Annotated in this window: 41 protein-coding genes (2 of these 41 only partly in view); 30 read left to right on the plus strand and 11 right to left on the minus strand. The window is 63.2% G+C overall.

Features of this window, described 5'->3' with window-relative positions:
* Both BLR13_RS20855 and BLR13_RS20860 read left to right on the plus strand, forming a co-directional pair.
* A protein-coding gene (locus BLR13_RS20855) for an LLM class flavin-dependent oxidoreductase (RefSeq protein ID WP_074820025.1) crosses the window boundary here: on the plus strand, window positions 1-753 show its 3' portion. Its footprint begins 348 nt before the window's first position; 753 of the gene's 1,101 nt are visible here — the last part of the coding sequence; the start codon falls outside the window, past its left edge; its stop codon occupies window positions 751-753.
* Window positions 750-1,691, plus strand: a complete 942-nt coding sequence (locus tag BLR13_RS20860; protein WP_074820023.1) for an ABC transporter substrate-binding protein — start codon at window positions 750-752, stop codon at window positions 1,689-1,691. The genes BLR13_RS20855 and BLR13_RS20860 overlap by 4 nt, the downstream gene beginning before the upstream one ends.
* 26 nt (window positions 1,692-1,717) lie before the next feature.
* Here BLR13_RS20860 and BLR13_RS20865 read toward each other — a convergent pair whose 3' ends face one another.
* Entirely contained in the window at window positions 1,718-2,437 is a 720-nt protein-coding gene (locus BLR13_RS20865; RefSeq protein ID WP_074820021.1) for a DNA-3-methyladenine glycosylase I, read from the minus strand.
* Window positions 2,438-2,734: 297 nt separating this feature from the next.
* Between BLR13_RS20865 and BLR13_RS20870 the strand changes: the two genes are divergently transcribed.
* A complete protein-coding gene (locus BLR13_RS20870) occupies window positions 2,735-4,744 on the plus strand; it encodes a DEAD/DEAH box helicase (RefSeq protein WP_074820019.1) in 2,010 nt (669 codons plus the stop codon).
* A 12-nt stretch (window positions 4,745-4,756) separates the two neighbouring features.
* Here the strand turns inward: BLR13_RS20870 and BLR13_RS20875 are convergent, their stop codons facing one another.
* On the minus strand, window positions 4,757-5,029 hold the full coding sequence (locus tag BLR13_RS20875) for a hypothetical protein (protein WP_074820018.1): 273 nt from the start codon (window positions 5,027-5,029) through the stop codon (window positions 4,757-4,759).
* A gap of 266 nt (window positions 5,030-5,295) precedes the next feature.
* Between BLR13_RS20875 and BLR13_RS20880 the strand changes: the two genes are divergently transcribed.
* The 8 genes from BLR13_RS20880 (at window position 5,296) to BLR13_RS20915 (ending at window position 11,487) form a co-directional block, all read left to right on the plus strand.
* Window positions 5,296-5,931 (plus strand): exopolysaccharide biosynthesis protein, encoded by a 636-nt coding sequence (locus BLR13_RS20880; protein WP_079586100.1) that lies wholly within the window; start codon window positions 5,296-5,298, stop codon window positions 5,929-5,931.
* A gap of 87 nt (window positions 5,932-6,018) precedes the next feature.
* Window positions 6,019-6,201: a hypothetical protein gene (locus BLR13_RS20885; RefSeq protein ID WP_074820016.1), complete on the plus strand. Its 183-nt coding sequence runs from the start codon at window positions 6,019-6,021 to the stop codon at window positions 6,199-6,201.
* Window positions 6,202-6,386: 185 nt separating this feature from the next.
* Complete coding sequence (locus tag BLR13_RS20890; protein WP_083387596.1) at window positions 6,387-7,370, plus strand: Bug family tripartite tricarboxylate transporter substrate binding protein; 984 nt, start codon at window positions 6,387-6,389, stop codon at window positions 7,368-7,370.
* 57 nt (window positions 7,371-7,427) lie between these two features.
* Entirely contained in the window at window positions 7,428-7,718 is a 291-nt protein-coding gene (locus tag BLR13_RS20895; protein ID WP_074820015.1) for a DUF1330 domain-containing protein, read from the plus strand.
* Window positions 7,719-7,854: 136 nt separating this feature from the next.
* On the plus strand, window positions 7,855-8,565 hold the full coding sequence (locus BLR13_RS20900; protein WP_074820013.1) for an SDR family NAD(P)-dependent oxidoreductase: 711 nt from the start codon (window positions 7,855-7,857) through the stop codon (window positions 8,563-8,565).
* Between the two features lie 110 nt (window positions 8,566-8,675).
* On the plus strand, window positions 8,676-10,037 hold the full coding sequence (locus BLR13_RS20905) for a class-II fumarase/aspartase family protein (protein WP_074820012.1): 1,362 nt from the start codon (window positions 8,676-8,678) through the stop codon (window positions 10,035-10,037).
* Between the two features lie 220 nt (window positions 10,038-10,257).
* Window positions 10,258-10,548, plus strand: a complete 291-nt coding sequence (locus BLR13_RS40265) for a hypothetical protein (protein ID WP_143039704.1) — start codon at window positions 10,258-10,260, stop codon at window positions 10,546-10,548.
* Window positions 10,549-10,752: 204 nt separating this feature from the next.
* Window positions 10,753-11,487, plus strand: a complete 735-nt coding sequence (locus tag BLR13_RS20915; RefSeq protein ID WP_074831274.1) for a sulfite exporter TauE/SafE family protein — start codon at window positions 10,753-10,755, stop codon at window positions 11,485-11,487.
* Window positions 11,488-11,649: 162 nt separating this feature from the next.
* On the opposite strand, the gene BLR13_RS20920 is transcribed toward BLR13_RS20915, so the two are convergent.
* Window positions 11,650-12,165, minus strand: a complete 516-nt coding sequence (locus BLR13_RS20920) for a hypothetical protein (RefSeq protein ID WP_074820008.1) — start codon at window positions 12,163-12,165, stop codon at window positions 11,650-11,652.
* Between the two features lie 564 nt (window positions 12,166-12,729).
* Between BLR13_RS20920 and BLR13_RS20925 the strand changes: the two genes are divergently transcribed.
* The 4 genes from BLR13_RS20925 (at window position 12,730) to BLR13_RS20940 (ending at window position 17,814) form a co-directional block, all read left to right on the plus strand.
* A complete protein-coding gene (locus BLR13_RS20925; RefSeq protein ID WP_074820006.1) occupies window positions 12,730-14,529 on the plus strand; it encodes a hypothetical protein in 1,800 nt (599 codons plus the stop codon).
* A 65-nt stretch (window positions 14,530-14,594) separates the two neighbouring features.
* Complete coding sequence (locus BLR13_RS20930; RefSeq protein ID WP_079587860.1) at window positions 14,595-15,620, plus strand: TAXI family TRAP transporter solute-binding subunit; 1,026 nt, start codon at window positions 14,595-14,597, stop codon at window positions 15,618-15,620.
* Window positions 15,617-16,231, plus strand: coding sequence for a type VI secretion system-associated protein TagO (locus BLR13_RS20935; protein WP_074820004.1), 615 nt, complete (start codon window positions 15,617-15,619; stop codon window positions 16,229-16,231). Before BLR13_RS20930 ends, BLR13_RS20935 begins: the two co-directional genes overlap by 4 nt.
* 326 nt (window positions 16,232-16,557) lie before the next feature.
* Window positions 16,558-17,814 carry an aminopeptidase gene (locus tag BLR13_RS20940; RefSeq protein WP_074820001.1) on the plus strand — a complete coding sequence of 419 codons (1,257 nt, stop codon included), beginning with the start codon at window positions 16,558-16,560 and terminating at the stop codon, window positions 17,812-17,814.
* A 132-nt stretch (window positions 17,815-17,946) separates the two neighbouring features.
* Here BLR13_RS20940 and BLR13_RS20945 read toward each other — a convergent pair whose 3' ends face one another.
* On the minus strand, window positions 17,947-18,996 hold the full coding sequence (locus BLR13_RS20945; RefSeq protein WP_074820000.1) for an amidohydrolase family protein: 1,050 nt from the start codon (window positions 18,994-18,996) through the stop codon (window positions 17,947-17,949).
* Between the two features lie 144 nt (window positions 18,997-19,140).
* Window positions 19,141-19,956, minus strand: a complete 816-nt coding sequence (locus BLR13_RS20950) for an MBL fold metallo-hydrolase (protein WP_074819998.1) — start codon at window positions 19,954-19,956, stop codon at window positions 19,141-19,143.
* A 176-nt stretch (window positions 19,957-20,132) separates the two neighbouring features.
* Here BLR13_RS20950 and BLR13_RS20955 point away from each other — a divergent pair, with 176 nt between their 5' ends.
* The 3 genes from BLR13_RS20955 to BLR13_RS20965 all read left to right on the plus strand — a co-directional run bounded on the left by BLR13_RS20955 (window position 20,133) and on the right by BLR13_RS20965 (window position 23,158).
* The gene (locus BLR13_RS20955; protein ID WP_074831271.1) at window positions 20,133-21,071 is read left to right on the plus strand and encodes an alpha/beta fold hydrolase; all 939 of its coding nucleotides are present in this window, start codon (window positions 20,133-20,135) and stop codon (window positions 21,069-21,071) included.
* A gap of 3 nt (window positions 21,072-21,074) precedes the next feature.
* On the plus strand, window positions 21,075-22,091 hold the full coding sequence (locus tag BLR13_RS20960) for an alpha/beta fold hydrolase (RefSeq protein ID WP_079586096.1): 1,017 nt from the start codon (window positions 21,075-21,077) through the stop codon (window positions 22,089-22,091).
* A 95-nt stretch (window positions 22,092-22,186) separates the two neighbouring features.
* On the plus strand, window positions 22,187-23,158 hold the full coding sequence (locus BLR13_RS20965; RefSeq protein WP_074819996.1) for a Bug family tripartite tricarboxylate transporter substrate binding protein: 972 nt from the start codon (window positions 22,187-22,189) through the stop codon (window positions 23,156-23,158).
* Between the two features lie 3 nt (window positions 23,159-23,161).
* On the opposite strand, the gene BLR13_RS20970 is transcribed toward BLR13_RS20965, so the two are convergent.
* Window positions 23,162-24,685, minus strand: coding sequence for a permease (locus tag BLR13_RS20970; protein WP_074819994.1), 1,524 nt, complete (start codon window positions 24,683-24,685; stop codon window positions 23,162-23,164).
* Window positions 24,682-25,434 carry an ABC transporter ATP-binding protein gene (locus tag BLR13_RS20975; protein WP_074819992.1) on the minus strand — a complete coding sequence of 251 codons (753 nt, stop codon included), beginning with the start codon at window positions 25,432-25,434 and terminating at the stop codon, window positions 24,682-24,684. The genes BLR13_RS20970 and BLR13_RS20975 overlap by 4 nt, the downstream gene beginning before the upstream one ends.
* Window positions 25,435-25,729: 295 nt before the next feature.
* On the opposite strand from BLR13_RS20975, the gene BLR13_RS20980 reads away from it, so the two are divergent.
* The 6 genes from BLR13_RS20980 (at window position 25,730) to BLR13_RS21005 (ending at window position 32,611) form a co-directional block, all read left to right on the plus strand.
* On the plus strand, window positions 25,730-26,605 hold the full coding sequence (locus BLR13_RS20980) for a branched-chain amino acid ABC transporter permease (RefSeq protein WP_074819991.1): 876 nt from the start codon (window positions 25,730-25,732) through the stop codon (window positions 26,603-26,605).
* Window positions 26,605-27,756, plus strand: coding sequence for a branched-chain amino acid ABC transporter permease (locus tag BLR13_RS20985; RefSeq protein ID WP_074819989.1), 1,152 nt, complete (start codon window positions 26,605-26,607; stop codon window positions 27,754-27,756). The genes BLR13_RS20980 and BLR13_RS20985 overlap by 1 nt, the downstream gene beginning before the upstream one ends.
* Window positions 27,753-28,511: an ABC transporter ATP-binding protein gene (locus tag BLR13_RS20990; RefSeq protein WP_074819987.1), complete on the plus strand. Its 759-nt coding sequence runs from the start codon at window positions 27,753-27,755 to the stop codon at window positions 28,509-28,511. The genes BLR13_RS20985 and BLR13_RS20990 overlap by 4 nt, the downstream gene beginning before the upstream one ends.
* A gap of 10 nt (window positions 28,512-28,521) precedes the next feature.
* Window positions 28,522-29,301, plus strand: coding sequence for an ABC transporter ATP-binding protein (locus tag BLR13_RS20995; protein WP_074819985.1), 780 nt, complete (start codon window positions 28,522-28,524; stop codon window positions 29,299-29,301).
* A gap of 188 nt (window positions 29,302-29,489) precedes the next feature.
* On the plus strand, window positions 29,490-31,328 hold the full coding sequence (locus BLR13_RS21000) for an AMP-dependent synthetase/ligase (RefSeq protein WP_074819983.1): 1,839 nt from the start codon (window positions 29,490-29,492) through the stop codon (window positions 31,326-31,328).
* 83 nt (window positions 31,329-31,411) lie between these two features.
* Complete coding sequence (locus BLR13_RS21005) at window positions 31,412-32,611, plus strand: ABC transporter substrate-binding protein (RefSeq protein ID WP_074819981.1); 1,200 nt, start codon at window positions 31,412-31,414, stop codon at window positions 32,609-32,611.
* Window positions 32,612-32,760: 149 nt separating this feature from the next.
* Here BLR13_RS21005 and BLR13_RS21010 read toward each other — a convergent pair whose 3' ends face one another.
* From BLR13_RS21010 to BLR13_RS21020, 3 genes are all read right to left on the minus strand, one after another.
* Complete coding sequence (locus BLR13_RS21010; protein WP_079587858.1) at window positions 32,761-34,848, minus strand: PQQ-dependent dehydrogenase, methanol/ethanol family; 2,088 nt, start codon at window positions 34,846-34,848, stop codon at window positions 32,761-32,763.
* Between the two features lie 338 nt (window positions 34,849-35,186).
* Window positions 35,187-36,305, minus strand: a complete 1,119-nt coding sequence (locus tag BLR13_RS21015) for a lysozyme inhibitor LprI family protein (RefSeq protein WP_074819980.1) — start codon at window positions 36,303-36,305, stop codon at window positions 35,187-35,189.
* Between the two features lie 149 nt (window positions 36,306-36,454).
* Window positions 36,455-37,273, minus strand: coding sequence for a transglutaminase-like cysteine peptidase (locus BLR13_RS21020; RefSeq protein ID WP_079586094.1), 819 nt, complete (start codon window positions 37,271-37,273; stop codon window positions 36,455-36,457).
* Window positions 37,274-37,882: 609 nt separating this feature from the next.
* On the opposite strand from BLR13_RS21020, the gene BLR13_RS21025 reads away from it, so the two are divergent.
* Together BLR13_RS21025 and BLR13_RS21030 are read left to right on the plus strand one after the other, a co-directional pair.
* Window positions 37,883-48,904, plus strand: a complete 11,022-nt coding sequence (locus BLR13_RS21025) for a VCBS domain-containing protein (RefSeq protein WP_433994226.1) — start codon at window positions 37,883-37,885, stop codon at window positions 48,902-48,904.
* A gap of 92 nt (window positions 48,905-48,996) precedes the next feature.
* Entirely contained in the window at window positions 48,997-51,225 is a 2,229-nt protein-coding gene (locus tag BLR13_RS21030; RefSeq protein WP_074819974.1) for a CHASE2 domain-containing protein, read from the plus strand.
* 55 nt (window positions 51,226-51,280) lie between these two features.
* On the opposite strand, the gene BLR13_RS21035 is transcribed toward BLR13_RS21030, so the two are convergent.
* Window positions 51,281-52,870: an ABC transporter substrate-binding protein gene (locus tag BLR13_RS21035; RefSeq protein ID WP_091976621.1), complete on the minus strand. Its 1,590-nt coding sequence runs from the start codon at window positions 52,868-52,870 to the stop codon at window positions 51,281-51,283.
* Between the two features lie 267 nt (window positions 52,871-53,137).
* Between BLR13_RS21035 and BLR13_RS21040 the strand changes: the two genes are divergently transcribed.
* From BLR13_RS21040 to BLR13_RS21055, 4 genes are all read left to right on the plus strand, one after another.
* Window positions 53,138-54,757 (plus strand): ABC transporter substrate-binding protein, encoded by a 1,620-nt coding sequence (locus BLR13_RS21040; RefSeq protein WP_074831268.1) that lies wholly within the window; start codon window positions 53,138-53,140, stop codon window positions 54,755-54,757.
* A gap of 174 nt (window positions 54,758-54,931) precedes the next feature.
* On the plus strand, window positions 54,932-55,885 hold the full coding sequence (locus BLR13_RS21045; RefSeq protein WP_074819964.1) for an ABC transporter permease: 954 nt from the start codon (window positions 54,932-54,934) through the stop codon (window positions 55,883-55,885).
* Window positions 55,886-55,912: 27 nt separating this feature from the next.
* Entirely contained in the window at window positions 55,913-56,791 is an 879-nt protein-coding gene (locus tag BLR13_RS21050; RefSeq protein WP_027541662.1) for an ABC transporter permease, read from the plus strand.
* A gap of 4 nt (window positions 56,792-56,795) precedes the next feature.
* Window positions 56,796-57,671: the 5' portion of an ABC transporter ATP-binding protein gene (locus BLR13_RS21055; RefSeq protein WP_074819961.1), read on the plus strand. The gene runs 204 nt beyond the window's last position; only the first 876 of its 1,080 coding nucleotides appear in the window; the start codon lies at window positions 56,796-56,798; its stop codon lies off the right edge, out of view.

Below are 57,671 nucleotides of genomic sequence, written 5' to 3' on the forward strand. Positions count from 1 at the left end.
GACGGCAATGTCCTTGACGACAAGGACGAGCGCTATGCCCGCACCTCCGAATTCCTCGATGTTATCAGGGCCGAGTGGAGCTCGGACAAGCCGTTCAGCTATCGCGGCAAGTATTATCAGGTCGAAAACGGATTTTCGCAGTTGAAGCCGTACCACAGCGCCGGCATTCCGATCTTCGTCGGCGGCGGATCCGATGCGGCGATCGAGGTTGCCGGCAAGCACGCCGATACCTTCGCGCTATGGGGCGAGTCCTATGCGCAGGTGCGCGATGTGACCTCACGGGTGCGAAACGTCGCCGCCAGGCACGGGCGGCCGACGCCGCGGTTCAGCCTTTCGGTGCGGCCGATCCTCGCTGAGACCGAGGAGAAAGCCTGGGCAAAGGCAGAAGCCATTCTCGAGCGCGCCACCGCGCTGCAGGACAAGACCGGCTACCGCAAGCCGGCGGACGGACACGCGACCGCGGGCGCCCGGCGACTGCTCGCGCTGGCCGATCAGGGCACGCGGATCGACAAGCGGCTGTGGACCGAAATCGCCAAGCTCACCGGCGCCAACAGCAACACCACGGCCCTGGTCGGTACGCCCGAGCAGGTCGCCGAAGTATTCGGTGATTACTATGATCTAGGCATCAGCCATTTCCTGATCCGCGGCTTCGATCCGCTGATCGACGCCATTGACTATGGACGGGAGCTGATTCCGCTGACGCGCAAGCTGATTGCCGCGCGCGGTGCGGCGAGGGGAGTCGCTGCGGAATGATACGCTTCATATTGGCGGCAGGTCTCCTGCTGGGTACGATCGTTTCGGCCGGCGCGCAGGGCTCACTGCGTGTCGGCGATCAAAAAGGCAATTCGCAGGCCGTGATGGAAGCGGCCGGCGTGCTCAAGGACGTGCCCTACAAGATCGAGTGGAAGGAGTTTCCAGCCGCAGCCCCCTTGCTGGAGGCGCTCGGCGCGGGTGCGATCGACACCGGCCTCGTCGGCGATGCTCCCTTTACCTTCGCGGCGGCGGCCAATGTGCCGGTGAAGGCGATCGGCGCGGTCAGGCAGACCCGGGAAGGCCTCGCGATCCTGGTGCCGAAGCAGTCTGTTATTCGCGGCTTCGAGGATCTGAAAGGAAAGAAGATCGCGACCGGCCGCGGTTCGATCGGGCATCAGCTCATTCTGGCTGCGCTCGAATCGAAGGGTTGGTCCACGGCCGACGTGCAGATCGTGTTTCTCGCGCCATCGGATGCCAAGGTCGCCTATACTCAGGGCTCGGTCGACGCTTGGTCGACGTGGGAGCCCTATGTCAGCCAGGAAGAGGTGCTGTTCCAGTCGCGGCGCATCATCACGGCGGACGGGATTACGCCGGGCATCGGCTTTCAGGTCGCGACACCCAATGCGATCCGCGACAAGCGGCCGGAACTCGAGGACTTCCTTCGGCGGCTGACGGCGGCGCGGGCGTGGTCGCTGACCAATGTCGGCAGCTACGCGGAGACCTGGGGCAAGCTCATGGGCATTCCGACGGCGGTGCCGCTCAATTGGCTGAGCCGCGCCAAAATCCGGATCGCACCGATCGACGACAGCGCTGTTGCGGACGAGCAGCAGACCATCGACCTGTATTTCAGGAATGGCCTGATCAAGCAGAAGCTCGATGCCGCCGCTATCCTGGATCGCTCGTTTTCCGGCGCGATCGGCAAGGGCGTGGGCCTCTGAAAGGACGGGGCCGTCGGGATGATGCTTCAGTCGTCGGCGCCTAGCATACTGGCAAGCTTGTCTGCCGTGTAATTCTCGCCGATCGACATCGCACAAATCCGCGAGATCTGCACGAACGGAAGACCGGTCTCCTCGGCCCAGGCGTTGAATTGCGCCTGCACTTTGGCGAGATCGCGCTTCGAGGTGACGGTCTCGGCGATATCGAGGCCGGCATCGCGCAGACACAGCACGACGTCTCTCGATGTGACGAAGCCGTCCCAGCCGAGGAAGCGCAGCATCATCTGGCCGGTATTGCCGCCGAGCCGGCTGCCGCGCTTGGAGAGAAGTTCGAGCAATCCGGTCTCGTCGGAAGACGGCCATTTCGCCAGAAACTTGCCGAAGCTGCCATGCTCCCTGGCGATATCCCTGACGAAGCCGGCGTTGGCCCGCACCGACATGATCTTGGCGCCGTTACGCACGATGCGTGTGTCCTTCATCAGGGCGTCCCAGAAATCATCCGGCTGCAGCGTCAGCGGGCCGGGCTTGAAACCGAGAAACGCGGTCTCGAAGCCGGGCCATTTGGCCTCGATCACGCTCCAGGCAAAGCCCGCCGAGAACGCCCTTCTGGTCATTTCCGCCAGAATGCGGTCGTCGCCGAGTTTTGCGAGCGCCTTCGGATCCGGCTTCGGCGGCAGCAGCCGAGCCAGCGCCTTGGGGCCGCCCTTGCGCTTCTCGGCGCGGGCGCGAATGGTCTTGAACGACGTCACGGGGGCGCGGACCCTCTGGCGGAGTGGTTAAGGTGAATAACGGCCGAAATGCCTCGAAATCGCAGTTTAGCGGATCATTCGACGATTCCCAGCCGTGTGCCGGCTTCCACGGCGGGTGCTCTGCAAAGGAATAGATGGTGTTTGGGTTGGATTTGGCCTAAAGGCTCCCATCTCATCCAATTCATCGCGCCGTGCGCCTGCGCGTGTTCCAGGCGGCAGCTTTCGAGCCATCGGGCTCAAAGCCCTGTTTCCCGTTTCGGCGGCAAACGCCAACCAAGGTTTGATCTCGTGACATTAATGCCCACACATCCGCCGCTCGCCCGAGCTCTGGCGGAGCGCAATTTTGATCGGCTGACGCAGGTGCAGACCGCCGTTCTGGCCGACGCCGCCGATGGCCGCGATCTCCTGGTTTCCGCCCAGACCGGCTCCGGCAAGACCGTCGCCTACGGTCTGGCGATCGCGAAAAATCTTCTCGGCGATGCCGAGCGGTTCGAACGGGCGGGTGCGCCGCTTGCCTTGATCGTCGCGCCGACGCGCGAACTTGCGCTTCAGGTCCATCGCGAACTGGACTGGCTTTACGGCCATGCCAATGCGCGCGTCGTCTCCTGCGTCGGTGGCATGGATCCGCGCCGCGAGCAGCGCGAACTGGCCGCGGGCGCCCACATCGTGGTCGGTACGCCCGGCCGTCTCTGCGATCATCTGCGGCGCGGCCGCCTCGACGTCTCGGAGTTGAAGGCGATCGTGCTCGACGAAGCCGACGAGATGCTCGATCTCGGTTTTCGCGAGGACATGGAATTCATCCTCAAAACCACGCCCGAAACCCGCCGCACGCTGTTGTTCTCGGCGACCTTGCCACGCGGCATCGTCGCGCTGGCGAAGGAATATCAGCAACAGGCGTTCCGCGTCGAAGTCGAAGGCGACGAGGGCGGTCACGCCGATATCGAATATCGTGCGATCCGGATCGCGGCAGGCGATGTCGAACACGCTGTCGTCAACCTGCTGCGCTTCTACGAATCGCCGAGCGCGCTGGTGTTCTGCAACACCCGCGATGCCGTCCGGCATCTGCAGGCGGTGCTGCTGGAGCGCGGCTTCTCAGTCGTCGCGTTGTCGGGCGAATTGACCCAGAACGAGCGCACCATGGCGTTGCAGGCGCTGCGCGACGGCCGCGCCCGCGTCTGCGTCGCGACCGATGTCGCCGCGCGCGGCATCGACCTGCCGAGTCTTGATCTCGTCATTCACGCCGATCTGCCCAACGATCCGGAAGTGCTGCAGCATCGTTCCGGCCGCACCGGGCGTGCCGGCCGCAAGGGCGTCAGCATTCTCTTGGTGCCGCCCGCCCGGAAGCGGCGCGCGGAGACGCTGCTCAACCTGGCCGGTATCGATGCGGTCTGGGGTATCGCGCCGCAGCCGGATGAAATCCGCAAGCTCGATCAGGAGCGTATGCTGAAAGACGATCTGTTCGCGGCAGAGACGACGGCTGAGGATCTGGCGATCGCGCAGGCGCTGCTCGCCGAGCGGTCGGCCGAGGATATCGCCGCGGCACTGGCGCGGCTCTACCGCGCGCGGCTGCCGTCGCCCGAGGATATCGGCGATCCCGGCGAGGGTCGCGTCCGGTCTCGCGCCGAGCGCGCGCAGGAGCGGGTCGGCCGCGAGGCCGCGCCGCGCAGTTTCGATCGCGACGCCGGACCGCGAAAGCCGAAGAAATCGCTGCGCGACGGCATGCCCGAGGGCAGCGTGTGGTTCCGCGCCGCCATTGGCCGCCGCAAGAACGCGGAAGCGCGCTGGCTGTTGCCGATGATCTGCCGTCGCGGTGGCGTCACGAAGGGCGACATCGGCGCGATCCGGATATTGGACACCACGACCGAGTTCGAAATTTCGCAGCGGGCTGCGGAATCCTTCGCCACCATGATCAAGCGCCCCGACAAGGAAGACACGATCCGGATCGAGGCGATGACGGATGCGCCGAAGGCAGAAGCCGCTCCGGAAAAGCGGTCGTTTGCGCCCCGTCGGGAAGCACCACGTCATGAAGCGCCGCGTCACGAGGCGAGAGCGCCCGAACGCAGCCCGGCTGCGAACGATTTCGCCCGCGACGAACGGCCGGCCAAACAACACGGCAAAACCTATGGCAAGCCGCGCGACGAAAAGCCCCGTAGTGAAAATGCGCCGGCATTCGACCGGAAGCCGGACTTCAAGGCGAAGAAGCGGCATCAGGACAAGCCCGCCTTCGCCGGAAATTCAAGGCGCGACCGCGGCGACACGTCAAAACCTTCGTTTGCGAAGAAGCCAAAGAAGAAGTTTCGTGCGTAAGGTCCGAACGGCCTAACCCGATTTGGCGCGTGGATCCATGCGGGGCAATTTGTAGTTCACGGTGAGCAGGGTGTCCTTCTCATCGTCGAAAATCAAATGATCGGTCTCCGCCATCTCGGCGCGCATCGCGTTGCAGCAGAAGACCATCCAGGGGTCGAAGACCCGCAATTTGCTGACGGTGCGATAGAGTTCGCTGGAGTCGACGATGAGCGACCTGCCGCCGCGCGCAGTCGCCGATTGCAGTTGGGATTTGATCTCCTGCCTGAACTGATCGGTTGAAACCATGACGCAGCCTTTCAAGCGAGAGCCCTGCTTGCAGGGAAGCGACCGAGGAGCCGCGGTTCGACGGTAGTGGGTTCGAAGCCGATTGATACAGCCAAATCCGGATCGGGCGATAAAAGCAGCGCGCGGCTGGCTTTCCGGCAAACACCTCCTATATGCCCGATATCAGGGGACCAGATCTGCGTGAGACGCGCGTGCCGACGATATTGATGTCCATTTTTGCTGCTACCGATTGCCGCTGCGGTGATTATTCAGCGGTAATCTGCTAGATGGCTTCGATGTTGCTCGACGATAATCCTTCAAAGCCGTCCCACGCCTACCCCCTGCCGATCCCGGTTTCCGCGACGCTGCTGGATCTGGTGACCAATCTTCCGGGCGATCATTTTACCATTGAATGGCTGTTGGGCCGGCTCGATCGCCGCTCCTTCGGGATCATTCTGCTTGTGATGTCGCTGGTCGCCATGGTGCCCGGCATTTCGATGCTGATCGGTCCGTTGCTTGCGATTCCGGCATTCGAAATGATGCTGGGACGAAGCGGGCCGAGCTTCCCGCGGCGCATCGCCATCTATCCGCTGCGCGCGGCTGCGCTCACCGGCGTCGTGAGGCGCGCGCTTCCCGTTGTTGTGGCGCTGGAGAAGATCGTCCATCCGCGATGGTCGATTCCGCCGAGGATGTCGAAACTGGCCGCGGGCGTTGCCATCCTGGCGTTGAGCGGCTTGTTTCTCGCACCCTTGCCCCTGATCCAGATCGTGCCGGCGCTGTTGGTCGCGTTGATCGCGCTGGCCTATCTCGAAGAGGACGGGTTGCTGCTCTGCCTCGCGCTGCTGGGCGCCTTTATCCTGCTGGCGGTGGCGACGGCGGCCGTTTGGGGCGCCGTCCTCGGGGCGATCCATATCGGCGGATGACGCGCTTTCGCGTGCTTTCGTTAACGAATGGTCACTAGGGTTACGGACGCGGCCGTGAATTGCACGTCGCGTACCTGATTGGCGGACATGATGCAGCAAATTGAAACCTTTGACCCGGTCGAGGCGCGGCGCAGTCGCTATGCTCAATACAGGGGCCAGGTCGCGAAGCTGACATTCGGCCTGTCCACCATAAAGGGTGTGGTGCGGTCGGTGCGTGAGGACAATTCCTCCAAGCCGGTGCGATGGTTGATCACCGTCGTTTCCCAGTAACACGGCAGCAAGCCCGGCTTCGACCGCTCCCGACGCCGTCGGTTGCGTGATGTGATCCGCAAGCCGCCATTTCAACCCGACATTCCATCTGACGGAAGCGGGCCGGTGCCGACCGGCTCGCTTTTTTGCGTGCCGCGATTTAAGAATAGGGCTCCCCGGCGAACCAAGAACAACAAGGAAATTCCGTGGCGGGCTCTGCGCGAAATACCATCATCGATCGTCGTTGCGTGCTCGCGCTGATCGGCGCGGCGCTGGCGCCAATTCCTGCGCAGGCCGCGCAATATCCGTCGCGGCCGATCAAGATCATCGTGCCGTTCGGGCCGGGCGGCTCAGGCGATATTTCCGCGCGCCTGATCGGCAAGCAGATCGAGGAGAAGACCAAACAGGCTGTCGTCGTCGATAACCGTCCGGGCGCCAACGGCATCATCGGCACCATGGCGGTGAAGACCGCCGAGCCCGACGGCTACACGGTGCTGCTGATCACCACCTCTACCCATGCGGCGAACGTCAGTCTCGTTCGCAACCTCAGCTACGATCCGGCGAAGGATTTTACCGTGGTCGGCGTGTTCCGTTCCAGCGGCAGCTATCTGATGGTGCGGCCGGAGGCGCCGTGGCGCGATCTCCCGAGCTTCGTCGCGGCCGCCAAGGCGGCACCGGGCAAACTGGTGTTCGGCTATTTCAACGCCTCGTCGCGCACCCCGCCGGAATATCTCGGCCGTCTCGCCGGGATCGAACTGCAGGGCGTGCCGTATCGCGCCATCGCCAATGCGATCGCCGACCTGATCTCCGGCGAAATCCACTGCCTGTTCATGGATACGACGGCGTCGAACCAGTACCTGCAAAGCGGCCAGCTACGGCCGCTGGCCATCACCAGCCTGACCCGCGCGCGGGCGACCCCCGACGTGCCCGCGGTGGCCGAAACCTTCCCGGGATTCCAGTTGACCGGCTTTCTCGGCATGGCCGTTCCCTCGGCGACGCCGCGGCAGACCGTCGAGCAATTGAACGGGTTGATCAACGAAGCCCTGACCGCGCCCGAAGTGCGGCGGCGGATGGACGAGTTCGGCCTGTCCTATGACATCACCGACCTCGCGGCCTGCGAGGCCGAGGTGCGGGCCGAACGCGAGCGCTGGACCGAATATACACGGGTCGCCGGCATCCGGCCGGAGTGACGCATTAAATAGAGGGTAGAACTGCAATCGAAGATAGACGCGTAATCGAGGATAGCGATGGCAGTATACATCATCGCGCAACTGAAGTTCACCCGCCGCGAGCTCTACGATCGTTACCAGTCGCACTTCATGGGCGTGTTCCGGAAATTCAGGGGCAAGCTATTGGTGGCTGACGCGCACCCGGTCGTCCTCGAAGGCGAGTGGCCGCGCGACAAGGTCGTGATCATGGAATTTCCCGACGCCGCCGCGGCGCAGGAATTTCAGACATCGCCGGAGTATCAGGAGATCTCGGTCGATCGCAAAGCGGGAGCGGAGGCCATCGTGCTGACGGTGCGGGGGCTGTCCTGAGCGAAGCTGCCTGACATCGCGCCCCTCATATCCTCGTGAACATCGGTTGCCGCGCCGGCCGGCGCGATTGTAATCATGACGACCGTCATATAAATCTGCTGCCCTTACTCTTCGATGCAACGCGGGAGCGGCAGCCATGGCAACGGCAATCATCATCGGCGTGGGTCCCGATCAGGGCCTCGGCGCGCAGCTCTGCAAGCGGTTCGCGGCCGAAGGCCTGAACATTCTGGTGGCCGGCCGCACCAAACCGGCGCTGGACGCGGTCGTGGCCGACATCGTCGCAGCTGGCGGACGTGCCACGGCCGTTGTGGCGGACGCCACCGTTGAGGCCGATATCGTCGCGCTGTTCGACAAGGCCGGCGCCGACCTCGAGCTTGCCATCTACAATGCCGGCAACAACACGCCGGGCAAGATCATCGACATGGAAACCGGCTATTTCGAACAGAGCTGGCGCGTGGTCTGCTTCGGCGGTTTTCTGTTCGGGCGCGAGGCCGTTCGCCGCCTGGTGCCGAAAGGTTTTGGTTCGCTGCTGTTCACGGGGGCGAGCGCATCGTTGCGCGGACGTTCCGGCTACGGCGCGTTCAATTCGTCGAAGGCCGGACTTCGGACGCTGGCACAGGCGATGGCGAAGGAATATGCCGCCGACGGCATTCACGTCGGCCATGTCGTCGTGGACGGCCCGATCGGCGGCGAGAAAATCATGAAACGCTTCCCCGACGCCGCCGGCCGCGAGGAGCGCCTGATCAGCATCGCTGGGATCGTCGATGGCTTCGTCTTCCTGCACAAGCAGCCGCGCCGGGCCTGGTCGTTCGAACTCGACGTGCGGACATCGCAAGAGAGCTGGTGACCTGAACCGGTGATCCAAAGGCCGGCGAAACACGCGGCTTTCCCAACACGAAGCGATTGTGGCATGACACTATTCCGGCGCTCGCCAAAATTTGCCGTCAGGAATTCGCCATGCCCGCTTTTCCGACCTCGACCACCGTTCTCGACTCGATCCTGTTCCGCGACGCCTTCGGGACGCCGGCGATGCGCGAGGTGTTTTCGGATTTCAGCCTGATCTCGCGCTATGCCGAGGTCGAGGTTGCGCTGGCAAAGGCCGAGGCACGCTGCGGGGTGATCCCGGCGGAGGCCGCCGTTGAGATCGCGAAGCGGACCGACGTCTCGGCGCTCGATTTCGACCTGCTGCGCCGCGAGACCGATATCGTCGGCTATCCGATCCTGCCGCTGGTGCACCAGATGGCGAAGCAATGCGGCGACGCCGGGCGCTATGTGCATTGGGGCGCGACCACGCAGGACATCATGGATACCGCCGTGATCCTGCAGGTGCGCGCCGGCCTTGATATCATCGAGGCTGATATTGCCGAACTGCGCAGCATCCTCGCCGGGCTTTCGAAGCGCTATCGCGATACGCCGATGGCGGGCCGCACCCATCTGCAGCAGGCGCTGCCGGTAACGTTCGGCTACAAGACCGCGATCTATCTGGCGATGTTCGACCGCCACGCCGAACGCCTGGCGCAACTGAAGCCGCGTGTACTGGTCGGCCAGTTCGCCGGCGCCGCCGGCACGCTGGCGTCGCTCGGGACCAGGGGCTTCGAGGTGCAGCAGGCGCTGTGCGAGGAGCTTGGCCTCGGCGTGCCGGTCTCCACCTGGCACGTCGCGCGCGACGGGCTGGCGGAAGTGATGAATTTCTTCGGCCTCGTCACCGGTTCGCTCGGCAAGATCGCGCTCGACATCATGATGATGGCCTCGACCGAATTCGGCGAGGTCTACGAGCCCTTCGTCAAGGGCCGCGGCGCGTCCTCGACCATGCCGCAGAAACGCAATCCGATTTCCTCGGAGCTGATGCTGGCGGCAGCCAAGGGCGTGCGCCAGCACGCAGGCCTGATGCTGGACGCGATGGTGCAGGATTTCGAGCGCGCCACGGGTCCCTGGCATGCCGAATGGATGGCGATCCCGGAAAGTTTCGTGCTGACCGCCGGCAGCCTGCATCAGGCAAAATTCGCGCTCGGCGGCCTCATCGTCGACGAAAAGAAAATGGCCGAAAACCTCGACATCAGCCGCGGGCTGATCGTCGCCGAGGCCGTGATGATGGGGCTGGCGCCTGACATGGGGCGGCAGGAAGCGCATGATGTCGTCTATGACGCCTGTCGTGTCGCCAATGACAAGGGCATGACGCTCGCGGATGCACTGTCGGCGGACCCGCGGGTTTCCGAACGCATCGATCGCGCGACGATCGATCGCCTGACCTCGCCGAAGAACTATCTCGGCCTTGCGCCTCAAATGGTGGACCGGGTCCTCGCCGCATCGAAGCGCTGACTTGACCTGCATCAAACGACGGCGAAGTGGCGCCTTCTGAACCGGCAATGTGATGCGTTTCGATGCATCTCAAGGATTTATCAAGCGCCCCTCAAGGTCCCTCACATCTATTTGTGCGAGCGACGCGCGAAGTCTGTGAAAGATATCACAGGATTCATGCGCGATCGCTGACATGTTGCCCTCGCGAAATCAAAACCAACCAACACCATGGTCATCAGCGATGCGCGATATTGAAGCTGCATCTCGTCAGCGAGTGAAGCGCAAGAATATCTTCGTCCGTATCCTCGAAGCGCTTCACGCTTCGCGACGCCTCGAAGCCCGGCGCGTGCTTCGCCGCTACGATCATTTGATCGAGCGGCATCAGACGATTGACGCTGTCAGCATCGTGCCCGACGCATCACACCCGGAAGAAGGTCATCGAAATGCCCACGGAAATAAATCGTCCATCCGCGCCGACGATCGGGCCCGCCGGAACGCCGCCGGTCACTCTGCCCGGGATCAATACGCCTGATTCTCCCTCGCTCGGCCTCACGCCGCTCGCCATCGCCGCCATTCTTGCATTGGTCCTCCACGTCGCCGGCGGCGTCATGCTCGACCGTTCGCATGCGAGCCCGATGGCCGCGGCATTTGACGATTGCGTGACGTGCCCGGCGGAGGCCAGCCCGCCACAGCCACCCCTGCCGTACGACTAGTCTGCATTACCGGAGTGAAGGCCATGCCGGATCTGGCAACGAATGTTCTGCTGAGCGTTGCCGTGTTCGCCGGGGCCTTCGTCTCGGGCCTGGCCGGTTTCGCCTTTTCCGCGGTCGCCGGCGCCATCCTGCTTCGCATTTTCCAGCCGCTGGAGGCGGTGCCGCTGATGATGGCCTGCAGCATCGGCGTGCAGGCGGCCAATCTGTGGGCACTGCGGCGGAACATCCAGTGGGAGGGCAGTCTGCTTTTGATCGTCGGCGGCGCGCTTGGGATTCCGATTGCCGTCCACCTGCTGCAGAGCGCCGACACCTCCATTCTCCGGGCGAGCTTCGGCATCGTTGTCGCTCTCTATGCCGGTTACATGCTGTTCCGCCCGGCGCTGACACGCGCCGATGGTGGGGCCAGCCGGCGCCTTACTGCGCTGGTCGGGTTCGGGGGCGGATTGATCGGCGGACTGACGGCGATGCCGGGCGCCATTCCCACGATCTGGTGCGACATGCGCGGCATGCCGAGGGGCGACCAGCGCGGACTGGTACAGCCTTTCATCGCCATCATGCAGATATTTGCCTTGGTGCTGCTGCTGGAGCGCCACGGTCTGTCTTCCAAGGTAGTGATCGACCTCGCGATCAGCCTACCGGCGCTGTTTGCCGGTTCCGCGCTCGGCATTCTTGCATTCCGGAACATCAACGAGATCGGCTTCCGCCGGACCATTCTTGTACTATTGTTGGTGTCAGGCGCTTCGCTCGTTTTGGCCTGATGTCGTGACTTGACGTCGTGATTTGGGCCGGAGGCTGGCGGAGCCACCATATCCAACAGCATTTGGCCGGAACAAAATGACCGCACATCAGCGCAATCTCGCCGACCATACCTGCCGATCCCGGGGTCGATCAGGAACGGGGGAATAAGGCTGCAGTTGCCATCAGGGTCGCAGGTAACTCCAGCCTCGCTCTTGCAGTTCCATGAGCCGAACAACTCCAGATTTGACGACCTTCGCCTGCGAGATCAGGGGAATTTCTTTCCCTTCAGCTCTTGTCATATTCTCTTGAGTATTCCCGCATGCAGAGAACACCAGTTCCGGCATGCTTTCGCTCATGGACTTGATGCGCGCTTTCACTGGAGAGGTGTCATCTCGCAGCATGTGAAGTCCTGGTCCAAAGGCGACCAGTTCGATCTCGACCTTTTGGCCGGTCGCGCTGTAATGCTGAGCGACATTGCTCATGTTATTGAGAGCGAGATTCATGACAACGGGGTCATTGACGTCGACCTGTACAGCCAGCCGATGTGATCCCTCTCGGCTCGGGGCGGTGATGATTTTGGCGGGAGCACCGACTTTGGCTGAAGCGCCCATTTGCGCGGAACTGCCAACCTGTGCGTTCACCACCAGTGCCAGCGCAAAGAAGGCCGCCCCGGTGAAGACGATGAATGATCTGTTCATGGCGGGTTTCCCTTGAGTGAGCAGGCCCAAGTTCACGCCGCAGCGTAGTCAGGCGCGAATAAGCGGGTCAAGAACGTTCCACCTCAAGAACGGGCGATCTACTTAATAGCAGCAATGGGCGCGGCTACCCCGTGTTGACTACCTCCATTGAGATATCGACAAGCGACCTGCGAAAGCTCTGTCATGACAAAGACCATGCTCTGAGAGCCATGAGTTATCGCGATGGCCTTGCAGGTTATTGTGGCAGCATCCAGGGACAGAAACCTGGTCCTCCCGGCGGATCAAGATGCCGGTGACATAACCACTGCGCGTCGGGCAATGCACCCAGGCGCCTCGGTTGCTTATTGCCCAACCGACCGGCGAGGGGGCTTCAAAATGGTGGACGGCTCAGGCGAAAAAAGCAGAACCGTAGCGCGCGGATGCATTGCTGCAGGAGCATGTGTTCTGTGGCTCCTCATTGGAGCTGTGGGAGACCAAGGATTATGTGGTGAAAGCGATCCCCTTGCCAGGGCTTTCGGTGCACCTGAGAAGGGACGTGAGCCGGCCTCCCTGCAGGACGTATCCTTGGTTGCCGAGACGAGCGGAGAGCGAAAGCAGTCCCTTCAACAGCAAGAGCCGTGGGACAGAGGCGAAGCCCTTGCACGTGCGCTTACCTCGTCGCTCCGCGAGGAACTCGATGCGGTGCGGTCAGCGGCTGAAATGGCGAGGATCAAGCAAACACAGGCGCTCGATCGAGAGCGAGATCGGGCAGACACCCTCGCGCGCGAGCTCGACAAGATGCGGATCGTAGGCGTGGAAGCCGTGCAGGCCATCGAGGCGGAGATCAGGCAAAGGCAGGCGTTCGAACAGGAGCGAGGCAGGGCGGACGCCCTCGAGCGGGAGCTTACCTCGCTCCGGGCCGAACTCGATGCAGCGCGAATCGTGCCTCCGGAAGCGGCGCAAGCCGCCGAGGCGGAGATCAACCAAAGACAGGCGCGCGAACAGGCGCTTAAACAGGAGCGCGACAGGGCAGACACTCTTGCGCGTGAATTAACCTCGCTGCGGGCGGAGTTCGATGCGGCGCGGACCGCGGGCGTCGATGCCGCGCAGGCCACCGACGCGAAGATCAAGCAAAGGCAGGCGCTCGAACAGACGCTTAAAGAGGAGCGCGACAGGGCAGGCGCCCTTGCGCGCGAATTAACCTCGCTACGGGCGGAACTCGATACGGCGCGTGCCGCGAGCGTCGATGCCGCGCAAGCCGCTGACGCGAAGATCAAGCAAAGGCAGGCGCTCGAACAGACGCTTAAAGAGGAGCGCAACAGGGCAGACACCCTTGCGCGCGAATTAACCTCGCTGCGGGCGGAGTTCGATGCGGCGCGGACCGCGGCACCGGAAGCATCGCAAGCCGCCGAGGCGGAGATCATGCAAAGGCAGGCGCTCGAACAGACGCTTAAACAGGAGCGCGACAGGGCAGACACCCTTGCGCGCGAACGCACCTCGCTGCGGGCGGAACTCGATACGGCGCGTGCCGCGGGCGTCGATGCCGCGCAAGCCGCTGCGGCAGCAAAGGTCGAACAAAAGCAGGCCCTTGATAGGGAGCGTGACAAGGCCGAGACGCTCGCCCGCGAACTTGCCTCGGCGCGCAAAGGGGTCGAGGAGCGCTCCGCGCTTCTCGCTGCCGCGTACGCTGAAGTCTTGCGGGCGACAGAGACAAACAGCGCCGTCGCGGGGCAGCAGCAACAGGCTCTGGCCAGTGAGCGCAGTCGTGCCGACGGCCTGGCGCGCGAACTTGCTTCTGTCAGGAACGAACTCGAAGCCGGCAACCGACAGATCGCCGCCTTCAATGCTCCTCGTGCTCCGCAGTCAAGCGACTTGGCCGCAAATGGCTCGCAGGAGTCGAAGATCGGTTCCCCTCAGAGGGCGACCGTGGGAAGCGGGCGCTCACCAGAACGGATTTCCGGCGAAGCCGTCGCTTCGAGTTCTGAACGGTCGCCTGCTCCGGAATTGCCGCGCCCGGAGGCGCAGGTGACTGCTCGCGACGGCGCGCCGGGCTTGAAGCCGAAAGTCGCCACCGGGACAGAGCAATCTACGTCGGCGAGTGCCGCATCCCACTTCCTCCCGGACGAGCAGAGACTGCTCGCTCGGGCAAGCGCATTGCTTCGGCAAGCTGATATCAGCGGTGCCCGCTCATTGCTGGAGCACGCGGTTGAGCGTGGCAGCGCGCGTGCTGCCTTTATGTTGGCCGAGACTTACGACGCGCGCGTGCTGCAATCGTGGGGCGCGCGCGGAATCTCCGGTGATCTGCCGAAGGCGCGCGAGCTGTATGCACGGGCGCAGGCGGGCGGCATCGAAGATGCGAAGGGGCGGATAGAACGTTCCAAATAGCGATCAGATCGTGGCCCGGCGACCGGACGCTAGTCCGCGGAAGGATGGAGGTATCCATGTCGTTCATGAAGCTTTCTACGGTAGCAATGGCCACGATGACCTTGGCCGTACTCGGCCTGCAGTTGTCGGCCAATGCTCGATCCCGCCCGGCCCGTGAGACGCCGGCGGCAGCAGCGGCGAGTCAGGCTGACATAATGGCGAGAGAACGCATCAATGCATGGACCGTCGGTCTCGCCGGTGGGTTCATCGAAGGTGCTCCGCTTCGTCTCGCGGCAGAGATTGCCCGTGTCGTGAATGAGCAGGACAAGCTTCACGTCATCCCGATCGTGACGCAAGGTGCAACCGAAAATGTCAACTCGCTGCTATATCTCAAGGGTGTTGATGCGGCCATCATCAACACCGATGTACTTGACGAGTACAAGGCTCAGGTGCCGTTCATCGAACGGCGGCTTGTCTACATTCTGAACCTCTTTCCATCCGAATTGCACATTTTCGTTCGACCCGAGGTCCGGTCGCTCGAGGACCTCAGGGGCAAAAAGGTCAACTTCAACACGCAAGGCACGGCAGCCGCCTATTCCGGTCCACTGATCTTCAGCCGCTTGGGGCTAAATGTGGACAAGATGTTCATTCCGCACCAGGTGGCATTGGAGCAAATGAAGCGTGGAGAAGTCTCGGCCGTCGTATTTGTGACGTCGAAGCCGGTTGACGCTTTTCTGAAGGGGCGCTGGGAGCCGGGTTTCAAGTTTCTTGCCGTCGAATACGACGCCAAATTCGAGGACTACTATCTTCCGTCATCGATCGAGGCGACGGATTATCCGAGTCTGGTACCGAAAGGTGAGCGGATCGCAACGCTCGCCGTCCCCACCATCCTTGCCGCCTACAACTGGCCTGAACAGTCCGACCGATACCAGCGCGTGGCGCGCTTCGTAGATTACCTGTTCGGTCGCCTCGACAGATTGCAGTCCGCCGGCTTCGATCCGAAGTGGAAGGAAGTCAACCTGCGCGCCAACGTGCCGAGTCTCGGGCGGTTCCGGCCGGCGCAGGAATGGCTTGATCGTCCGCAATCCGTAACTGCTGGGCGGTCACCGTGAAGGGCGTGGCTGCCCTCGCGGTGACGCTGCTCTCAAGCCTGACCCAGGTGGTGTGCGTTCAAGCCGGTGATGCCGTCGACCGCCTGAAGGCGTGCTCACAGTTTGAGGGCATGGCGCGGTTGAAGTGCGTCGACGAGCTCTTTCAGGAGATGGCACCTGAACCCGCCCCGGCTCAAGGGCCGAACTGGATCATCAGCGAGACGACCTCTCCTGTGGACTATAGGCCGCAGATCGCAGCGCTGACGACGACAGGTGCAACGTCGCAAGACGCTCCGTCTTCACTCGGCATTCATTGTCGCGCCGGTCGCACGGAGTTGATCATCTCCACGACGGGTTCCTGGAAACAGGCCTCGGATGCGGAAATGAAAGTCGCTTACGCAATCAACGAAGAGCCGCCTGTCGAACGGCGCTGGAGACTCACGGAGGCGGGGAGAAGTCTGGTCTTTCAGGGCGACGTCGTTGGCTTGCTCCGCTCAATGCCGGATGGCGGCCGGATTCTCGTTAGAGTGTTAGCTGGAAAATCTCCGCCATCCGAAGGCACGTTCAAATTGGCTGGCCTGGATGCCGTCCGGCGCAAGATCGGGACGGCATGCAATTGGCCTCAGCCCTGATCAACCCATCGCGATCTGCAGCGCGCCGAAAACCCGGCGCCAGCGTTCACTTCCACCCGATCGCGCCACCGTCTGGGCGTCCAAGTCGCGGCTCGCAAGAAGACTACCAAGCATGCGCCCGACATGGTCGACCGGCGACCAGCCGGAAGGAGTCGTTGAGGGGCCTGCGCTTGCTATCGCGGCACGCTTTTCGGTATTTCGCTCGCCTTTGCGTGATCGGTTAACCCGACCGGGAACCTTGCGGACGCGGATCGATTCGGACTACGAGTCGTTTTCGTCCTGCAGTTCGAATCCGCCACCCTCTCAAACAATATCGCCGGTAAACCATGACCGCACACCAACGCAACCTTTCCGCCTCGATCGATCCCGTCAAACTCGACCGCCTCGCCGAGGTCGCCGTCAAGGTCGGCCTGCAATTGCAGCCGGGCCAGGACCTGCTGTTGACTGCGCCTTCGGTCGCGCTGCCACTGGTGCGCCGGATCGCCGAACATGCCTACAAGGCCGGTGCCGGTATCGTGACCCCGTTCCTCTCGGACGAGGAGATCACGCTGTCGCGCTACCGCTACGCCCACGACAACAGCTTCGATCGCGCCGCCGGCTGGCTCTACGAGGGCATGGCGAAGGCGTTCGGCGCCAATACCGCGCGGCTCGCCATCGTCGGCGACAATCCGATGCTGCTGTCGGGCGAGGATCCGGCGAAAGTCGCGCGCGCCAGCAAGGCCAATTCGATGGCCTATCAGCCGGCGCTGGAAAAAATCGTCAATTTCGAAACCAACTGGAACATCATCGCCTATCCGAGCCCAGCCTGGGCAAAACAGGTCTTCCCGGACGTGCCGGAAGATGTCGCGGTGGCGAAGCTGGCCGATGCGATCTTCGCGGCCTCGCGCGTCGACAAGGATGGCGCGGTGGCGAACTGGGAGAAGCACAACGCGGTGCTGCGCGAGCGCACCAACTGGCTCAACGGCCAGCGCTTCCATGCGCTGAAATATTCGGGTCCGGGCACCGATCTCACCATTGGATTGGCCGACGGCCATGAATGGGAAGGCGGCGCCTCGACCGCCAAGAACGGCATCACCTGCAACGCCAATATTCCGACCGAGGAAGTCTTCACCACGCCGCATTGCCGGCGCGTCAGCGGGCACGTCGTCTCATCCAAGCCGCTGTCCTATCAGGGCACTCTGATCGACAACATCTCGGTGCGGTTCGAGGAAGGCCGCATCGTCGAGGCCAGGGCCTCGCGCGGCGAGGAAGTGCTGAAGAAGGTTCTGGACACCGACGAGGGTGCGTCGCGCCTCGGCGAAGTGGCGCTGGTGCCGCATTCGTCGCCGATCTCGAAAAGCGGGCTGCTGTTCTTCAACACGCTGTTCGACGAGAATGCGGCCTCGCATATCGCGCTCGGCCAGTGTTACTCGAAATGCTTCATCGACGGCGGCAACCTGACGCCCGAGCAGATCGCAGCCCAGGGTGGCAACAAGAGCCTGATTCACATCGACTGGATGATCGGCTCGGCCGAAACCGACATCGACGGCATCCATGCCGATGGCCGCGTCGTCCCGGTGTTCCGCAAGGGCGAGTGGGCGTAGCGATAGCGTTTTCGAGCGAAGCATGCCCTCGGACTTGATCCGTGGGTGGACGCCGGTTCGCGTCAAGAAAACGCGTCAAAAATAAGTAGAGCCCGGTTCTGAACCGGGCTCTTGCGCCCACCGCCGTCGCGATCAATCGAACTTCAGTTTATAGAAGTCGGTCGCGGTCTTCGAGAACAGCGCGGTCTTTTCAGCCTCGCTGTATTGCGCGCTGAGCCGCTTGAAGGCGTTGAAGATCACCGGATAGCTGCACTGGCCCTTGTCGGGCGGAAAGTTGCTCTCGAACATGCAACGGTTGGGCCCGAAGGCCTCGATGCAAGTCTCGATATAGGGACGCCACGCGGCGGCGGCTTCTTCCGAAGACGGCGGCTTTGGCCGCAGATGAAAGTCGTAGCCGAGCAGGCACATTGCGAGCCCGCCGAGCTTGACGACGACATTCTGGCATTTGGCGATTTCCTGGATCGAGGCTTTCCAGACCGGGAACGTCTCCTCGCGCTTGCCGGCGAAGCGGCCGAGGCCAACCGGACCGCCGCAATGGTCGAGCACGATTTTGGTGTCAGGAAAGGCGCGGGCGAGATCGGTGAGTTCGCCGATCTGCGGATGAAACAGCCAGGCATCGAAGCTGAGGCCGAGCGGCGCGAGGCAAGCAAAGCCCTTGCGGAAGACAGGATCCAGCAGCAGGCCTTGCGGCCGCGTCGCGTACATGCCGGCGACGTTGGGATCCGCGTCCCAGGCCGAGGAATGCCGGATGCCGCGAAAGCGGCCGTTGCCGGCGACGATTTCCGCCTCCAGCACCGGCCGGGCTGCTTCGCCGAGCAAAAGATTGACGTGGCTGACGATCCCGGCGCAGAGCGCGGCCTTGCCATAGCCGCCGCTGGCCGCCATCGCCGCGACGCCGTTGGCGAACTCGACCTCGCCGACGGGGCGAAACGCTTCCGGTCCGTTGGCGCGGTACATCGAACGGCAATCGACATAGACGGTCGCGACGACGTTATGGCCGGAGGCGACATCATCAGCCATCTCCTCGATCATGTAGTGCAGCCCGCCGCGGTGCCAGAGATGGTGATGCGGATCGACGATCGGGCGCGCCGGGTCGATGATTTCCTCGGTGTGCAGCGCAAGCCAGTCTTCGCGCGGATCGGCATAGAGCCCGCTCTTGGCGGCGGCTGCAGTACTGGTCATCGTTTCACTCCCTGAGTTTTCGGTTTTGTTGTTTTCGTCATTGCGAGCGCAAGCAAAGCAATCCATGGAGCAGCAAAGCAAGAATGGATTGCTTCGTCGCTTCGCTCCTCGCAATGACGATGTTAGTTTCCTGTATGTTTTATCTCAAACCCCATCCAGAATGATTACCGTCGGCGTCGCCGGCAGCGTCTCCCTTGAAATCTTCAGCGTCCGCTCGCTGCGCTGGTCGATCTGAAACTGCTGGCCGATCAGGCGCATGAATTCGTCGAGCGGGGTGGCGAAGCGGTGCATCGGCAGCACCACGGAAGCGCGCAGGCGTTTGGTGATCTCGGAAACGCCGTCGAGCGACATCGTGTAGGTGCCGTCGATCGGTACCATCACGATGTCGAGCCGGCCGATCGCCGCGAAATGGGTCTCGTCGAGCTTGTGGTGCAGATGCCCGAGATGGCCGATGCAGAGGCCGGCGACCTCGAAGATGAAGATCGAGTTGCCGTCCTTGATCATCTCGCCGCCGGCGCCTTCGCCCCAGTAACGGCGAATATCCGTCGTGACGTTGCGGATATAGACGTCGCCGACGCGCAAACCGACATGCGCCGGCTGGCCGTCCTCGCCCCAGCCGTGCAGCACATGCTCGATCTTCGGATCCGGAAACAAAGTGTAGTGCGTCGAGTGCGCCCGGTTCATGGTGACGACATCGGGCAGCCGGCCGGTCCGGTAGGCACCGTTGAAATCGGTCGCGATCCGCACACCGCCGGGCGTGTCGATGTAATAGGTGGAATGGCCCACATAGGTGATCGCGACCTCTTCCGGTTTGGCGGCGACACGGCGAAGGCCGACCGGGATCGCGCGGGGCGGCGCGTTGGCCATCGCCAGGCATTCGCTGCGCAGCGGCTCCGCGGCGGCGGCAGGCGTAATCAGCCAGCCCAGAAAGACGGTGGCGGCAACAAGGGATCGCAGCATGGCAAGACCTGTCGGCGGCAGCAGCCGCTGACGGCACTGTATCGCCCAATTCGAGAGACGTCATGATGACAAACGCGCGCGGCTGCGCAGCGGATTTGCTTCATCAAAGGAGCGCAATGCCGTAGTGTGGAATACGCCCCCGGAATTCGCCCTGAAGTTTGCCTTGGGAGTTCATCGTGACTGAAAATGCCCCCGCACCGCGCGCGCCTTCCTCGAAACGGCTGGAACCGCTGCGCACCGTCGATGCCGGCGTGCTCAACATTGCCTATTACGAGGCGGGGCCCGCGGATGGCCCGGCCGTGATGCTGATGCACGGCTTTCCCTACGATATTCACTCTTATGTCGACGTCGCGCCGCAACTAGCGGCTCAGGGCTGCCGCGTCATCGTTCCCTATTTGCGCGGCTATGGGCCAACAAAATTTCTCAATCCGGCGACGCCACGCTCGGGCGAGCAGGCGGCCATGGGCGCCGACATGATGGCGCTGATGGATGTGCTTCGCATCAAGCGCGCGGTGTTTGCCGGTTACGACTGGGGCGGCCGCGCGGCCTGCGTCGGCGCGGCGTTGTGGCCGGAACGCTGCATCGGTCTCGTCTGCGTCAACAGCTACCTGATCCAGGATATTGCGCGGGCCATGGTGCCGGCGCGGCCGGAGCGCGAGGTTCCGCTGTGGTACCAGTATTACTTTCAACTGGAGCGCGGCCGGGCAGGGCTTGCGGCCAACCGGCGTGGAATTGCAAAAATATTGTGGGAGCAGTGGTCGCCGAACTGGCCGTTCGACGACGTCTGCCTGGAACGGACCGCGGTCGCGCACGACAATCCTGACTATGTCGACGTGGTGATCCACAGCTATCGGCACCGCTTTGGCCTCGCCGACGGCGATCCGCGCTATGCCGATATCCAGCAGCGGCTGGCCGCGTTGCCGCCGATCACGGTGCCGGCGATCACGCTGGATGGCGACGGCGATGGCGTGAGCCCGGCCACCGACGGCCGATCCAGCGCGACGAGATTCACCGGCCGCCGCGTCCATCGCGTTGTGCCGCGCGCCGGACATAACCTGCCGCAGGAAGAACCGGAAGCGTTTGCCGCGGCGGTCATGGAGCTGATCAAGGGCTGAGCGATGTCCGATTCGATCGATCGCCGCCGGTTGATCATCGGCGCGGCCCTGTCGGGAGTTGCAGGCCGGGCGTTTGCCCAGGCCGATGCACCGGCGGGCCCGGCGCGCGCGCCGTCATCGCAGCGGATGGAACCGCTGCGCTATGTGGATGCAGGTCCGCTTACCGTCGCTTACTACGAAGCCGCTCCCACCGACGGACCGGTCGCGATCCTCCTGCACGGCTTTCCCTACGACATTCACAGCTATGTCGACGTCGCGCCGTTGCTCGCGGCGCAAGGCTGCCGCGTCATCGTGCCTTGCTTGCGCGGATTCGGCGCGACGCGTTTCCGCGATCCGGCGACGCTTCGCTCGGGCGAGCAGGCGGCGATCGGCGCCGATGTGATCGCGCTGATGGATGCGCTTGGCATCAAGCGCGCGATATTTGCCGGGCACAATTGGGGCGGGCGCGCGGCCTGCGTCGCCGCCGCGCTGTGGCCGGAGCGCTGCAGCGGCATGGTGACGGTCAACAGTTACCTCGTTCAGGACCTCACTCGCGCCATGGTGCCGATCGACCCGCGATACGAAGTTGCACTCTGGTACGAATATTATTTCCAGATCGAGCGCGGCCGTGCCGGGCTCGCCGCCAACCGGCGCGAGATCGCGCGGATGCTGTGGGAGGATTGGTCGCCGGATTGGGATTTCGACGACGCCACCTTCGACCGCACCGCGGTTGCGCACGACAACCCTGACTATGTCGACGTCGTGATCCACAGCTACCGCCATCGCTTCGGCCTTGCGGCGGGCGATCCGCAATATGCGGAGCTGCAGCGCCGCCTGGCGCCGCTGCCGCCGATCACGGTGCCGGCAGTCACGCTGGATGGCGATGCCGACGGCGTGCTCCCCGCCGGCGACGGCCGCGCCAGCGCCGCCAAGTTCACCGGCCGCCGCATTCATCGCGTGGTGAAGGGCGCCGGTCATAATGTGCCGCAGGAAGCGCCGGAAGCGTTCGCGGCGGCGGTGATGGAGCTGGTGCGAGCGTAGGTGACCTTGCCGCATGGTCACATCAGGCAAAAACCTTCATCGTCCGCCCGCAAGTCCTCCGAGAAGGACAAGAAAGTTTCACAGGGCGGAATTCCATGACGAAGTGCTACGTCTTGCCGGCGATTCTGCTGGCATCTATCGCTTTTATCGCACCGGCCTCCGCCGAGGAATTTCCCTCTCGCCCCATTACCTGGGTGGTGCCGTTCGCGCCGGGCGGCATCACCGACACTACGTCCCGTGTTGTCGCGGAAGAGATGTCGAAGGCGTTGGGCCAGTCGGTGCTGATCGACAACCGTGCCGGCGCCGGCGGGACGGTGGGCACCGAGCAGGTGGCGCGTTCGAAGCCCGATGGTTACACCATGATCTACGGCACCCAGGGCACGATGGCGGCCAACGTCTCGTTGCGGAAAAGCCTGCCCTACGATCCCCTGACGAGTTTTCTGCCGGTTCATCTGGTCGGCGAGTCCCCGAACCTGTTCGTTGCCTATGCGGGCGCGCCTTACAATTCGGTGGCCGACTTCATCGCCTATGCCAAGGCCAACCCCGGCAAGGTGACGTTCGCGTCGTCGGGTGTCGGCACCGCGACGCATCTGGTCGCCGAATTGTTCAAGACCGTCGCCGGGATCGACATGCTGCATGTGCCCTACAAGGGCAGCGCGCCGGCGCTGAACGACCTGATTGCCGGGCGCGTCGATGTCATGTTCGACTATCCGGTCTCGGTCGGCCCGCATGTCGAAGCCGGCAAGCTGAAGGTGCTGGCAACGACCGCGCCGGAGCGGTTGCGCAATACGCCCGGCGTGCCGACCATGGCCGAACTCGGCCTGAAGGACATGACCACGCAGAGCTGGTCCAGCATCCTGGTGCCCGCGGGAACGCCCGCGCCCGTGGTCGACCGGCTGGCGGCGGCCGCGCATGCGGCGCTGACCTCGGAACGCGTGCGCGACCACTTTGAAAAATTCGGCACCCGCCCGATGATGCAGCAAAAGGCGGAGATGATCCCGTTCATCGAAGCGGAAATCGCGCGCTGGGGCGACGTCATTACGCGCGCGAAGCTGGAGAAGCAGTAGCTCTCATCCCCGCCGCGGGCTGATCTTCCACGTCGCCGCAAGGATGCCGGCGGTGATGGCGCCGCTGACGATAGCGGCGATCGGGATCGAGACCGCCAATGCCGCGGTGGCGGCCCAGCCGATCGAGCAGAAGGCTTCGGCGAATGTCGCCAGCCGCGACGAGGTCTGGCGGCGACGGAACTGGCTGCGTTTGGCCTGCACGCGGAACCAGAGCTGGATCGCGGCGGCGGACGCGGTGGCGACGATGACGCCGAGCGCGGTGATCGCCGCCTGCATGACGGAGGCAAAGGCGAGGGCTACGATCAGCGGCGCGAAGATGATGCCGATCACCATCAAGACTACCTCGATCTTGGCGCGGGTCACGCGCTGCGGCGGCAGCGGCGCGGTCGCGACCAGGTCGGCGGCGTCCTCGCCCGAGATCGTCAGCCAGGCGAGACCGCCGGCGAGCTGGCCCGCCGCCATCACGATCACGGGCGTGATCAGCACGATCGCGGCCGAGCTCTCGGAAAAACTTCGCCACAGCATCAGCGCCGGCGGCACCAGATAGAGCAGTTGCATCAGGCTCTGCGACACCAGCCAGGGGTCGCGGCGCAGCAACAGGAATTCCTTGGCGCGCAGCGCCTGCTGCCGCGAACCGCCACGGAACGCGCTGGCACGCGGCGCCCGGCGGGTGGTCATGGATGTTGCCGAGACGTGCGCGACGGTGTCGGCGAATTTCGGCGAGAAGATCGCCATCACGCCGCCGAGCAGCACGAGGCTGAAAGCCACCAGCAGCGCCAGCACCTCGCCGTCGCCGATCGCGGCGCGCGCCGGCCACCACAGCGGACTGTCGGGACCGGGCGCATAGGCTGCTGCGGCGTCCGACGTCAGCACCGTAAACCGCGACAGCGTGCCGTAAGACAGGATTGCGGCAACCTGCAGCGCGATCACAAAGCCGGCGCCGATGATCGCGGCCAGGATCTGCGCCACCAGCCGGGTGCGGCTCGGCCCGATCAGCCGGAACAGCATCACCGTAACCGCGATCGCAACGGCCGCGGCCGATAGACCTATCGCAACGACGACGCCGAAGGCGGCAAGCCATCGGGCACCGCCGCCGATCACCAGCACGTCGACAAAGGGCGTCGACAACAGCAGCGCCATTCCGGCGACGGACAATGCGATCGCCGCGATCCGGACCGAGAACACGTTGATGAGCGGCGCCGGTGACGACATGATCAGATCGAGGTCGGCGCGGGCGTAGAACACGCGCGTTACCGATTCGATCGCCTGCGACAGCATCAACGCCCAGGCCAGGAAGATGGTCGCCGTGATGACGATGAGGGTGGACTTGTCGAGCGGCGGCTGCAGGTCGGCGAAGCGGCCGATCACGGCCCAGGCCGGCAGGTGCATGATGGCGGCAAATAAAATCAAACCAATGACGGCGCGCTTACGTTTGCCGCGGCTGCCGGTCATCATGGCGATCCATTCGCGCCATGCCAGCCGGATCTCGTGCCGGGCAAACCAGCTCAGCGCCGCCGTCGCGTTCATGCGGCCACAGCCTCGGTCTCGACGAGAGCGATGAACATGTCTTCGAGGCTGGTATCGGTGCGGCCGTTCTGCTGGCGCAGTTCGGTCAAAGTGCCCTCGGCGACCAGACGGCCCGCGGCGATGACGCCGATTCGGTCGGCCATCCGTTCGGCGACTTCCAGAATATGCGTCGTCATGATCACGGTGCAGCCGGCGCGGACGCGATCCCCGAGCAGTCCCTTGACGTGACGCGCCGACAGCGCGTCGAGGCCGGTCAGCGGTTCGTCGAGAATAATCAACCGGGGGTCGTGGACCAGCGCGCCTGCCAGCGCGACCTTCTGGCGCATGCCCTTGGAAAACCCCTCGCAGCGTTCGTGCAGATGCGGTTCCAGGCCGAGCGACACCAGAAGCTGGTGCGCTGATGGTTCCGACACCGCGGGATCGATACCCCAGAGGCCGGCGACGAATTCGAGATATTCGAGCGGCGTCAGCTTGTCATAAATCATCGGCTCGTCGGACACCCAGGCCATCACCTGCTTGGCGGCAACGGGATCGGCGAGCGCGTCGATGCCGGATATCGAGACAGAGCCGGCGTCGGGCCGCAGCAGGCCTGCCACCATGCGCAGGGTCGTGGTTTTGCCGGCGCCGTTGGGGCCGAGCAGGGCGTAGAACTCGCCGGTGCGAACGGTCAGGTCGAGCGCATCGACCGCGGGGCGGTCAAAACGCTTGGTTAACCCTCGCACCTCGAGCGCGGATACATCTGATGTCATGATTTCAGGGCGATCCAGGGTTTCGCGTTCTCGTTGCGCACCATGGACCGAAGAACTTTCGGTGCGGTGAATCGCGCACCCCAAATCGCGCCGAACCGCGCACCTTCGCACGGCTGCGGCATTTCTCCGCAATTTCCGCCCGGGACGGCCACCAGCGGTTTGTTGACAGGGCTCGGGGCTTTAGGCTCAACTGTATCGGGACATATGCAGCCTTCAGCGCTTCCGACACGTCGGCGCGAAGGCAGGATGCGACAGGCAATCGACAGAATTGCCGGGCATCCGGGGGAGGGAAATCATGCTGGACTTCGTTCAGCAGCTGGTGAGCGGAATCGCGCTTGGCTGCGTTTACGGCCTGATCGCGCTTGGTTTCGTGCTGGTCTACAAGGCCACCGAAGTCGTCAATTTCGCCCAGGGCGATTTGATGATGCTGGGCGGATTCTTCGCCTACACGTTCATCGCCATGCTCGGCCTCAACTACTGGATCGGATTCGCTGGCGCGGTTGCGGCGATGGCGCTGTTCGGCATGCTGGCCGAACGCGTGGTGGTGCGCCCGATCCTCGGCTATCCGCAGTTTTCCATCATCATGGCCACCATCGGGCTCGGCTATTTCCTGCGCTCGGTGGTCGGGATGATCTGGGGCACCGACGATTTCAAGATCGAGACACCGTTCAGCCAGGGCGTGCTGCGGATCGGCAGCCTCGTGCTCGCCTATGACAAGCTCTCGGTGATCGCGGCGACCGTGATCCTCTGCGCGCTGCTCTATCTGTTCTTCAACCGCACCACGCTCGGCACCGCGATGCGCGCCAGTTCGGAGAACATGCTGGCCGCCTACTACATGGGCATTCCGGTCAAGCGGGTGGTCTCGATCGTCTGGGCGATCTCGGCGGCGGTCGCAACCTGCGCCGGCGTGCTGCTGGCGCCGATCACCTTCATTCATTCCAATGTCGGCCTGGTACTTGGGTTGAAGGCATTTCCGGCCGCCGTGCTCGGCGGCTTCGGTTCGATCCCCGGCGCCGTGGTCGGCGGCGTGTTGATCGGCGTGATCGAAAGCATGGCCGGCTTCTATCTGCCGCAGGGCTGGAAGGACGTCGCGCCCTACATCGTCCTGCTCGTGGTGTTGCTGCTCAAGCCCGAAGGCCTGTTCGGGCTTCGTACGCGGAAGAAGGTCTGATGCGGTTCCTGTTCAAGACCGACTATGAGGACGACATCAGGCTGTTTCCGCACAGCGGCTACATCGTTTCCTACGGTGTCCTGCTGGCGCTGCTGGTGATCGCGCCGTTCGTGCTGTCGAGCTACATCGTCAGCCAGCTGGTGTTCGTCTGCATCTACGCCACCGTCGGCGTCGGGCTGATGATCCTGACCGGCTTCACCGGGCAGGCGTCGCTCGGTCACGCCGCATTTCTCGCCATCGGCGCCTATACGGCAGCCTATCTGCAGCAGTTCAACGTGCCTTTTCCGGTGTATTTCCTGGCCGCGGGATTGCTGACCGGCGTGGTCGGCGCGCTGGTCGGATTCCCGGCGCTGCGGCTGCAGGGCATCTATCTGGTGATCGCGACGATCTCCTTTGCCTTCATCGTCGAGGAAATCCTGGCGCGCTGGGAAAGCGTGACCCACGGCAATGAGGGCATGCGCGTCAAGACCATGACCCTGTTCGGCAGCGCGGTGCCGCGCGATGGGCCGGTGTTTTATTTCCTCTGCCTTTCGGTGCTGACCCTGACCATCGTCGGCACGCTCAATCTCTTGCGCTCGCCCACGGGCCGCGCCTTCGTCGCCATCCGCGACAGCGAGACCGCGGCGCGCAGCATGGGCATCAACGTCTCGCTCTACAAGGTGAAGTCGTTCGCGATCAGTGCGGCGATCACCGGATTTGCCGGTGTGCTGTTCGCCCACAAGCTGTCCTTTATCAGCCCGGAAATGTTCACGCTGCAGCTCTCGATCGAGTTCATCATCGTGATCCTGATCGGCGGCACCTTCAGCCTGCACGGCGCTGTGCTGGGCGCGATCTTCCTGGTCATGATCGATCCGTTCCTGACTTACCTGAAGGACGACGTGCCCGGCATCATCGCGGGCGTTGCCGCGACGTTCGGCGCCGGCAAGGCTACGGCGGACAGCATTCAGAGTAACGCCGCGGCGTTTGCGTCCGCCAACGGCCTCAAGGGCGCGATCTACGGGATCATCATCGTGCTGTTCGTGCTGTTCGAGCCGCTCGGCCTTTACGGACGCTGGCTGAAGATCAAGCTCTTCTTCCAGCTGTTCCCGCTCTACAAGCGCGCCACCTTCAAGCGGCAGAAGATTTACGTGAAATCGGAGCGGAACCGGTGAGCTATTTCCGTGCGGAAGACCTCTCCTTGCACTTCGGCGGCCTCAAGGCGGTCGATTCCGTCAGCTTCGCGGTCGAGAAGGGCGAGATCCTCTCGATCATCGGTCCCAACGGCGCCGGCAAGAGCTCGATCTTCAACCTGATCTCGCGGATCTACCCGCCCACCTCCGGCAAGATCTATTTCGAAGACCAGGACATCACGCTTGCGCCGGCCTACCAGATCGCCGGCCTCGGCATTGCCCGCACCTTCCAGAATATCGAACTGTTCGAGAATGCGACCATGCTGAGCAATTTGCTGGTTGGCCGCCATCGCCACTCGACCACGCAGCTCTGGCAGGAATTGCTGTTCCTGCCGAGCGTGCGCGCCAACGAAAAGGCGCATCGCCGCCGCGTCGAGCAGGTGATCGAATTTCTCGATCTCGAAGCCTATCGCGACAAGCTGATCTCGGGGCTGCCCTACGGCGTCCGCAAGGTGATCGAGCTGGCGCGCGCGCTGTGCTCCGAGCCGAAGCTGATTCTGCTGGACGAGCCGTCCTCCGGTCTGAACGTCGAGGAGACCAGCGACATGTCGTTCTGGATCCGCGACATGAAGACCGAACTCGGCATCACCGTCCTGATGGTCGAGCACGACATGACGCTGGTCAACCGGGTGTCCGACCGGGTGATTGCGCTCAATTACGGTCGCGTGCTGGCGATGGGCTCGCCCGCCGAGGTGCAGCGCCATCCCGACGTCGTCGCCGCCTATCTCGGCGCATGAGGATGAGGTCATGAGCGCACCCGACATCATCCTCAAGCTCAGCAACATCGAGAGCTATTACGGGCCGATCATGGCCATCCGAGGCATCAGCCTCGAAGTGCCGCGCGGCCGGATCGTCACCTTGCTCGGCGCCAACGGCGCCGGCAAGACCACGGTGCTCAAGACCATTTCCGGCATTCTCGATCCGCAAAAAGGCTCGATCGAATTTCTCGGCAAGTCGATCCAGCGCATGGAAGCCGACAAGATCGTGCGGCTCGGCCTCAGTCATGTGCCGGAGGGGCGGGAAGTGTTTCCGTTCCTCTCGGTGCGCGAAAACCTGATGATGGGCGCCTATCCGCGCAGCGATCGCGACGGCGTCGCCGAGGACCTCGAGCGCGTGTTCGAATATTTCCCGCGGCTGCGCGAGCGGATCAACCAGCCGGCCGGGCAGCTTTCCGGCGGCGAACAGCAGATGCTGGCGATCGGGCGGGCGTTGATGAACCGCCCGACATTGCTGCTGCTGGACGAGCCGTCGCTCGGACTGTCGCCGATTCTGGTGAGGGAGATTTTCACCATCATCAAGCGCGTCAACGAGGAGCAGGGCATGTCGATCCTGCTGGTCGAGCAGAACGCCAAGATCGCGCTGGAGACGGCGCATTACGGCTATGTGCTGGAAATCGGCCGGGTGGTCATGAACGACACCTGCGAGCGGCTGATGAATTCAAAGGACATCCAGGAATTCTACCTCGGCGCCAAGGAAGAGGGCGCCCGCGGCGAGCGGCGCTGGAAGAAGAAAAAGACCTGGCGGTAGTGCTCCGACGGTTGAGCTCTGGCGGTAGATCCCCGGCGGCAGCGATATCGGCGTCGAAGGCATTGGCCGTAAGGATGACAGTTAGGCGCATGGCGTTCTGACTGAGTTGGGGCTAAATTCAGGGCCTGTTTCGAAAACAAGACCGGTAAACCGGCGTTCGGGGCAGGCGAGAGAGGGAGGAAGCGAGCATGGCCGGACCGGCAGTGCTGACGGTCGCCGACACGATCGCGAAGAGTTTTCTGCTCGGCGTGGAGACGCGCGGCGACCGGCCGGCGATCCGCGAAAAGAAGTTCGGCATCTGGCAGCCGACCAGTTGGCGGCAATGGCTGCAGATCTCCAGGGATATCGCCTACGGCCTGCACGCCATCGGCTTCAAGCCCGGCGACGTCGCCTCGATCATTTCCAACGCGGTTCCGGAATGGGTGTATGCCGACATGGGCATCCTCTGTGCCGGCGGCGTGTCGTCCGGGATCTATCCGACCGACTCGTCGGTCCAGGTCGAATACCTCGTCAACGATTCCGCGACCAAAGTGATCTTTGCCGAGGATGAGGAGCAGCTCGACAAGATCCTGTCGTGCCGCGCGGGTTGCCCGACCTTGCAGAAGGTCGTCGTGTTCGACATGGAAGGCCTCGCCGGCTTCATCGATCCGATGGTGCTGTCGCTGGCTGAATTCATGGCGCTCGGGCGCAACCATGCGCAGACTAACGAAGCGCTGTGGGATGCGATGGTCGGAAGCCGCGGCGCCGACGATCTCGCCATTCTCGTCTACACCTCTGGCACGACCGGCCCGCCCAAGGGCGCGATGCACTCCAACCGCAGCGTGACGCATCAGATGCGCCACGCCAACGATCTGTTTCCATCCACCGACGCCGAGGAACGCCTGGTGTTCCTGCCACTGTGCCATGTCGCCGAGCGGGTCGGCGGCTATTACCTTTCGCTGGCGCTGGGCTCGGTGATGAATTTCGCCGAAAGCCCCGAGACGGTGCCGGACAATCTGCGCGAGGTGCAGCCGACCGCGTTCCTCGCGGTGCCCAGGATCTGGGAAAAGTTCTACTCGGGCATCACGATCGCCCTGAAGGACGCGACCGCTTTCCAGAACTGGATGTACCGCCATGCGCTCGCCATCGGCCACCGCATGGCCACCTACCGGCTGGAGGGCGACACGCCGCCGTTGTCGTTACGGCTGGCCAATCGCGCCGCCTATTGGCTGGTGTTCCGCAATATCCGCCGCATGCTCGGGCTCGATCGCTGCCGGCTGGCTTTCACCGGTGCCGCACCGATCGCGCCTGATCTGATCCGTTGGTATCTCGCGCTCGGCCTCGACATGCGCGAGGTCTACGGCCAGACCGAGAATTGCGGCGTCGCTACCGTGATGCCCTACGATCGCATCAAGCTCGGCTCGGTCGGCAAGGCCGCGCCGTGGGGCGAGGTCGCGATCTCCCCGCAGGGCGAAATCCTGATCAAGGGCGACTACCTGTTCATGGGCTATCTGAACCAGCCGGAAAAGACCGCCGAGACCATCGACGCCAAAGGCTGGCTGCATACCGGCGACGTCGGCTCGATCGACAATGAAGGCTTCATCAAGATCACCGACCGGATGAAGGACATCATCATCACCTCGGGCGGCAAGAACATCACGCCGTCGGAAATCGAGAACCAGCTAAAATTCTCGCCTTACGTTTCCGATGCCGTGGTGATCGGCGACAAGCGGCCGTATCTGACCTGTCTGGTCATGATCGACCAGGAGAATGTCGAGAAATTCGCGCAGGACCACGACATTCCCTTCACCAATTACGCCAGCCTGTGCCGCGCGGCCGAAATCCAGGATCTGATCCAGCGCGAGATCGAGACGGTCAACGTCAATTTCGCGCGGGTCGAAACCATCAAGCGGTTCTTTCTGATCGAGCGCCAGTTGACGCCGGAGGACGAGGAATTGACGCCGACCATGAAGCTGAAGCGCAGCTTCGTGAACAAGCGTTATGCCGCCGAGATCGATGCCATGTATCGCGAGCGGGCGGTGGCGTGAGCCGCAGCGGGACTTGTAGAAGCGGCGAAGGATCGTAAGGCCCCAGCCTTCGCTCAACACGGGCCAACAAGGAGGAGTTTGCAATGTCGAAATCGTTGAGGGCGTTAGGCCTTGCGGTGAGCGCCCTTGCGCTGACCCATCTGCCGGCCGCGGCCCAGACCAAGGTTACCAGTGAAGGCATCTCGGCCAACGAGATCGTGATCGGCACCCATCAGGATTTGTCCGGCCCGATCAAGGTCTGGGGCGTTCCGGTTTCCAACGGCATGAAGATGGCGGTGGAGGAGATCAACGCCGCCGGTGGCATCAACGGGCGCAAGCTCAAGATGATCCTCGAGGACAACGGCTACGATCCGAAGAAGGCGGTGCTGGCGTCGCAGAAGATGGTCGAGCGCGACAAGATCTTCGCCATGATCGGCCCGATGGGCTCGCCGACCGTGCTCGCCGCGCAGGATATCCTGTTCGACGCCGGAGTACTGCAGCTGTTCCCGCTGACGGCGGCCGAATTCACCTTCAAGTTCGATCCGGCCAAGCCGCAGGAACGGCTGAAGTTCAACAATCTGCTGCCCTATGTCGAGAGCACGCGGGCGGCGGTGAAATGGATGATGGAGGCGAAGAACTTCAAGAAGCCCTGCATCATGCATCAGGACGACGAGTACGGAAAGAATGTGCTTGACGGCTTCACGCAGCAGCTTGCTGCGATGAAGGTGTCGGCGGCCTCGGTGACCAGCTACAAGCGCGGCGCCTCCGACTTCTCGGCGCAGGTCGCCAAGATGAAGTCCGACGGCTGCGACATGGTCTTGCTCGGTACCGTGATCCGCGAAACCATCGGCGCGATGAGCGAAGCCAAGAAGCTCGGTTGGGATGTCACCTTCCTCGGCGCTACCCCGACCAACGTGCTCGAAGTGCCGACGCTCGGCAAGGAAGCGGTCGAAGGCCTCTACGCCGCGTCAGGTTTCGAAATTCCCTACGAAGACACCGCCAAGGGCAAGGTCAAGGACTGGCTCGCCAACTACAAGAAGATGTTCAACACCGACGCCAATACCCAGGCGATCATCGGTTACAATGCGATCGAGACCTTTGCCTTCTACGCCAACAAGGCCGGCAAGGACCTGACGGGGCAGAAGATGCTTGATGCGCTGGAATCAGGCGACAAGTTCCTCGACATCTTCAGCTCGCCGCCGACCAAGTTCTCCAAGACCGATCACCTCGCCAACACCATCACCCAGGTTCAACAGATCCAGAAGGGCCGCTGGGTGCTGGTGAAGGACAACCTGATGTTCTGAGGTTGGTCTCGCCTTCTACGACAAAGGGCTGCGCGATGGTCTCGCGCAGCCCTTTTGTTCTGGCTGTCATTCCGGGGCGCGCGTTAGCGCGAACCCGGAATCTCGAACTTCCGGGTTCGATGCTGCGCATCGCCCCGGAATGACAACGGCTATTTCGGCCGGATCGCGTCGGCGGTGCCCTGGATGAAGGCCTGGATCTTCACCACATCCGCTTCCGTCAGCTTGCCCGAGAAATCCGGCATGCCCTGGTCGCGGAACGGGCCCTTGAACACGAAATCCTTCAGGTTGGTGATGGTCTCCGGCGAGACGTAACCAAGGTTTCTGACATTGCCGCCCTTGTCGACGCCGGGCACGCCGTGACAGGTGGCGCAGGCGGCGACATAGATCGCGGTGCCTTCGGGAACGTCCTTCGGATCATATTTCACGCCCGCGAGCAGCCCTTCGGTCTGGTACTTCACGAACGACGGCAGCGGCGCCTTGCCGTCGACCGCGAAGGTGTAGACGGTGCCCGGGCTCTGCAGCTCGGTGACGCGCTGCGAGATGCCGAACACGCCGCCCCAGCCGACCGCGACCGAGACATACTGCTTGCCGTCGACCATATAGGTCGAGGCCGCGGCGACCACGCCGGTTCCGGTCGGCGTCTCCCAGAGCTTTTCGCCGGAGGTTGCGTTGTAGGCGATGAAGCGTCCATCGGCGGTGCCCTGGAACACCAGATTGCCGGCGGTGGTCAGTGTGCCGCCGTTCCACGGCGCGACATATTCGGCGCGCCAGGCTTCCTTCTGCTTGACCGGATCCCACGCCACGAGCCGCCCGAACGCCGGGGCCTTTGGCGGTTCGCCGTTGAGGACGAAGCCGACATTCCAGCCGGTGGTGCCGCCGAATTTGCCGGGCGTCGGCGCGTTCTGGACCACGGATTTTTCCGGCGTCAGATTGAGCGGCACGCCCTGCGCCGGCAGATAGACCAGACCGGTTTGCGGATTGTACGACATCGGATGCCAGTTATGGGCGCCGAACGGACCCGGAATGCTGTCGTAAGGCTCATCGCCGCGCGCCGCCGGCACTTCGATCGGCCGTCCGTCGGCGTCGTAGCCGGTGGCCCAGTTCACGTCGACGAAGTTCTTCGCCGAAATGAACTTGCCGTTGGTGCGGTCAATGACGAAGAAGAAGCCGTTCTTCGGCGCATGCAGGATAACCTTGCGCGGCGCGCCATCGATATTGATGTCGGCGAGGATCATCGGCTGCGTCGAGGTGTAGTCCCAGTGGTCGCCGGGCGTTTCCTGATAGTGCCAGACGTATTGTCCGGTGTCGGCATTCAGCGCCACCAGCGACGCCAGATAGAGATTGTCGCCGCCGGACGGGCTGCGCACGTTGCGGTTCCATGGCGAGCCGTTGCCGGTGCCGATAAAGACGAGGTTGAGATCAGGATCGTAGGTCATGCTGTCCCACGGCGTGCCGCCGCCACCATTGAGCCAGTATTTGCCGGCCGGGTCCCAGGTCTTGGCGGCCGCTTCCATCGACGCGTCTTCGAACGGCTTTGACGGATCGCCGGGCACCGTGAACCAGCGCCACGCCTGGTTTCCGGTCTCGGTGTCGTAGGCGGTGACGTAGCCGCGCGCGCCATATTCCGCGCCGCCCTGGCCGATCACGACCTTGCCGTTGAAGGCGCGCGGTGCGCCGGTGATGGTGTAGGAATGATCGTGATCGATCAGCGTATCCTTTTCCCACACCTTGGCGCCGGTGGCCGCATCGAGTGCGATCAGCCTGCCGTCATAGGCGGCGACGAACACCTTGCCCTTGTAGACCGCGACGCCGCGGTTGACGACGTCGCAGCAGCCCTTGTAGCCCTTCTCGCGGTCGACGCCGGGATCGAAACTCCAGATCTTCTTGCCGGTGCGGGCGTCGATGGCGTGCACCACGCTCCACGACGCGGTCTGATACATGATGCCGTCGACCACGACCGGCGTCGCCTCGACGCCGCGCGAGGAATCGAGACTGTAGCTCCACACCAGCCCCAGTTTCTTGACGTTGTCGGTGTTGATCTGGTTGAGCTTGGAAAAGCGGGTCTCGGCATAGTCGAGGCCGATGGTCGGCCAGTCGTTCGATGTCGCCGTATTGGCCTTGATGGAGGTGCTGTCCACCGCCGAGGTGACGGCCTTGATATGTTCGGGCGATGCTTTCGTCTGCGCGAACGCGGAGCCGGCGGATAGCGCAAGACCCAGCCCGATCGCGATCGCCATCTGCGTGAGACGCGCGGGCCGATGCAGTCCGGCTCTGGCTTCAGGAAAAAAACGGCAAGCGAAATCAACGCGCGGCGAACGTGTCATTCTCATTCCTCCCAACGATCTCTAGCGGATCTGTCGAGATGGTATGCCGGTGCAAAGGACGGCGTCAATCACAGGTGGCAACGAAAACAAAAAGAGAAAATTTGTGTCGTCATGTTTTGCCAAGCGGAATGCGACGCGGCTCCGGATGCAGCGCGCATCCGGCTGCACCGCAGCATCGCGTGGCGATTCAAGTCGAGCGGAGCCCGGTATCTTGTATGCAAGCCTTCGCCGCGACTCCGCACGCATCGTCTCTACGGGCCGCGCAGCGCGACCCCGAGCTCGATCGGCTGCAGCACGGGCGTGTCGCAACGCCAGTCGCCGTTGTCGGTCTTCTGAAACGCGAACGATTTTTCGATTCGGAGCCGGTGCGCGATCGGCAGACTGTCACGGCTTCCCGGCACAGACTTGGCTTGTCCCGATCTCAGGTCCCAGCAGGTTCCGGTGCAGCTCGAGGCAATGGGACTGCAGACGGCAAAGGGCGAAACAACCTTCATTTCGACTTCGGCGGTGACGAGCGCCTGTTCCGCCGACACCTCGGTGTCGATCTGGATGATGCGACTGATCCTGAGGAAATCGCTGCAGGCGTTGGCCGCATGAATCTGCGCGACGCAGAGATCGACCGCATCGGCGTCCGGTGTCCGGGAGAACGTCAGGCGGCCGAACACACGCTTTGGATCGCCCTTGGCGGCGTCGACCTCCGCGGTTTTCCGCGCGATGTATTCCGCCAGGCAGGCTTCCGATGACGACAATTCCGTCAGCGGCACGTTGTCCTTGTCGGTGAGGTTGCATCTGCGGTCGCGGTTGCGGGTCCATCTGGCATATTCGGCGAACGCGTTCCGGGCCTCGTCTTCCTTCATTCTGCCGATCAGCGCGAGAACCTGGCCGTTGAGCTCCCTGTCGGCGATCGCCAATGAAGGATCGCTGCAGATCAGCGTCCCGGCGGGGGTGTTGGTGGCGAGACAATCGAAATTCGGATCGTTCAGGATCGCGATCCGCTCTTCGGTTTGCTTCAGCAGGCAGGCCTTGACCGGGACAATTTGCAGGTTGGCAGTGCCTTGCCGGTCGAAGATTCCGCAACTCAGATTGCGGCTTGCGATCCATTCGACGTTCTCTTCGATCGCCATCCGGCGATCGGCGATCCGGTTCAGCCGCTCCTGCACCGCGGCGTTCAGCCGCGCGCCGGCGCTCCGCAGTTCTGGATCGCCGCAGAATAATTGCCCCGCGGTGTCCCTGACTTCGGCGCAGCGATTGGTCTCGAACAGCGGCAGGGTGTCGCGCAGTGAGCGGTCGGATTCGGGCGTGCCTTCGGCGCGGACGGAAAACGCCGTCCCGATCAGGGCTGCCGCGGCAGCCAGCATGATGATGCGCATTCGAATCCCGCCCCAACGAAGATCAAGAGAGGAGACGTCAAACAGAAACGCCAAAGGGAAACACTACAGCTGCAGAAAACAGCGTCGTGCCGTTATGGCCGCAGCCTCTCAGCCTTCGCCGCGCAATGAAGTTGCTGGGCGGATGTTTGTCAATCGGCTTGGGCCGGGACCTCGCCGGCGGGCGCGACCAGGGCGGGTCGGACCAGCGAACCCACGGCGAGCGGCGCTGCGGGGATTGGTCCGGTCGCGCTGGCGAGCAAGGGCGTGTCGACGTATCGCATCACCTGATGCTGGTCGATCACGAATGTCGGCCGGTAATTTCTGACATTGGCATCCTCGACCATCGCCATGCGCTGGTTATCCAGCGTCAGCCAGCGGCCATCGAGCCGCGCGGCGGCCACCGCGTGGTCGTCGCCATGGATTGTGTCGTGCAGGACCACGATTCGCAGGTCCTCGGGCGCGATGCCGGCGAGGCGCAGCGCAACGAATTTCGCGATCGCGTAGTCCTCGCAATCGCCGCCGCCCCTGGCGAGGGTAACCAGCGGCGAACTCCAGACGTCGATCTGGCCGTATTGGGCGAGATCGCTCACCGGGCGGATCGCGAGGTTGACGGCGCGATTGACCTCACCGAGCCGGGCGCGGCCTTCGCGAAGCCTGGCGGCATCGATAATGGCGAGAAATTGCAGCGCGGCCGGCGACGCACAGCGGTCGGGATCGCCCTCGCACAGCGCGAGCTGCACCAATTCATCCTCGAGACGGCGCTGCACGCCCTGCCATTTGTCGTAGAGCCCGCCGCTGGTGAGGGAAGATGCGGAGAGCCCGAACGGCTCGGCCGACTTCCGGATCAGGGTTGCAGGTCCGGGCGAGAGCAGCGTTCCGGCGCTCACAGGTGCTTCGGGTCCGAACCAGACCACGCCACAGGCGAGTATAAGCGCACGCAAAGCGCGCAATTGAACCGGTATTCCCATCTGACGCCCCTTGTCCGGGCATCGACGGGCTGGTTCTGCCCGCTCGTGACCGGATCATTTCGCTGGCGTCAGGATGGGCGGGGGAGGTTTTCGTCTGCTTAAAACCAGAGGGGGGCTGGCTGGAAAGCAAGAAACGGCCTAAAGGTGGCCTCGCCGCGATAGGTAAGATTTTATCTGTCTTCCCGACGCGTGCCCGTTTCTCAGACTGAGGGCTGCTTTAACTGAGCCTTATCCTTGATTTCCAGTTAATATGGCTAATTCGTTACGAATCGCGTGATTTGTTATCTAGATCACAGCTTCAACTTGAAAAATGTCGTCAAATTGCAATGCGGCATTCGAGGAGAGAAGTGAGAAAGTAGATATCTCACATTTTATACCTCGAATACTGCAGTACTGTTACTTCGGTCTCAAAGGTAAGAATGTATTGTTGTCGTTCCGGCACCTAATACTTGTTGTCTGCTGAGGAGCCTCAAGAAGTCGGGCCTCAAACGGTCCGGCGGGCGTAGCTTGCGCAAGCAATGGATAGTTTCGGAAGAAACGTTCCAGTGATATGCAAGTTTAGAAAATTGATATTGTATAATATTTAACCATAGCGGCGACGGTGCCACTTTGAGCTTGGCCGGCAAATTTAGCGACATGACGCCTGACGGCCAGGGTGCCCATCCCGGTGCGCACGTCCATGTCGGCACTGTTTCGGGCCATGCGCCGGCCGACGCCATTATCATTCCTGATGCGCATCTGCTCTTCACCGGCGACTTCAAGCGCGCGGGCGTCGACCTGGTCGTTTCCGGCGACGGCCATGAAGTCGTCCTGCACGACTACTTCAAGGGCGAGAAGCGGGCGGCGCTGGCTTCTCCCGATGGCGCCCATCTCACCGGCGACCTTATCAACGCGCTGACCGGGCACACCCAGTTTGCGCAGGCCGACGGCAGCGCCAGCGTTGCCCAGGTCATCGGTCACGTGACCAAGCTGACCGGTACCGCGACCGCGATCCGCAACGGCGTATCGATCATCCTGAACCAGGGCGACAACGTCAACAAAGGCGACGTGGTCCAATCCGGATCCGACTCGACGCTCGGCATCACCTTCATCGACGGCACCGTGTTCGGCCTCGCGTCGAATGCCAAGATGGTGCTGAACGAAATGATCTACGACCCCAACGGGTCGGACAACAAATCGCTGATCAGCCTGGTGCAGGGCACCATTTCGTTCGTCGCCGGCGCCACTGCCAAGCATGGCGACATGAAGGTCGACACGCCGGTCGCCACCATGGGCATCCGCGGCACCGCGGTGCTGGTGGAGATCGATTTCACAGTGCCCGCCACGGGTGACGCGCCGCCGGCCAAGTTCCAGGTGCTGGTCGAGCCCGACGGCACCACCGGCTCCTACATCCTGTTCGACAAGACCACGCTGACGCCGATCGCGACCGTCAACCAGGCGGGAACGCAGACGATCGTCAGCGGCCAGGGCACGGTCAACTTCCTGTCGTCGGCGCCACTGTCGGCCGATGCGCAAAAGATCATCACCGACGTCTTTGCGCTGAAGTTCTCCGACCTCAACAACCCGAATACCAAGACCGCCACCAATTTCACCGACTCGATCACTCAGCAAAACATAACCCTCAAAACGGCAAGCGGCGAGGACGTGGCTGTCAAGGTGCTGACGGTCAACGTTGCAGACAAGCCGGTCGACCCGAGCAAGAGCACCAACCCGAGCAGCCGCGATCACATCCCCGGGCCGCCGGAGGTTGTCACCCACGGCGGCGCCACGACCGAACGCGCGCTGACCACCGGCAGTACCGCCATCGACAGCGTGAGCGGCACGGTCGCCTATGCCGACATCAACCCCGGCGACGTTCCGACCGTCAAGACCACGTTCGCTTCCTTCACCTATCAGAACGCGGGTCACACCGACGTCACCGCGACGCTGACCGCGGCGCAACTGGCGGCAATCCATGCCGTCGAAACGCCGCTGGTCGTGGTGCAGGATCCCACCAACATCAATCACGGCGTGGCGACCTGGACCTACAATATCGCCGACCACGCCTTCGACTTTCTCGCTGCCGGCGAGGTGTTGACGCTGACCTACACGGCGCGGGTCGACAACAATTTCGCGCTGAACAATGAGTTCAAGGAAGTTACGTTCACGATCACGATCACCGGCACCAACGATACGCCGGTCATTACCACCGGGCCGCAGCATATTTCGTTTACCGGCGGCACCACAACGCCGGGCCCCTTCCTGACGACGAGCGATGCCACCTCAGGAACGCTGTCCTTCACCGATGTCGATCTGACCGATACCCATACGGTTTCGACGAAACTGACCAGCGCCTTGCTTTCCGGCGCCGAGATTTCGACGCTGGCGCCGGCTCCCCTGAATTTCTTCAAAACCGCGCTCACCGCATCGATCGCGGCAGGCCACGACAGTACCCAGAAGAATACCGGAACGATCGACTGGAATCTCGCGGATCTGCGCGCATATCTTGCCGATTTCGTGCCGGCGGGAGACACGCTCACCCTGGTCTACACCGTAACGGTGACGGACTCGCAGGGAGCGACATCCACGCAGGACATTACCGTCACCATCACCGGCAATAACACGCCGGCGGTGGTCTGGGTCGCTACCACGGCGTCCGGCTCGACGGGAGACTGGAACGACGCGGCGAACTGGGAAACCGGAACCCGTCCCACGGGGACGGATGATGCCATCATCATCACCAATCAGCTGCAAAAACTGACACCGAATTATCCGGTCACGATCAATGCCGCGGCTTTTGCCAAGACCGTGACCATGAACGACTTCGGGACCACACCCCCGGAACTGGATAATAACAGCACCCTCCAGATTGGCGGTGCGTTCGACCTGTTCGCCGATTCGATTGTCAAGAATGCCGGCGCGATCAGCGTCGGCGGCGCCATCGAGGTCCAGGGTACTAGTCAGCTGACCAACTCGGGTACGCTGAACCTCGCCCAGGGCGGCGACTTCAAAGACAGCAGCAGCATTACGAATCTCGCCGACGGCATCATCGACCTCAAGGGCGGAACGCTGACCGACTACGTCGTGATCATCAATAGCGGGTTGATCAAGGTCGAGAGCGGCACGAAGCTGGTGCTGAACGGCGGTGGTATTGACGGCGGTATCGTTACCAACTTTGGCACCATCGAGATCGCCGGCACCGGCAGCATCACCAACGATGCGCTAGCCAACCACCAGCTGACGGTGGACTCCGGCAAGACCCTGACGCTGGACGGCACCACGATCACCGGCGGCACGATCACCGACGGCGGCACGGTCCATGTGACCTCGGGCAAGACGCTGACGCTGAACGGCGTGGCGCTGGACGGCGGCATCATTACCAATGCCGGCACCATCGAGATCTCCGGCACCGGCAGCATCACCAACGATACGTTCGGCAACAATCAGCTGACGGTGGACTCGGGCAAGACCCTGACGCTGGACGGCACCACGATCACCGGCGGCGCGATCACCGACGGCGGCACGGTCCATGTGACCTCGGGCCAGACGCTGACGCTGAACGGCGTGGCGCTGGACGGCGGCATCATTACCAATGCCGGCACCATCGAGATTGCCGGCACCGGCAGCATCACCAACGATGCGTTCGGCAACAATCAGCTGACGGTGGACTCCGGCAAGACCCTGACGCTGGACGGCACCACGATCACCGGCGGCACGATCACCGACGGCGGCACGGTCCATGTGACCTCGGGCCAGACGCTGACGCTGAACGGCGTGGCGCTGGACGGCGGCAAGATCACCAATGCCGGCACCATCGAGATTGCCGGCACCGGCAGCATCACCAACGATACGTTCGGCAACAATCAGCTGACGGTGGACTCCGGCAAGACCCTGACGCTGGACGGCACCACGATCACCGGCGGCGCGATCACCGACGGCGGCACGGTCAACGTCGGCAGCGGCAAGACGCTGACGCTGAACGGCGTGGCGCTGGACGGCGGCATCATTACCAATGCCGGCACCATCGAGATTGCCGGCACCGGCAGCATCACCAATGATGCGCTGGCCAACAACCAGTTGACGGTCGATAGCGGCCAGACGCTGACGATCGACGGCAGCACCATCACCGGCGGTGCGGTCACCAATTCGGGCGCAACGCTGAAGGTCACAAGCGGCAAGTCCGCGACCCTGAACGACGTCACCGTGACCGGCGGCAATATTACGGACGCCGGTACGATCAATGTCGCCCTGGGCAAGACCCTGAAGCTGAACGGCGTGGCGCTCGACGGCGGCGCGGTCGGCAACTCCGGCACCATCGAGATTGCCGGCACCGGCAGCATCACCAACGATGCGCTGGCCAACAACCAGTTGACGGTCGATAGCGGCCAGACGCTGACCATCGACGGCAGCACCATCACCGGCGGCGCGGTCACCAACACCACGGCGACGCTGAAGGTCACCAGCGGCCAGACTGCGACCTTGAACGACGTCACGGTCACCGGCGGCAATATTACCGACGGCGGTACCGTCAACATCGCCTCCGGCAAGACCCTGAAGCTGAACGGCGTGGCGGTGGACGGCGGCGCGGTCGGCAACTCCGGCACGATCGAGATTACGGGCACCGGCAGCATCACCAATGATGCGCTGGCCAACAACCAGTTGACGGTCGATTCTGGCCGGACGCTGACGATCGACGGCAGCACCATCACCGGAGGCGCGGTCACCAATTCGGGCGCAACGCTGAAGGTCAACGGCAGCCAGACCGCGACCTTGAACGATGTCACGGTCACCGGCGGCACGATCACCGACGGCGGCACGGTCAACGTCGCCGGCGGCAAGACCCTGAAGCTGAACGGCGTGGCGCTGGACGGCGGCGCGGTCGGCAACTCCGGCACCATCGAGATTACAGGCACCGGCAGCATCACCAATGATGCGCTGGCCAACAACCAGCTGACGGTCGATTCTGGCCAGACCCTGACCATCGACGGCACTACCATCACCGGCGGCGCTGTCACCAACACCACGGCGACGCTGAAGGTCAACGGCGGCCAGACCGCGACCCTGAACGACGTCACGGTCACCGGCGGTTCGATCACCGACGGCGGTACCGTCAACATCGCCAGCGGCAAGACGCTGACGCTGAACGGCGTGGCGCTGGACGGCGGCATCATTACCAATGCCGGCACCATCGAGATTGCCGGCACCGGCAGCATCACCAACGATACGTTCGGCAACAATCAGCTGACGGTGGACTCCGGCCAGACGCTGACGATCGACGGCAGCACCATCACCGGCGGCGCGGTCACCAATTCAGGCGCGACGCTGAAGGTGAACGGCAGCAAGACCGCAACCCTGAACGACCTCACGGTAACCGGCGGCGCTATCACCGACGGCGGCACGGTCAACGTCGCCTCGGGCAAGACCTTGACGCTGAACGGCGTGGCACTCGACGGCGGCATCGTTACCAATGCCGGCGCCATCGAGATCTCCGGCACCGGCAGCATCACCAACGATGCGCTGGCCAACAACCAACTGACGGTCGATGGCGGCCAGACGCTGACGATCGACGGCAGCACCATCATCGGCGGCGCGGTTACCAACACCGGCGCGACGCTGAAGGTCACCAGCGGCAAGATTGCGACCCTGAACGACGTCACGGTAACCGGCGGCGCTATCACCGACGGCGGCACGGTCAACGTCGCCTCCGGCAAGACGCTGAACCTGAGCGGCGTGGCGTTGACGGGCGGCGCCTTCGGCAATTCCGGCACCGTCAACGTCAGCGGCTCCAGCAGTATTGGCAATGACTATTTCACCAATAACGGCGCGCTGAACGCGATCAACAACGGCACGCTGGAACTGACCAGTACCACGATCGCCAATGGCTTTGGGACGATCGCGGTGGCGTTCGGTTCAACGCTGGATCTCGACAACGGAGCGGTCATCAACGGCGGCGCGCTCGGTAATTCGGGCACGATTCAGATCGAGACAAGTTCCGGCGCGACGCTGAACGGCGTGACCGTCACGGGCGGCGGCGCCATCAATGTCGATTATGCGGCTCTTGCCGCAACGCTGATCCTCGAGGGCGGCACCAGCATCACCGGCGGCACGCTGGTGAACGGCACCGTCGGTACGATCGAGATCGAAAGCGCCGCGGGCGCGATCTTCGACGATGTCGGCGTGACCAACGTCGGTACCCTGCAGGTGGACGCGGCGAGCCAGCTCGTGCTTCAGAACGGCGCCACCATCGCTGGCGGCGGCGTTGCCGTCGCGAGCGGTGGCCTGCTGGAAACGCATGGCGCGGGCATTGAGATCAACGCTGCTATTACCAATGACGGCACGATCGAGATCAAGGACGGCACCCTCAAAATATCCACCTCGATCTCCGGGACCGGCTCGGTCAGGATTGACGGTGGCGCGGCGTTCGAACTCAACGGATCCGACAGCCAGACGGTCGAGTTCCACGGCGACAATGCGGTGTTGAAGATCGACGGCGCGAGCTTTGGCGGCAGTATCGCCGGCTTCGCCGCGACCGACGAAATCAATCTGAAAAGTATCGCCTACGATGCGACGACCACCGCGACCTTTGTCAACGGCGTGCTGACGATCTTCCATGGCAGCGATTCGATCGCCATGACGATGGTCGGCGATTACAGCCACGCGCATCTGGCGGGGGCAGGCGACGCGACGCATACATTGATCACCTTCAACGCCGCGGACGATGCGCCGGTCTTCGCCGAAAAGTCGGAAACGGGCTCGATTGAGGAGCAGTTGACCGCGACCGGTTCGTCGGCCCTGGATTCGGTTGGTGGCACGTTACACTTCGCCGATGTCGACTTGCTGGACCGGCCGACCGCGACCATTACGTCACAGTCCGTGACCTGGACCGCCGCCGATCACCACACGGATCTGGGGACGCCGCCGCAACTCACGGCTATCGAGAATGCGCTGACGCTGGCGCAGTCGGGTAACACCAACAACGGCACCATTGGCTGGAACTATTCGATTGCCGATGGCGTGCTTGATTTCCTGGCCGAGGGCGAGACGATCACGCTCACCTCGAAGGTCACGGTGAACGACGGCGAGGGCAAGACCGACACCGCGACGGTGATTGTGACTATCACCGGCCATAACGACGCGCCGGTGCTGGCGGCGGATACGGCTGCGTCGCATGTGATCACCGAACAGCCGGGCCTTACCGGCGCACCGAGCACGACGGTCGATAAGACTTCGGGGTCGCTGACCTTTACCGATGTCGACCTCACCGACACGCATACGGTGAGCCATGACTCGCCGACCTATGTGTGGTCCGGCGGTGCGCTGACCACGGATCAGGCGAACGCCCTGACGGCGGCGAGCACGCTGGCGCTGACCGAGACCGATAGCACCGGTTCGGGCGCGGGCTCTGTGGCTTTCGACTACAGCGCGGCCGACAACAGCTTCGACTTCCTGGCGGCTGGCCAGACGCTGACGATCACCTATAATGTGACGGTCGTCGACTACAGCAAGGGCGTTGCCAACGGCACCTCGTCGGTCCAGCCGGTCACGATTACGATCCACGGCACCAACGACGCCGCCACCATCACCGCGACCACCGAGGGTTCGGACACCGGAGCGGTCACGGAAGACGGCACGCTGACGGCGAGCGGCTCGCTGACGGTGACCGATGTCGACAGCGGCGAAAATCATTTCCAGGCGCTGAGCGCGCAGGCGCTGACCGGTACCTACGGCAGCTTCACCTTCGACGCTGGCTCCGGCACATGGAGCTATGCACTCAACAACGCAGCGTCCAACGTCCAGGCGCTGACCGGAACCGATGTAGTGCACGACACGCTGACAGTGACGTCGGCCGACGGCACCGATTCGCATGTCATCGACGTCACCATCCATGGCACCAACGATCCCGCCACCATCACGGCGATCACCGAAGGTTCGGACGCCGGAGCGGTGACGGAAGACGGCACGCTGACGGCGAGCGGCTCGCTGACGGTGGCCGATGTCGACCACGGCGAAAATCATTTCCAGACCCCGAGCGCGCAGGCCCTGACCGGTACCTACGGCAGCTTCAGCTTCGACGCTGGCTCCGGCACATGGAGCTATGCGCTCAACAACGCGGCGTCCAACGTCCAGGCACTGGGCGGAACCGATGTGGTGCACGACACGCTGACGGTGACGTCGGCCGACGGCACCGATTCGCATGTCATCGATGTGACCGTCCACGGCACCAACGATCCCGCCACCATCACGGCGACCACCGAAGGTTCGGACGCCGGAGCGGTGACGGAAGACGGCACGCTGATGGCGAGCGGCGCACTGACGGTGGCCGATGTCGACCACGGCGAAAATCATTTCCAGACCCCGAGCGCGCAGGCGCTGACCGGCACCTACGGCAGCTTCAGCTTCGACGCCGGCACCGGCAAGTGGAGCTATGCGCTCAACAACGCGGCATCCAACGTCCAGGCGCTGAGTGGAACCGATGTGGTGCACGACACGCTGACGGTGAAGTCGGCCGACGGCACCGACTCGCACGTCATCGACGTCACCATCCACGGCACCAACGACGCGCCGGTGGCGGATGATTTTTCGATCACCAACGCCGCGCCCTCCGGCGACGGATGGATACTGGATCCTGACAACGGTCATTACTATCGTCTGGTGACGACCAATTTGAGCTGGAGTTCAGCCAACGCCACCGCGCAAGGCGATGGTGCCTATCTTGCTACCATCACGAGCCAGGCCGAGCAGAACTTCGTCGCAGCGCTCGCGACGGGCAACCGTGCCTGGCTCGGCGGCGGAGCTACTGACGATGACACCGGCGCGGGCCATTTCACCTGGCTGACGGGGCCTGAAGCAGGAACCGCTTTCGACTATACGCACTGGCGCGCGGGTGAACCCAATGGCGGTTTCGGCGCGACCGAATATGTTCATATCGAGGGCGTCGACGACTCTCCCAATGGCGGCTGGAACGATGCTCCCGATGCTGCGGGTGGTCGCGATTTTATCGAAGAATGGGGTGGCCAGACCGGCCAGGTCGCATTCCGCGAGGATACCGGCACCACGCTGACGTCGGCGCAACTGCTCGCCCACGCCACCGATGTCGACAGCACGCTCACGGTCACCTCCGTCAGTGCGGCGAGCGCGCATGGCGGTACGGTCAGCCTCGACGGTGGCATCGTCACCTATCATCCTGCCGCCGATTACAACGGCGCCGACAGCTTTACCTACACGGTTTCGGACGGCAGCCTGACCTCGACGGCAACGGTGTCGTTCAACGTCGCCGCCGTCAACGACGCGCCGGTGTTTACCGGTAACGCAGTCGGCACGGCTTACGCGGCGACCGGCGCCGCGGTGGCGATCGCGACCAATGTCGTGGCCAGCGATATCGACAGCACCAACTACAATGGTGGAACGCTGACGGCGACCGTCATCGCCGGCGGCAACCAGGGCGACACGCTGTCGATTGCCAGCAACTACATTTCGATGGACGGCAACGAAATCCTGTTCGATGCCGACGGGGCAACCGGCCCCGGCGTCGCCGTGGATATCGGCGCGCTGACAAATAACGGCATCAACAGCCTGACGATTACGCTGAATTCCGGCGCCGACGATGCGGCCGTTGCGGCGCTGGCGCAGGCGGTCGAATTCTCGAACGCCAAGCCGGACCCCGTCACTGGAACCCGGACCGTGGCCTTCACGCTGCATGACGGCGGCGGCACCGACAATGGCGGACACGACAGTGCCTATTTCACCGCAGACGTCAACGTCACGGCAGCGGTCGCTCCCGCCCCGGCGATTCAATTGCTCGATGCCACTTTCCTCGGCGGCGCCGGCGACCAGGCGGCGACCGCCGTCACCTATGCCAACGGTCACCTCTATCTGACTTACAACGCGCCGATCACGCAGAGTTCGTCCGATCACTCAACGGTCGTGGGCTTCACCACCGGTGCCGGCGCGCCGACGCAGGATTTCTCCGAGCAGTGGTCCTACGGGTTCTTCACCGGCGTCGCGGCCGATGCCAACACGATTTATGCGGCCGGTGGCAGTCATCCGAGCGCCGGCCTGACGCATGACGGCGTCGGCGGCGCGGAAGAAAAATCGATTCTCGTGGGCTTCAACGCTGACGGCACCGCGGGCAGCAGCCCGGCGGCGCCTGCGACCGAGTACGCCGCCAACAATTTCTTTAGCTATACCGGCACCGAGATGTTCCAGAACGTCCTTGCCACGACGCAAGGCGGCAACACCATCCTGTATGCCACAGGCTTCGGGCAGCCGGCCAGTTATGGTGCCTATATCCTCGCCGAATATAGCAGCGCCGGAACCTTGCTGCATGCCGCGACCGATCCCTTGGCGACGCCTGGCTTCTCGAATGCCTACGATGCGGTCGAGTTCAATGGTGCGATCTGGGCGGTCGGCAATACCCAGCATTCCGGCGACGCGACCAATACCGCAACGGTCTGGACCGCCAGCCACGATCTGAGTTCTGTCGTCACCCACAAGGACGTGACCGGCGCGGCCGCCGGGAATTTCGCCAGTGCGGCGGTCGTCGGCAATGCGCTTTTCGCGGTCGGCAATGTCAACAGCAACGGCGGCGATTTCCTGATCGCCAAGTACAATACCGATGGTTCGGTCGCCTGGAGCGAGAGCTTCGGCGGCAGCGGCGCGGATACGCTGAACGGCGCGGTAGCGCTCGATGGCCATCTCTATGTCGTCGGCTCGACCACCAGCGGCGGCAGTACCGACGGTGTGCTGATGGAGATCAACACGGCGGACGGAAGCGTCGTGTCGAGCACCACCTATGGCGGCGCGCTGTATGATTCCTTCAACTCGATCACGACTGACGGACATAACCTCTATGTCGCGGGCGAATCGAAGAGCTTCACCCATGGCGGCAACGGCGCCGGCCAGGACGATGCCATCCTTCTGACCTATAGTTCCGGACATGGGACGCCGGCGCCTGGATCGTCTGGGCCCGTCATCGAAACCGACCAATTCACCGTCACGGAGAACGGCGGCGGCGTGACCACGGTGTCCGGCCTGCGCGTTGCCGATGCGGACGCTACGGCCGCGACCGACACATTCACGATGACCGCTGCCACGGATGCCGCCCCAGGCAGCAGCGTGACGCCAGGAACGGACTCGGGCAGCCTCGCCGACCTCAATACGACGTTAAGCAATGGCGTCGTGTACAGTCCCGGCGTCGTTCCGCCGCAAACCGACGCGGTGACGTTTACGGTTGCCGACAGTTTTGGCGGTCACGATACCGTTCATTTCATCTTCAACCAGGGCGGCACGGGTCCCGACATCACCTTGACCGGGACATCGGGCAAGGACGTCATTTTCGCGACCGGCAACAACGACACGCTCACCGGTGGCGCGGGCGCCGACCAGTTCGTGTTCAGGCCCAGCGGCAACGCCAATTCCGATACGATCACCGATTTTTCGCCGGGTCTGGACCATATCGACCTCAGGGCATTTTCCGGCACGGTCGCCTCGTCCAACCTCTCGAGTTGGCTGGCAAGTCACGCCAGCGTGTCGCCGACAAATTCCGCTGATGTCCTCATCACGCTGGATGCCAACGACGCCGTTACCCTCAAGAACGTGGCCCTCAACAACCTGCATGTGGGCGACTTCATCGTGTCGCCGCATATCAGCTGACGCCGCGATTTGCGAATTCGCGCCAACTTCGTGACATCGGCGTCATCTTCCGGCTTGTCTGACGGCGCCGGTTAAGCCATCAATCGAATCCCATGAAGCGACTTCGGATAGTGCGGCGGTGGTTCGCGCGGCGTTTTGGTTACGCCCGGCTGGCATGTCTTGCGCTGTTGGTGCTGTTCGCGGCCTTCCGGATTGCCGATCCGGCCCCGGTCGAGGAAATCAGGGTCAGGACCTTCGACACGTTCCAGCGGTTCGATCCCCGCAAGAAGGCCGTCAGGCCGGTCACCATCGTCGATATCGACGACAAGAGCATGGAAAAGCTCGGGCAGTGGCCGTGGCCGCGCACCCGGATCGCCGATCTCATCACCGAACTGACGCGGCTCGGCGCGGTCGTGATCGCGTTCGACGCCGTGTTCTCGGAGCCCGACCGCCTCAATCCGAATATTGCGGCGGATACGTTCCGCAATCTCGACGAGGCGACCCGCGAGAAACTGCGGTCGTTGCCGAGCAACGATCAGGTTTTCGCCGACGCCATCAAGGCGTCGCGCGTGGTGCTTGGCGAATCCGGACTGCCGGAGGAAATCGCTCCCCTCGACAAGACGTTGCCGGTGACCGGGATCGCGATGCTGGGCGAGGAGCCGCAGCGCTTCATGTTCGATTTTCCGGGCCTGCTGCGCAACGTGCCGGAGCTGGAACATGCCGCCGCCGGACGCGGTCTGTTCACGATCCGGCCCGAGCGCGACGGCATCGTGCGGCGGGTGCCGATGATCATGCAGGCGCAGGGCCAGACCATGCCGTCGCTGACCTTCGAAATGCTGCGGGTCGCGACCGGCTCGGGCACGATCCTGATCAAGGCCGAGAAGGCTGGCATCAAGAGCGTCGGCATCAGGGGCCTGCAGATTCCGACCGACAACAATGGCCAGTTCTGGGTTCACTACGCCCGCAACGATGCCTCGATCTATGTTCCGGCGATCAACGTGCTGGAAAAGAATGTCGCGCCGGACATGATCGCCGGCAAGCTGGTATTGATCGGCACCTCGGCGGTCGGCCTCAACGACATCAAGACCACGCCGGTTTCGCGCGCGATGCCCGGGGTCGAAATTCATGCCCAGGTGCTGGAGAGCGCCCTCACGGGTGCGGTGATCTCGCAGCCGATCTACGGCATCGCCATCGAGTTCACCACCGCGCTGCTGTTCGGACTGCTGGTGATCGCGTTTGCGCCCGCGTTCGGGCCGGTCACGCTGGTGGCGCTCGGCGCGGTGTTCGCGACCGCCCTGATCGGCACCTCCTGGTACTTCTACACCCAGCACCGGCTGTTGATCGATTTCACCTATCCGCTGATGTCGACCACGGCGATCTATCTCACGTTGATCTTCTCCAGTTTCGTGCGCGAGCAGGCGCAGCGCCGGCAGATCCGCTCGGCATTCGGGCAATACCTGTCGCCGGCGCTGGTCGAGCAACTGGCGCAATCGCCGGAAAAGCTCGTGCTCGGCGGCGAGGAGCGCGAGATGACCATCATGTTCTCGGATGTGCGAGGCTTTACCTCGATTTCAGAATCCTACAAGCACGACCCGCAGGGACTGACCGCGCTGATGAACCGGTTCCTGACGCCGTTGACCAACGCGATTCTCGCCCGCAAGGGCACCATCGACAAATACATGGGCGACGCCATCATGGCGTTCTGGAACGCGCCGATCGACGACAATGAACATGAGATCAATGCCTGCGAGGCGGCGATCAACATGCTCGAGCGGATCGACGAACTCAACAAGCTGCGTGAAGAGGAAGCGCAGCATGGTGGCCACGCTTACATCCCGCTTAACGTCGGGGTCGGTTTGAACACCGGAGTTTGCGTCGTCGGCAACATGGGTTCCGACCTGCGTTTCGATTATTCGGTGTTGGGCGACAGCGTCAACCTGGCGTCGCGCCTCGAAGGACAATCCAAGGAATACGGATTTCCGATCATCGTCGGCTCCAGGACCGCGCTCGCGGTCAAGGACAAGTTCGCGATCCTCGAGCTCGACTTCATCATGGTGAAGGGCAAGAAGGAGCCGGAGGTGATCTATGCCATCGCCGGCCGCGAGGACACCGCGCAATCCGGCCGTTTCCAGCGGCTGCGCAATCTCACCATCGAGATGCTGGCCTGCTATCGGGCACGCGACTGGGAAGGCGCACTCGCCGCGATCGAACGCGGCCGCCGCACCGACGAGCGGCATTCGCTGGAGCTGCTCTATAATCTCTACGAAGCGCGCATCCGCGGCTACATCGAAAACCCGCCGCCGGAAGACTGGAACGGCGCGTTTGCGCTGCTGACGAAGTAACACCCGTCGTCCCGGCGTTCGCCGGGACGACAAGTTATTGCCCCTCCAGTTTGGCTCACTCCAGCCCGATCTGCGTCAGATCCTGGAACCAGTGCTGCGCCTGCACGAATTGTTTCACCTTCGGCGACAATGCGTGCGGGTTGGTGTCGTGCACGACCCACACCAGCACTGCATCGTCGACGATCAGTGAATGTGCTTGCGCGATCAGTTCGTCCTGCTTGGCGGTGTCGAACGTCTGCTTGGCTTCGTTGATCAGCGCGTCGACCTTGGGATTCTTGTAGCCGCCCCAGTTGACGCCGACCGGCGCGACCTGGTCGGAAGCGAAGAAGCGGACGATGGCGTAGAGCGGGTCCGAGGTGACATAGGCGATGTTGTTGGCGGTGATGCCGGCGTTCATCTCGTCGGCCGCGCCCTTGCGCCAGTGCGTGTATAGTGTCTCGAGCTCGACCACCTTGAAGTCGATCTCGATGCCGATTTCCTTGAAACTCTGCTGCAGGAATTCGTTCATCGGCAGCGACAGCATCTGGCCGGTGCCGCCTTGCGCGATGATGAAGGTCGCCTTCAGCGGCTTCTCCTTGGAGTAGCCGGCCTCCTGAACCAGTTTCTTGGCCTCTGCGAGATCGTATTTGATGTCGAAGCTGGGCTTGCCGAACCACGGGCTCGACGGGTCGACCTGGCCCTTGGCGGGCTTGGCGAGACCGTTCATCAGGCCGACCACCGCATCGCGATCGATCGCGAGGTTGAGCGCCTTGCGCAGGCGCACGTCGGTCCAGGGCGAGCCGGGCAGGACGCTCAGGTGATAATTCCAGACATGCGGGGTGATGTTGTCGACGATCTTCATCCCGGCCGATTTGAGCTGCGGCACCGCGTCCGGCGCCGGCGTTTCGATCAGGTCGACCTGGCCCGCCAACAGCGCATTGGTGCGGGTCAGCGCTTCCGGCATCGGAATCAGGATCAGTCTGTCGGTCTTCGGAATCCGCTTCTTGTTCCAGTAATCCTCGTTCCGCGTCAGTTCGGCGAGTTCGCGCGGCACCAGCTTGGTCAGTTTGAACGGGCCGGTGCCGGACGGCTGGCTGGCGAACTTGTCCCAGTCCTTGCCGAGCTTTTCATATTGCGCCGGGCTCGAGACCAGGAACCAGAGCATCTGGTAGGGGAAGAACGAGTCGACCGCCTTGGTCGTGATCTCGACGGTGTCGTCGTCGATCTTGGCGTAGCTTGCGACCGAGGGCAGGCGGGTCTTCACCTGCGCGCTCTGGCGCTTGTCGAACTGCGGTGCCTTGTCGTTCAGCACCTTGTCCAGATTCCAGATCACGGCATCGGCGTTGAAGTCGCTGCCGTCATGGAACTTGACGCCCTTGCGCAAGGTGAAGCGCCACTTCTTCTTGTCTGACTCGTCGACCTTCCATTCGGTCGCTAAGCCCGGCACCAGCTTGCCGGGCCGGTCGGAGACGTCCATTTCCCAGGCCACCAGCGGATCGTAAATCGTGTAGGCGGTGAACTGATAGGCGCCGGCGCCGCGGTCGGGCTGACCGGTGGTCAGCGGGATGTCGGCCATCGAGATGCCGTAGCGCACCACGGATTCGGCGTGCGCGGACTTCGCCGGCAGGCCGATGCCGATGGCCAACGCCGCGGCAGCGAGAAGCATCGTTCTTGGGGTGCGCATGGATCAAACTCCGTTGGACAAGTATTCGAAATACCTAATGCCAATGAAGCAAGGTTGATGCCAGAATAGGCAATTCGCCCCGTTCTGCAGGCGGATCACATGGAGTTGTGCGACCAATTGGCCAATCGGAGTAAAATTCTCTCCCTTGGCACAGGCGTTGCATAGTTTTGCATAAGAATTAATCATCGAAGTCGAGAAGGGATTGCTGAAATGCGTATCGTAAGTTCGAAAAAGGCCGTGACGGCGTGGATGCTGGCGACCGCACTGGTGGTGGGACTGCCGCAACTGGCCTCGGCCGAATCCGTGCTGCGGATCGGCATGACCGCCGCCGATATTCCGCGCACCCTCGGCCAGCCCGACCAGGGCTTTGAAGGCAACCGCTTCACCGGCCTCACGATGTATGACGCGCTGACGATGTGGGACCTGTCCTCGGCCGACAAGGCGAGCGTCATGATTCCCGGCCTCGCCACCGAGTGGAAGGTCGACGACGCCGACAAGAAGAAGTGGACCTTCAAGCTGCGTCCCGGCGTCACCTTTCACGACGGTTCGCCGTTCAACGCCGACGCCGTGGTCTGGAATGTCGAGAAGGTGCTGAAGCAGGATGCGCCGCAATTCGACGCCAGCCAGGTCGGCGTCACCGCCTCGCGCATGCCGACCTTGGCTTCCGCGCGCAAGGTCGACGACATGACGGTGGAGCTGATCACCAAGGAGCCGGATAGCTTCCTGCCGATCAACCTCACCAACCTGTTCATGGCATCTCCTTCGAAATGGCAAAAACTGTTCGACGCCGCCGAGGGCGCGGACGCCAAGGCGAAATCGCAGGCTGCCTGGGCCGCCTTCGCCAAGGACGCTTCGGGCACCGGCCCCTGGAAGATGTCCGCCTTCACGCCGCGCGAACGGCTCGAACTGGTCAAGAACGCCGACTACTGGGACAAGGCGCGCGTTCCCAAGGTCGACAAGATGGTGCTGCTGCCGATGCCGGAGGCCAATGCCCGCACCGCGGCGCTGCTGTCGGGTCAGGTCGACTGGGTCGAGGCGCCGGCGCCGGATGCGGTTGCCGAAATCAAGCAGCGCGGCTTCGTGATCCAGAGCAACGAGGAGCCGCATGTCTGGCCGTGGCAGTTCTCCCGCGTCGAAGGCTCGCCCTGGAACGACATCCGGGTTCGCAAGGCCGCCAATCTCTGCGTCGATCGCGAAGGCCTGAAGGACGGGCTGCTCGCCGGCCTGATGGTGCCGGCGACCGGCACCTTCGAGCCCGGCCATCCCTGGCGCGGCAATCCGACCTTCCAGATCAAGTACGACAAACCGGCCGCGCAGAAGCTGATGCAAGAAGCCGGCTTCGGCCCGACCAAGAAGCTCACGGTCAAGATCCAGACCTCGGCGTCCGGCTCCGGCCAGATGCTGCCGCTGCCGATGAACGAATATCTGCAGCAGGCGCTGGCGGAATGCTATTTCGATGTTCAGCTCGACGTCATCGAGTGGAACACGCTGTTCACCAACTGGCGGCGCGGCGTCAAGGATCCCTCCGCCAACGGCGCCAACGCGACCAACGTCACCTATGCGGCGATGGACCCGTTCTTCGCCATGGTGCGCTTCCTGCAGTCGTCGATGGCGCCGCCGGTATCGAATAATTGGGGTTTCATCAACAATCCCAAGTTCGACGAACTGGTGACCAAAGCGCGCCAGACCTTCGACCCCGCGGCGCGTGACGCAGCGCTCGCCGAACTGCACGCGGCCTCGGTGGACGATGCGGCCTTCCTCTACGTCGCCCATGACGTCGCCCCGCGCGCGATGAGCCCGAAGATCAAGGGTTTTGTGCAGCCGAAGAGCTGGTTCGTCGACTTCTCGCCGGTGTCGATCGCGCCGTAACACTCGCGTCTAGTTCTTTCTCCGTCATGCCCGGGCTTGACCCGGGCATCCACGCCTTTCTTGCTTGTGGCCAAGACGTGGATGGCCGGGACACCTGGCGCGAAGACGCGCTTCGCGCTTCTGCCCGGCCATGACGACGGAGAAATTCGATTGCTGACTAACAGAAGGTGATCCGTGCTCGTCTATATTGTTCGGCGTATCGTCTACGTCATCCCGATCGTGATCAGCGTGGCGCTGGTGTGCTTCCTGCTGGTGCACATCACGCCCGGCGATCCCCTGGTCGCGGTGCTGCCGGCGGATGCGTCGCAGGAACTCGCCCAGCAACTGCGCGTCGCCTATGGCTTCGACCGTCCGCTGCCGGTGCAATTCGGGCTCTGGCTGTGGCGCGCGGTCCATGGCGATCTCGGCCATTCCATCGCCACCGGTCGCGCGGTGCTGACGGAAGTGCTGCGTGCGGTCGGCAACACCGTGACCCTGGCGATCGCCGCGGCCGTGATCGGCTTTACGCTCGGATTGTTCTTCGGCCTGATCGCCGGCTACTTCCGCGATACCTGGGTCGACAAGGTCGCGACGTCAATTGCCATCGCGGGCGTCTCGGTGCCGCATTACTGGCTCGGCATGGTGCTGGTCATCATCTTCTCGGTGCAGCTCAACTGGCTGCCCGCGGTCGGCGCCGGTCCCGGCGGCTCCGGCGCCTGGAGCTGGGACTGGGAACACATGCGCTATCTGGTGCTGCCGGCGATCACCACTTCGGTGATCCCGATGGGCATCGTCACCCGCACCGTGCGGGCGCTGACCGGCGATATCCTCAGCCAGGATTTCGTCGAGGCGTTGCGTGCCAAGGGCCTGCGCGAGACCGACGTGTTTCGTCACGTCATCAAGAACGCGGCGCCGACGGCGCTCGCCGTAATGGGGCTGCAGCTCGGCTACATGCTCGGCGGCTCGATCCTGATCGAGACGGTGTTTTCGTGGCCGGGCTCGGGGCTGCTGCTTAATTCCGCGATCTTCCAGCGCGACCTGCCGCTGCTGCAGGGCACGATCCTGGTGCTGGCGCTGTTCTTCGTGGCTCTCAATCTCCTGGTCGATATCGCGCAAGCCGCGATCGATCCGCGCATCAAGCGAAGTTAAAACAATGAAGTTCCGCCCATGAGCGTGATGTCAGATACCGCCCTGCAGGCCGCGCCCGCCACCAAGGCGCGCGGCTATTGGGCCACCGTCGGCCGCCGTATCGTCAGGGACAAGGTCAGCATGGCCTGCGCGCTGATTCTGGCGTTGATCTTCCTGTCGGCGCTGTGCGCGCCGTGGCTGGGCCTCGCCGATCCCTATGCCGGTTCGATGATCCGAAGGCTTCGCCACATCGGCACGCCGAACTATCCGCTCGGCACCGACGAACTCGGCCGCGACATGCTGGCGCGGCTGGTCTATGGCGGGCGGCTGTCGCTGATCATCGGCATCCTGCCCGTGATCCTCGCCTTCGGGATCGGCACGTCCTTGGGCCTCGTCGCCGGCTATGTCGGCGGCAAGCTCAACACCGCGATCATGCGCACGATAGACGTGTTCTACGCGTTCCCATCGGTGCTGCTGGCGATCGCGATATCCGGCGCGCTCGGCGCGGGTATCGTCAACTCGATCGTGTCGCTGACCATCGTGTTTGTGCCGCAGATCACGCGCGTCGCGGAGAGCGTCACCACCGGCGTGCGCAACATGGATTTCGTCGAGGCCGCGCGCGCTTCCGGCGCCGGCGCCTTCACCATCATGCGCGTGCACATGCTCGGCAACGTGCTCGGCCCGATCTTCGTCTACGCAACCGGGTTGATTTCAGTGTCGATGATTTTGGCGGCCGGCCTGTCGTTTCTCGGCCTAGGCACAAAGCCGCCGGAGCCGGAATGGGGCCTGATGCTCAACACGCTGCGCACCGCGATCTATGTCAATCCGTGGGTGGCGGCGCTGCCCGGCGTCATGATCTTCGCGGTGTCGATCTGCTTCAACCTGCTCAGCGACGGCATGCGCAGCGCCATGGACATCAGGAACTGACGCGATGAACGAGAGCACTCCGTCTGTCGAACTCATGGAGCCGGTCGAGGACATCGGCGGCGCGGCGCAGCCGCTGCTGCAGGTCTTGGGCCTCACAAAACATTTTCCGGTGCGGGGCGACCTGTTCAGCGCGCGCAAGACTGTGCGTGCGGTGGACAATGTGTCGTTCTCGATCGCCAAGGGCGAAACCGTAGGGATCGTCGGCGAATCCGGCTGCGGCAAGTCGACCACGGCGCGGCTGCTGATGCACCTGATGAAGCGCGATGCCGGCGATATCGTCTATGACGGCATGCAGGTCGGCCGCGCATTGTCACTTCGCGAGTTGCGCCGCGGCATGCAGATGGTGTTTCAGGACAGCTACGCCTCGCTCAACCCGCGGCTGACCATTGAAGAGTCGATCGCGTTCGGCCCCAAGGTGCACGGCATGGCGGACAACGCTGCGCGGGCGCTGGCGCGCGAATTGCTGGGCAAGGTCGGCTTGCGGCCGGAAAATTTCGCCAACCGCTATCCGCACGAGATTTCCGGCGGCCAGCGCCAGCGCGTCAATATCGCGCGTGCGCTGGCGCTGTCGCCGCGGCTGGTGATCCTCGACGAGGCGGTGTCGGCGCTCGACAAGTCGGTCGAGGCCCAGGTGCTCAACCTGCTCGCCGACCTCAAGCGCGAATTCGGCCTGACATACTTGTTCATCAGCCACGACCTCAACGTGGTGCGTTACATCTCGGACCGCGTGCTGGTGATGTATCTCGGTGAAGTCGTCGAACTCGGTCCGGTCGACAAGGTCTGGGATGCGCCGGCGCATCCCTATACGCGGGCGCTTTTGGCCGCGATGCCGTCGTCCGATCCCGACAAGCGCACCGAGACGCCGCCGATTTCGGGCGAT

Origin of the sequence: Bradyrhizobium ottawaense (genome assembly GCF_900099825.1) — a bacterium.
Lineage (GTDB): Bacteria > Pseudomonadota > Alphaproteobacteria > Rhizobiales > Xanthobacteraceae > Bradyrhizobium > Bradyrhizobium ottawaense_A.

Coding starts and splice junctions, on each gene's coding strand:
- BLR13_RS20860 (WP_074820023.1), top strand. CDS start 750: ATGATACGCTTCATATTGGCGGCAGGTCTCCTGCTGGGTACGATCGTT.
- BLR13_RS20870 (WP_074820019.1), top strand. CDS start 2,735: ATGCCCACACATCCGCCGCTCGCCCGAGCTCTGGCGGAGCGCAATTTT.
- BLR13_RS20875 (WP_074820018.1), bottom strand. CDS start 5,029: ATGGTTTCAACCGATCAGTTCAGGCAGGAGATCAAATCCCAACTGCAA.
- BLR13_RS20880 (WP_079586100.1), top strand. CDS start 5,296: ATGGCTTCGATGTTGCTCGACGATAATCCTTCAAAGCCGTCCCACGCC.
- BLR13_RS20885 (WP_074820016.1), top strand. CDS start 6,019: ATGATGCAGCAAATTGAAACCTTTGACCCGGTCGAGGCGCGGCGCAGT.
- BLR13_RS20895 (WP_074820015.1), top strand. CDS start 7,428: ATGGCAGTATACATCATCGCGCAACTGAAGTTCACCCGCCGCGAGCTC.
- BLR13_RS20900 (WP_074820013.1), top strand. CDS start 7,855: ATGGCAACGGCAATCATCATCGGCGTGGGTCCCGATCAGGGCCTCGGC.
- BLR13_RS20905 (WP_074820012.1), top strand. CDS start 8,676: ATGCCCGCTTTTCCGACCTCGACCACCGTTCTCGACTCGATCCTGTTC.
- BLR13_RS40265 (WP_143039704.1), top strand. CDS start 10,258: ATGCGCGATATTGAAGCTGCATCTCGTCAGCGAGTGAAGCGCAAGAAT.
- BLR13_RS20915 (WP_074831274.1), top strand. CDS start 10,753: ATGCCGGATCTGGCAACGAATGTTCTGCTGAGCGTTGCCGTGTTCGCC.
- BLR13_RS20920 (WP_074820008.1), bottom strand. CDS start 12,165: ATGAACAGATCATTCATCGTCTTCACCGGGGCGGCCTTCTTTGCGCTG.
- BLR13_RS20930 (WP_079587860.1), top strand. CDS start 14,595: ATGAAGCTTTCTACGGTAGCAATGGCCACGATGACCTTGGCCGTACTC.
- BLR13_RS20940 (WP_074820001.1), top strand. CDS start 16,558: ATGACCGCACACCAACGCAACCTTTCCGCCTCGATCGATCCCGTCAAA.
- BLR13_RS20945 (WP_074820000.1), bottom strand. CDS start 18,996: ATGACCAGTACTGCAGCCGCCGCCAAGAGCGGGCTCTATGCCGATCCG.
- BLR13_RS20950 (WP_074819998.1), bottom strand. CDS start 19,956: ATGCTGCGATCCCTTGTTGCCGCCACCGTCTTTCTGGGCTGGCTGATT.
- BLR13_RS20960 (WP_079586096.1), top strand. CDS start 21,075: ATGTCCGATTCGATCGATCGCCGCCGGTTGATCATCGGCGCGGCCCTG.
- BLR13_RS20965 (WP_074819996.1), top strand. CDS start 22,187: ATGACGAAGTGCTACGTCTTGCCGGCGATTCTGCTGGCATCTATCGCT.
- BLR13_RS20970 (WP_074819994.1), bottom strand. CDS start 24,685: ATGAACGCGACGGCGGCGCTGAGCTGGTTTGCCCGGCACGAGATCCGG.
- BLR13_RS20975 (WP_074819992.1), bottom strand. CDS start 25,434: ATGACATCAGATGTATCCGCGCTCGAGGTGCGAGGGTTAACCAAGCGT.
- BLR13_RS20980 (WP_074819991.1), top strand. CDS start 25,730: ATGCTGGACTTCGTTCAGCAGCTGGTGAGCGGAATCGCGCTTGGCTGC.
- BLR13_RS20985 (WP_074819989.1), top strand. CDS start 26,605: ATGCGGTTCCTGTTCAAGACCGACTATGAGGACGACATCAGGCTGTTT.
- BLR13_RS20995 (WP_074819985.1), top strand. CDS start 28,522: ATGAGCGCACCCGACATCATCCTCAAGCTCAGCAACATCGAGAGCTAT.
- BLR13_RS21000 (WP_074819983.1), top strand. CDS start 29,490: ATGGCCGGACCGGCAGTGCTGACGGTCGCCGACACGATCGCGAAGAGT.
- BLR13_RS21005 (WP_074819981.1), top strand. CDS start 31,412: ATGTCGAAATCGTTGAGGGCGTTAGGCCTTGCGGTGAGCGCCCTTGCG.
- BLR13_RS21010 (WP_079587858.1), bottom strand. CDS start 34,848: ATGGCGATCGCGATCGGGCTGGGTCTTGCGCTATCCGCCGGCTCCGCG.
- BLR13_RS21015 (WP_074819980.1), bottom strand. CDS start 36,305: ATGCGCATCATCATGCTGGCTGCCGCGGCAGCCCTGATCGGGACGGCG.
- BLR13_RS21020 (WP_079586094.1), bottom strand. CDS start 37,273: ATGGGAATACCGGTTCAATTGCGCGCTTTGCGTGCGCTTATACTCGCC.
- BLR13_RS21030 (WP_074819974.1), top strand. CDS start 48,997: ATGAAGCGACTTCGGATAGTGCGGCGGTGGTTCGCGCGGCGTTTTGGT.
- BLR13_RS21035 (WP_091976621.1), bottom strand. CDS start 52,870: ATGCTTCTCGCTGCCGCGGCGTTGGCCATCGGCATCGGCCTGCCGGCG.
- BLR13_RS21040 (WP_074831268.1), top strand. CDS start 53,138: ATGCTGGCGACCGCACTGGTGGTGGGACTGCCGCAACTGGCCTCGGCC.
- BLR13_RS21050 (WP_027541662.1), top strand. CDS start 55,913: ATGTCAGATACCGCCCTGCAGGCCGCGCCCGCCACCAAGGCGCGCGGC.